Below are 41,799 nucleotides of genomic sequence, written 5' to 3'. Positions count from 1 at the left end.
CGCCTGTGCCAAGCCGCAGCCCTATCGCCCAACTGGCCTCGCATGCTGCGCAACCTCGCCGTCAACGCAATCAGAGAGCCGGCACCACGACTGACCGCTGGCTGAAAACGAATATTTCAGGGCCGACCATGTAGCTCTCCTTTGAGACAGTGTTCAATGGGTCGTTCGGGTGCTCACTTGGAGACAACCTTGATCTTGCCAACCATGCCCGCTTCGTAGTGACCAGGCAGAAGGCAAGCGAAATCGAACTCACCAACCTTGTTGAAGGTCCACACGATCTCGCCGCGCTTGCCTGGTGCGACGTGTGCCATATACGGCTCATCGTGCTCCATGCCAGGGAACTTCTTCATGAGCGCAGCGTGCTCGTCGAGTTCGGGCTTGGTGCCAAGAACGAACTCATGCATGACCTTGCCGCTGTTCATGTGGACAAAGCGCACCGTCTCTCCTTGCCGGATCTCGATACGGTCCGGGGTGAAGCGCATGGCATCGGTCATATCGACCTCAATGGTGCGCGTGACCTTCTTGGGGTCGCCCGCGATGCCCCACGCTTTTTGTTCAAGCTTGATCGGCCCAGCGGGCTTCACATGGGCTTCATTCCCGTGCGCTGCGGCCAGGGAGGCGGTAGCAACCATCAAACCGGTTGCAATGGCGTTTCGAATATTCAACTGAGTACTCCTTGGTGGATGGGTAGAGGCTTACGTACGAACACGAAAATCAATGACGGCCCTTGTGGCCATTGGGCTTGACGGCAGTGGCGTCGGCTGGGGCGGCTGACGTTGCCTGAGATGCGCGCGACGGCGCGGGAGCTGCTCCAGACCACTCGTAGGCGACTGTCCCGGACGGGTGCTTGTAGGGGCCGGGGTCCTTGTAGTCGCCAGGCTTTTGGTCTTTGCGTACCTTGAAGACACTGAACATCCCGCCCATTTCGATCGGGCCGAACTGGCCCGTTCCAGTCATCATGGGCGCCGTGTTATCGGGAATGGGCATCTGCATCTCGCCCATGTCAGCCATGCCGCGCTCACCCATCACCATGTAGTCAGGTGCAACGCGCTGGATCTTGTTCACCAGCCCTCGATGGTCCACGCCGATCATGGTGGGCACGTCGTGGCCCATGGCGTTCATGGTGTGGTGGCTTTTGTGGCAGTGGAAGGCCCAGTCACCTTCCTCGTCGGCGATCAGTTCGATCTGGCGCATCTGGCCGACGGCCACGTCGGTGGTTACCTCATACCAGCGGGTGGATGGAGGTGTAGGTCCGCCATCCGTACCGGTCACCAGAAACTCATGACCATGAAGATGAATGGGGTGATTGGTCATCGTGAGGTTACCGACCCGGATACGAACGCGGTCGTTCAGGCGCACATTGAGGGTGTCGATACCTGGGAAGATGCGGCTGTTCCAGCTCCAGATATTGAAGTCGGTCATGGTGGCAACCTTGGGTGTCTTGCTGCCCGGCTCGACGTCGAAGGCGTTGAGCAGGAAGCAGAAATCTCGGTCAACCTCGTTGATATGCGGGTGTTTGCCCTTGGGGTGCGTGACCCAGAAGCCCATCATGCCCATGGCCATCTGCACCATCTCATCGGCGTGGGGGTGGTACATGAAGGTGCCAGGGCGGCGCGCCTCGAACTCGTAGACGAAGGTCTTTCCAGCAGGAATCGCGGGTTGATTGATGCCGGCCACGCCGTCCATACCGTTGGGCAGGCGCTGACCATGCCAGTGGATGGTGGTGTGTTCCGGCAGTCGATTGGTGACGAAGATACGCACGCGATCACCTTCGACCACTTCAATCGTAGGCCCCGGGCTCTGGCCGTTGTAGCCCCACATGTTGACCTTGAAGCCGGGCGACATCTCGCGCACAACGGGCTCAGCCACCAGGTGGAACTCCTTGACGCCGTTGTTCATGCGCCAGGGCAGGCTCCACCCATTGAGCGTGACGACGGGGTTGTAGGGGCGCCCGGAATTCGGTACCAGCGGCGGTGCGGTATCGACAGAGCTCTGAATGACGGGCTCGGGAAGTGCAGCCATGGCCACTCGTGAAACGGCCAGTCCGGCCACAGCGCTGGCAGCGCCTGCAAAGAATTGACGACGATTGCTCATGTTGTGTTCTGCTCGAGTTGTTCAATGACCTGCGGTATTGGCTTCCGCCCCGGAGGCGGCGCCTGGTGTGACGAACGACTGGGGCTCACCACCCTGAAGCACCCACATGAGGTCCGCTTCAGCGACCCAGTAGTCTCGAGTGGCGCTGATGGTCTCGCGCTGCGCTTGGGCGCGGCCTTGCACCTCGGTCAGCAACTCCCACACGCTCTTGAGCATGCCGTTGTATTGAAGAACGCTCTCATCCACGATGAGGTTTCGCTGTGCCATGACATCGTTGCGATAGCTCTGGGCCACATCGAGGGCAGCTCGATAGGCGTCTCGTGCCAGGTCGAAGTTGATGCGCGTCTTGGTCTGATTGACCATGGGCAACTGAGCGGTGATTTCTTGAAGCTCGGCCGCCAGGCGATCGCCGGGCAGCCCCTCTTTGGGTAGATCGGGCAGGGAGTCGGGCAGCTCCAGGCGCTGGTGAACGCCGTTGAGGCGAAGCAACTTGATCAGCGCCTGTTCGGCTTGTGCTGCTGCCACACGGGCCTGCTGATAGGCCAGCTTCTCGCTAGACAGCCCTAGCTCAACCCGGCTTTGTTGGTAGCGACTCCAGTTGCCAACCTTGACCATGCGACGTCCCAATTCCGTGGCAGCTTCAGCCGCTTCGAGGGATTCCTGTTGCAAGCTCAACGTCTGCTTGGTTGCAACCGCGGATAGCCAGGCTTTGCGGGCATCTACCGCAACTTCGAAGAGTTCGTCCAAACCCTCGATACGCCTTTGGTGGCGTGCCTCAACATCCATCCATTGCCCCGTTGCAACGCGATCGACGTTTTCCCGACCGAGACGCGACATGACCCGTTGCAACTCGAGGTGGGGCTTCCAGGCAGCACGAACCGCGCTCTCCATCGTGGGAAGTGCAAAGCCCGCTGGCAGCGTCTTGTCGCTCGCGGTGGGCTTGAGGTTTTCAGCCTCCCACTTCAGGATATCGGCATGTCCGCGCTTGAACTTGCCTACTTCGTCGTTGGCCTCGCGCCAATTTGAGGGCTGTTCGTTGCCGACGCTCTGCGCCAACACCACTGTTCCTGCAGTCGCAGCGATCGTGGCCAGCAGAATCATGCGCTGCGCTTTCCATCAAACGTTCTTCACCTATCACTCCTTGTTTAAGCAGTGGGTGGATTGTTCGGATCAGGCCCGCACAGGCATCTGTCCAGTTCATTACAAATTTGTCATATAGGAATCCGGCGTTAATGGCGTGGCAAACTGCGCTCATGAAAAGAGCCGCTGCGTGAAAATCCTCATCGTTGAAGACGAAGCCCATACGGGCGAGTACCTGAAGCAAGGGCTGCGGGAGGCGGGCTACTACGCTGAGCTGGCCCGCAACGGCGTCGATGGCCTGCACGAAGCCACCGAGGTTGAGTACGACCTTGTCATCTTGGATGTCATGCTGCCCGGCATAGACGGATGGTCTGTGCTGAACTCGCTCAAACGTAAGAAGCGTCAGCTCCCGGTGCTCTTTCTCACCGCCCGCGACAGCGTCGAGGATCGGGTCAAGGGGTTGGAGTTGGGCGCGGACGACTACCTGGTCAAGCCCTTCTCATTCTCCGAACTGCTTGCTCGCATCAAGACCATCCTTCGGCGCGGCAACCAGATTCAGGAGGCGACCTCACTGCAGGTCGCCGACCTTACCCTCGATCTGGTTCGTCGTCGGGCCACCCGCGCGGGACGCCGAGTAGACCTGACCGCCAAAGAGTTCGGACTGCTTGAACTCTTTATCCGTCGCCGCGGTGAAGTGTTGCCCCGCACGCTGATTGCCTCTCTCGTCTGGGACATCAACTTTGACAGCGACAGCAATGTGATCGACGTGGCCATTCGAAGACTACGAGCAAAGATCGATGACGGTTTTGATGTCAAGCTGCTGCAGACGGTGCGTGGCATGGGCTACGTGCTTGACGAACCCGAGCAGTGAACGAGGGGCTTGGGGATGTCTCTAACCGCCCGGTTGACGGTTCTTTTCGCTGGCGTCGTAGCGCTCATCCTGACTGGATTTTCGGTACTCATGTTCCGAGAGACCAGCGCTCACTTTGTCGAACTTGATCAGGCTCTTATGACCGACAAGGTTCATCTCGTAGAGGATGTGATCCGAGAAAGTCCATCGGAAGAAGAGCTGCGCAGCCGGCTCGGTATCAGCACACACGGGCATCAAGGCCTGTACATCAGAGTCACAGGTGCTTCGGGAACGATTTTCGAACAAGGGGACATCCAACTCCCTGTTGGCTTATTGTCAGCGCTCGAGCTCAAGCCACAAGGGCTGGTTTGGCAAGACGCGTCCAGCAGCTTGTATGCGCAGCACTTCTCTCTTGATCTAAACAACACAAGGAAAGAAAAGGTCTCTGTGATTGCCGCCATCGATACGAGCCATCACCGACATTTTCTCGATGCCTTGACAGTCAAAATTGCTGGTTACGTGCTTTTCTCCGTGATCGTCGGCACTCTGCTGGGGTGGTTGGCCAGCCGTGGAGGCCTCAAGCCGCTGACCGCGATGAAGGCGAGAGCGGAGAGCCTGAGCGCACACCGACTAGGTGAGCGCATGCCGGTGGAGAGCGTCCCCAAGGAAATGCGTGAACTCGCTCAATCGCTCAACGACATGCTCGATCGTCTTCAGCGCGACTTTGACCGACTCAGCGCCTTTTCTTCGGATCTCGCGCACGAGATGCGAACGCCGGTGAGCAATCTCCTGACCGCGGCCCAAGTCACTTTGGCCCAGTCGCGTTCCTCGGCCGACTATCGCAACAGCCTGGCCACCCTGTCGGAGGAGTTGCAGCGTCTGGCACGCACCATCTCTGACATGCTCTTTCTGGCCAAGACCGAAAACCTGCATGCGTTGCCGTCCAGGGACCACGTGGATCTCGTTACGGAATCGAGTGCTGTCGTGGAATTCTACGAAGCTATCGCCAGCGAGAAAGGCTTGACCATCAAGGTCAGCGGAGAAGGCGCGGTTTCAGGTGATCGCCTGATGATTCGCCGTGCGATCAGCAACCTCTTGTCCAACGCCGTTCGGCATGCTCGCCCGAAGACAACGGTAAGCATCAGGGTCGAAGCAAGCAACGAGTTGGTGCGTCTTGCGCTGACCAACTCGGGGGATGAAATTGCCAGCGCCGCCCAGGCGGCGCTTTTTGATCGCTTTGTTCGCTTGAGCCCCGGAAGGAGCCGTGGTGAGGAGGACGGGGTGGGATTGGGCCTTCCGATCACCAAGGCCATCATGCGGGCGCATAAAGGAGACGTGAAGGTGCGCTCTGGCGCAGGAGTCAACACCTTCTCACTCGAATTTTCGATCAGATAACGCCATCAGCAGCGACCAGACATCATTTCTCGCTGTGTCCTTTGTTCAGCAAGTAGCCCAGGCGATCCACTTCATTGCTGACGGCAATGATCTGCTTGCCATCCGCGGTTTGCAGGGTGTCGCCGCCACGCAGGTATTGGGCTCGCCCGCACCGGTCTTCCTTGGCCATCTTGCCGTCCTTGAACATGCAGAGGAGGCCGCGGTCCTCAATCGGGATGGCTTGCGCCGCCGCCAGCCGTCATCAGTGATCTGCATGTGTGGCGCGTCGGTCGCGGGCAGTACGCCTGCATCGTTGCGCTGGTCACGGCCAGCGATGCCGAACCGGCTGACTTCAAACGACTACTGGGCGTTCACGAGGAACTGGTTCATATCAGCTTAGAGATAAATCGAGTTTCAGCCAATGAATCTTCCCCCGTTGAAGGCCCTGTAAGCGTGTCAGCCTCGTGAACCCCGAGCGGTACAGGCTCATTGGTTTACTGCATGGTGCGCCCTGACCTGGTCGTTGGCGACCTGTGGCGTTTGACCTGGTCACTGTTGCAATGAGTGGGGCAGGCTGGCTGCGCCGATCTCAATCGGCCAGTGCTGCTTGGATCTTCAGACGGGAGTGGAATGCCCAGGTCGAACTGACGCGACGCGCCGATAGCACCGAACTGTTGGCTTGGACGAAGAACAACGACTCATCGATGCCTCGGCGCTCCAAGGCGAAACGCAGCCGCTGTAAGCGTTGCCGGCGCCCCGTGTCGCTGCTGGCCGGCGTTTGACCGCTGCGCCTGAAGTACTCAACCGCCATGCGCAGATTTTCGAGCACCTCCGGTCGCAAGCCAGGTAGCACCCTGGGTATTGACGATTTGCTGGTCGGCACCGGAGTCAGTACAACCAGTCCCCAGGCGCGCGCGCCCGCGACCACGTCCACGTTTATTGCCTCCACTTTGGTCAGGCCAAAATCACGGGCGACGCGCAGCCGGTAGGCTAACCAGGCGTCTTCGTCCAGGATGGCGCCTATGGCAGAGTTCGCTTCGTCGTCACTGCCCTCGCAGGGCAGCAACAAGGTTGACAACAACTGGCGGGCGAGCGGGTCGCCGACGCTCGCGGCCGTGTGCAACCATTGCACGCCCTGTTCAGCTTCTTCCAGGCAGGTGGCCGAGCGCAGAAGCAATGCGCCCAGTTGTCGCTGAGCATTGGCGCTTCCGCCCTCGGCGGCCTTCTCCAGGAAGAACCTTGCCATCTGCGGGTTGGCCACAGGGCCGTGACCGTTGGCGTGCAATCGATATAGCAAAGTCCAAGCCTCGGTGTACCCGGCGTCCGCAGCGCGCAACAATAGGGCCGAACCGCGGCGTACGTTACGCCGTGCCGTCAACAGGGATGAGGGAATGGATGCCGCATTGATGCCGCACAGCGCACGTCCTAGCAACAAGGCCGCTGCCGGGTTTCCCCGGTTAACACATAGCGTCAGCAGAGCCTCGACTCTTTGGCTCTGATAGGTCATCAGTGACAGGCCCCGGTGCTGCAACATGGACAAGGCCTCGCAGACGCCGTCTGCCAGCTCGGAAGTGGACTCGAAGCGAAGCAGCAGGGCTTGGCGCAGCACGCGCGCCACAAAATCCAGATCTCGACAACGTACCGCGGTAGCCAAGGCCTGAACGATTGCCTGCTGCACTTCCAGCGAAGGAAAGGCCAGCAAAGCGTTGAGGATCGCGATGCCTGGGTTCGACGGTGATTCCCGAACAGCTACCAGTGCACTCGCTGCCATGTCACAGCCGGCGTCCGCGGCTGCCACAAGCAAGGACATCGCCTCGGCGCTGTCTGGCGACGTTAGGGTCCGCCATATGCCCAGCTTGAGCCGCGCGGACACAAGGCCAGCGTTGGCCGCTGTCGACAAGACGATCAGCAGATTGCGCCGAGCCAACTCGGCCAACGACAGTGCATCGGCGATGACCATCGTCGCCTGTACAGACGATGCCAAAGACGGGTGCGACAGATAGTCAAGCCCAAGGTCGATATATCGGGGAAACCCGTCCATTCCCAGCAGATAGCGTCGACCAACTTCACACAGGGCAGTGGTATCGCCCTGGCGCGCCAACGCCAACAGTCGCACGTCTTGTCTACGCATCCGTAGAGCATAGGCGGCCAGGGGTGACCGATGCCTTGCCATCGCATTACTGGTATGTCATGGCTTTGTCATGTTCGTGGCCGTTGCGTACGGTCTGAGCAACAAAACGCCGCTCTGCTCGGGAGGCGTGCTAGCGATCTTTCGCCATCGATGCGCAACACGGCTGGCAGCACTGACTTTCTCTACTCTTGATCGTCGCACCCCAGAGTTCTTGTTTTCGCAAGGGCTTGGTCCATACATGGTGCTGATGTCATTTCCACAATGGAGAAAACTCATGAGACGCTCGCTTCTTTCCCTGGCCGCTCTGGCCACACTGGCCACGACATCCGTTGCCGTGCATGCCCAGTCTTCCGTGACCTTATTCGGCGTGGTGGACGCTGCAGTGCGACAGGTCAAGAACGGCTCTGCTGGGTCGCAGGTGCAACTGGCTTCCGGGTCGAATACAACCAGTCGCTGGGGCCTCCGTGGCGTCGAAGATCTCGGCGGGGGCCTGCAGGCCGGCTTTCACCTCGAATCCCAGCTCAATGTTGACACCGGAACGGTTGACGCCACTCGATTCTTCGGACGGCGCTCCACGGTTAGTCTGATCGGGGGATTTGGCGAGATACGGCTTGGGCGCGACTACACGCCCACCGCTTACAACACATTCAATGACGAGTTCGGTATCGTGGGTGTGGGCTCTCGTGGCATCTTCAGCTACGGCGGTGGATCCAATCTGGGCAGCACGGCGTCAACAGTGCTCCGCACCGACAACTCTGTGGGCTACTTCATCCCCAACATGGGTGGCGTCTACGGTCATGTGCAGTTCTCAGCGGGTGAGGGCGTCGACGGCAATCAGTACGCCGGAGGGCGGCTTGGCTACAAACGGCAGAACATGGACATCGCCGTCGCTTATGGGAAGACTGATACCGGAGCGAGTACGCCAGATTTCATAAACTACAACATCATGTTCAACTACAACTTCGGGTTTGTCACGCTGTATACCTTGTATGACGTCAAAGAGTGGAGTCCACGCAAGACACGCGACCTCTCGATCGGCGCGGCTTTCCCTGTGAGTTCCGGCACCATCAGGGTAGGTATCACGCGCGCCGATCGCTCGGGGGGCGCCTCGGGTTCTGGCTTCTCCGACGCAGACGACAGCACTCGCCTGGGTGTTGGCTACGTGCACGACGTTTCTCGGCGAACTGCGCTGTACACCACTTACGGACGCGTGAACAACAAGGGCGCGGCCCGGAGTTCGGTGTTGTACACGCCGCCTGCGGGGATGCTTGGCGGTCAAGACTCCTCCGGCTTTGAGGTCGGCATTCGCCACGTGTTCTGAGCCGCTCGTGGCCTGGCGGGTTGAGAGGACCCCGGCAGGCCACGCATGTTTGGTACGCCCCGGGCCTCCACTTTCGGAGATCCGGGGCACTACTTTCGTAGCTTCGTACAGTGGTTTCGAGCCTGCGCGTCACCAAGGGTGTTTGGCGCTACACCCAAGGATCTTCGTGGTCGCGTCGGGGATGATGGGGTGGTTCGCGACATGCCGCCAAGTTGCCGGCAGCACATCGCAGCGAACATCAGGCACATGCCCCTCGTATTGCAGGACCATGTCGGAAAAAACAATGGCCGCTGCTCGCAGGCAGTCACCTTTCACGTCGATGCCTGCTCGACATCAGTCAAAGGAGGTGAGGCGCGTCCAAATTGCAGCCACATCTCAAACCTGAATTGCTGCGGCGACGACAGCGTCGACGCGAAGACAATCTCAATTGTTGTGCCCCTTCTTCAACAGGTAGTCAAGGCGTGCCACCTCGTTGCTGGAAGCGGCGATTTCCTTGCCATCGACAGTTTGCAAGACGGTACCGCTGCGCAAGTACTCGGCGCGTCCGTAGCGGTCTTCTTTGGCCATCTTGCCATCCTTGAAAACATAGAGGATGCCGCCGTCTTTGAGGGCGATGGTTTGCTTGGCTTCTTGGTTCGCGGCATCGCTTGCGAACGCAGAAGTTGCAAGCAACGAAAGAGCAAAGACGGTGATGTTGAGTTTCATGTTGACTCCTTGATGGATTCTCGACCCGTCATTACGTGCCGAGGTACTGGCGTACATGCATACGGTAGGGCGCTGGTCATGACGACAACGGAGCACACCCATTACATCTTTGTCAGGTCATGGAAGCCGAAAACCATTGAGCGCCTCGCGCGTGAGAGCCAAGAAGTTTCGAGCCTAGAATTCCATCCCATGCGCAAGCTGATCGTGCTTCTGATGTGTCTTGCCCTGCCGATGCAGGGCTGGGCCGGCATGTTTGCCTTGCCTGATCCGTGCCCGATGCAAGACATGGCGATGACGGTCCCGTCTGGCGACGCAGAAGCGGCCGACACCGGGAGCACAGTGGAAGGACAGGGCCAATACCGCCCGGGTCAACGCCTACGTCACGCGGTTCCGCAACTACATCGGCCTGACGGCCTCCGGCAATCAGCTTGACGACGAAGGCGTCCCGGTGACCGATCGCGATGCGAACCAATCGTTGGCGGAGTATCTCTACGGCGGCGTGCGTGCGCGCTTCACCGGCCTCGAAGCCAACGGCAATCTGCGTCTACAAGGGCCGGACGGGTTTTCGCGGACTTCCGACGGCTCGACGCTGGATCTGGCATGGCGGGCTGACGTTGTACGGGCCACAAACCTAGATACCGGCGAGCCGCTACCACGCATCGCTCCGCTGCGCATTGGCGCGACCCTGGTCTACGGTAACGGCCGTGGAACGCGCGGCTTGGCTTCGACTACAACGCAGCGCAACGCCGAGTGCCGGCCAACACGCGCGAGACCGAGGCCTACACGCTGTGGAACGCCGCGATCACCTACGGCATGAAGGCACAGCGGGCGCGGCTGACCTGGTACGCGCGCATAGACAACTTGACCAACAAGCTCGCCTACAGCCCTACCTCGATCCTGACCACGACGGTGTATCCGAACGCACCGCTGCCGGGACGCACGCTCAGGATCGGCGTAAGGGCGACCTTCTGATCCGGTTGTAGTGGAGCCCTCCGATCTATGCCGGGCTCCCAAACGAGAACCGTGGTCTGCTCCTTACTCTGCAATCCAAATACCATCAGCTATCGCAAACGACTGGTTGGCGGCGATTGAACCGGAGGCGGGCCAACAAGTGCGGCGATGATGGGGCAAGGGGACGCTTGCCCCATCTCCTCGCACTGCAAGAGCATGTCCCGTAGAGCACCTTGCATGCGTTCGAGATCGCCGAGCTTCTCATCGATCTGGTCAAGGCGCCGCCGTGTCACCGTCTGAATAGCCCGGCGATTCCGCCCATCCTCCAGGTCCAAGAGCGACTTCACCTCGTCCAGCGAGAACCCAAGGCTCTGAGCGCGCTTGATGAAGCCGATCCGCTGGATCATCGAAGCGGGGTAGCGCCGGAAGCTGCCGGCGTTCTTCGGGATCGGCAACAGGCCGCGTCCCTGGTAGTAGCGGATTGTCTCCACGCCGACGCCAGCGACCTTCGCCAGCCTGCCAACCGTCATCCAATCACCCAAACCTTCGTTCATCGAGCGATCCACTGTCTATTCACGAGCAACACAGAATAACGCAGTACCGCGTAGTTGACCCTTGCCTCCATTTGATCCAAATCAATTTCCCGCAGCTCAGTTGGGAATAGGATCACAGGTGTCAATGGGTCAATAGGCCGCACATGCGCACACTTCTCAACCACCGCAGGATTCGCGCCATCGCGTGGATGGTGCTCGGGGTATGGCTGTTTGCGCTCGGGGCCGGGGTGGCCAATGCCTGCCTTCTGGAGTCTCCGCAGCAACATCGGCATGCTGTCGGATATGAGCATGTGCCATCGTCCGGGCATGGAAATCATGAAGGCCTCTATGGTGAGCACGAAGAAGGTTCCCACGACCCGTCGAAGGCCCCGTGCCTGAAGCTCTGCGGCGACGTCAACCAGTCCGCCATTCAGAAAGCACCAACCTTCGCGTTCGACCTCGTCGGTTTGGCGCCTCCCGCCTATGGAGACCAGCTGCTGGCTCCGACGTTGGCTCTGCGAGCCATCCCATCGAGGGGTCACCAGCGACCACCTCCCAAGCAGCCGTCGTGGCTGCTGTTCGAGCGTCTCGCGCTGTAGCGCCTCCTTTTGAGTTGCCGTGTCGGTCACAGCCGGCGCACAACTCATAAGCCTTGACTCTGTACCCGACTACGGAGTTTTCATAGGGCTTTGTCCGCTTGCGGCGACATCGGTTTCGCCCCAATGGCAGACACCCGCGGCTAAAGGAGAGAGAAATGAAATTCACGCATTCGATCGCGGCCATCGTTGGCGCCGCACTGGTCACCTTGTCTGCGTTCGCGCAGGACAACCATCAGGCCCATCACCCCGCAGGTGCGAGTCCGACTGCGGCCGAGACGCCAAGGGCGCCGACCACCGAGGGCATGGATGCGCAACTGAAGTCGATGCAGGCCATGCACGAACGGATGGTGGCTGCGAAGACGCCTGCGCAGCGCAAGGCGCTCATGGCCGAACACATGCAGGCCATGCGGGCTGGCATGGCGATGATGGGCGCAATGAAGGATGGAGCCGAGTCGGCGCCGACAGCTGAGCGGCAGCAAATGCTCGAAATGCGCATGGACATGTGCCAATCCATGATGCAGATGATGATGGACCGGATGCCTGAGCCGGCGAAGTGAGGAGGACAACCATGACAACTTCTCACCGCACCGGTCCAAGGTTTTCGCGCTCGCGATGGTTCCTGGGCTTTCTGGTCTTCCTGGCCGTGAGCATCTACATGCTGCTGACGGAACACCGCGGGCACTACCTGGCCGCGCTGCCACTGGTCCTCCTGGCGACTTGCGTCATCGCTCATGTGCTGATGCATCGCCATGCCGTACCAGGCGACGGTAGCAAGGCGAATTCACCGTACCCGGGAGAGCGCAAATGAACCACGATGCGCCCGCTTATGGGCTTTGGCTGCTCGTCCTCGTGAACTCGGCGGTCTTCATCATGTTCGCCTTCAGCTTCTTCAAACCGCAGACCTCGCGCGACTGGAGAACCTTCGGGACATTCGCAGCGTTCATTGTTGCCTTGTTCGTCGAGATGTACGGCTTTCCGCTGACGCTGTACGTGCTGTCCGGCTGGCTTCAGACCAAGTATCCCAGTCTGGACTTGCTGTCGCACAACAGCGGCCATCTCTGGTCGACCCTGCTGGGCGAGAGCGGCGACCCTCACTTCAGCCCGCTTCATATCGCAAGCTACATCTTCATCGGGGGCGGCTTCTGGCTTCTGTCGAGCGCCTGGACGGTGCTCTACCACGCGCAACGGCACGCCCAACTTGCCGTGAGCGGCCCATACGCCAGGATTCGGCACCCGCAGTATGTGGCCTTCGTGGCGATCCTTTTCGGCTTTCTGCTGCAGTGGCCGACGCTGTTGACGCTGCTGATGTTCCCCTTCCTCGTCGTGATGTATTCGAGGCTGGCAGTCAACGAGGAGAAGGACATGCGCAAGCAGTTCGGCGCCGAGTTCGACGCCTATGCCGCGCGCACGCCGCGCTTCCTTCCCTCCCTCTCGGACACGCGCCAGCGAGGCTGACATGAAGAAGACCCGCTGGCGTCAGCGCATCAATCGACCGTACCTGGCTGCAGCCTACGGACTAGGCGATGGCTGCGGCTCCCGCTCGGATGCGGACATGAGCGCCGCGCCCCGCCGGGCGTCGACACACGCAATGCTGATCGCCTGCGACCAGACCTAACGGAGAACCCATGGCAAAGAACAAGAAGGGTGCCAAAGGCGCCAAGCACAAGGCCGATGTGGACGGCACCGGCACTGCCCACGGCTCAGCGCGCGACGAGACAGCGACACGCTCGATCGGCCGCGAGGACTACGAAGCACAGTTGCACATGCTGCAGATCGAACTGGTGAAACTGCAGCGGCATTTCATCAAATGCAACGACCGTATCCTGATCCTCTTGGAGGGAAGGGACGGCGCAGGCAAGGACGGCAGCATCAAGCGGCTGGTCGAACACCTGAGTCCTCGGGAAACACGGGTCGTCGCGCTAGGAAAGCCCTCCGACCGGGATCGCACGGGCTGGTACTTCCAGCGCTACGTCCCGCACCTGCCAGTTGGCGAAGAGCTCGTGGTGTTCAACCGCAGTTGGTACAACCGTGCGGGCGTGGAACCGGTGATGGGCTTCTGTACCGCCGAGGAGCACGAGGAATTCATGAACTCAGTGCCCAAGTTCGAGGAGATGCTGGTCAACTCCGGCATCAAGCTGCTGAAGTATTACCTCGACATCGGCAAGAAGGAGCAGAGCCGCCGGCTCGGGGAACGCCGCCGTGATCCCCTCAAACAGTGGAAGTCGAGCCCGGTGGATGCCGTCGCGCTGAAGCACTGGGACGGCTATACACGGGCGCGCGACGAGATGTTCATGCGCACCCATACGGCCGCAGCGCCCTGGTCTGTCGTGCACGGCGACAACAAACGGTTGGCGAGGCTCAACCTGATCAGAGACATCCTCTCCCGGCTGCACTACGCCGGCAAGAAGCACAAGGTCATCGCTCCCGACCGGGAGATCGTCTTCGAGTTCTCGCAGGACTGCCTGGACTCGGGCCGACTCGCTCGTTGAGACCACGTACACAGCGAACAGGAAGAACAGCCATGAAGTCGATCAACGTTGAAGTCGGAGGGCTCGTATCGAGCCTGAGCGCGGAGGGAGTACGCCGCAAGCTGCTGCAGCTTCCCGGCGTCCATCATGCAGATGTCAACTATGTTGCGGGAAGCGCAACGGTCCATCTCGATGAGGGACAACTCAGTGTCGAGGATCTGCGCCAGCGCATCGCCGAATGCGGCTATCACTGCCGTGGCGAGCAGACGCCCAAGCACGTGTGCGCGCCCGCCGCTGGCGTCTCTGCCGACCCCAGCCATGCGGTGCACGGCCATCACGGCGCACCCGCACGTCAGGCGCAAGAGATGGGGCATGAGGGGCACCACGCGCATGCCCCCGCCACGGCCGCACGCGCGAAGGCTGCGGCCACGACGCCCGCCGCCCATGCTGCGCACCAGGCCCACGCAGGCGACCCTGCGATGGCCGACATGATGCACGACATGGGCCACGGGTCGGGCTCGATGCAGGACATGGCCCGGGACATGCGCAATCGCTTCTTCGTGGCCCTGGTCTTCGCCATTCCCGTGTTCTTCTATTCCCCGATGGGGAAGATGTTCGGCGACTTCCAGACGCCGTTCGGGCTGGACGACAAGCTCTTTCTTTTCTTCCTCGCAAGTGCCGCGATCATCTATCCAGGTTGGCCTTTCTACGTGGCGGCGTGGCGCGCGCTGCGCAACGGCGTCGCCAACATGGCCACATTGGTCGTGCTGTCGGTGGGCACCGGCTACCTGTTCAGCATCGGCGCGACCTTCTTCTACGAGGGTGAGGTGTTCTATGAAGCGGCATCGGTGCTGCTGGTCTTCATCCTGCTGGGGCACTGGCTGGAGATGCGCGCCCGCGCGGGCGCATCCGACGCGATTCGCGCGTTGATGGATCTCGCCCCGCCCATGGCCACGGTCGTGCGCAACGGGGTGGAGACCAAGGTACCGACCGCCGAGGTTGCAGCCGGGGAACTGGTCGTGATCAAGCCCGGCGACAAGATCCCGGTGGATGGCGAGATCGTCGAGGGCGCGTCGCAAGTGGACGAGTCGATGCTGACGGGCGAGTCCATGCCGGTCAAGAAGGGCGTGGGCAGCACCGTCGTAGGCGCCAGCATCAACAAGAGCGGGAGCTTTCGCTACAAGGCCACGAAGGTCGGCGCGGACACGGCCTTGGCGCAGATCGTCAAGCTGGTCCAGGAGGCCCAGAACTCGAAGGCCCCCGGCCAGCTGCTGGCCGACCAGGCATCCCAGTGGCTGGTGCTGGCGGCGATCGTGATTGGCCTGCTGACCTTCAGCGTCTGGTACTGGGTGATGGGACAGACATTGCTGTTCGCACTCACCTTGACCATCACCGTGTTCGTGATCGCCTGCCCTGACGCGCTGGGGCTGGCCACCCCGATGGCCATCATGGTCGGGACCGGGCTGGGCGCAATGAACGGCATTCTCTTCAAGAATGCGGCCGCATTGGAGAACGCCACCAAGTTGACGGTCGTGGTGTTCGACAAGACCGGCACCTTGACACTGGGGCAGCCCGATGTCGTCGAGATGGTGGCCGCGCCCGGTGTCGAGGAGACGCGGCTTCTGGCGACGGCCGCCGCGGTGGAGAAGTTCTCCGAGCACCCCCTCGCGCTCGCAGTGCTCAAGCGTGCAGGAGACATGCCGACGGAGGTCACCGAGAACTTCACCAACATCGATGGGCAAGGCGCACGGGCCACTATCGGGGGCGAGACGGTGCTCCTGGGCAACCGGCTGCTGATGCAGTCGGAACAGGTGGATCTGGCCCCCCTTGCCAGCGAGGCGGCGCGGCTGCAAGGCGGGGGGCGCACTGTGGTCCACGTCGCGCGCGGTGGCCGGCTGATCGGCCTCATCGCGATCGCCGATGCCGTGCGGCCGACCTCGCGCGAGACGATCGCCAAGCTGCAGGCACGCGGCGTGAAGGTCGCGATGCTGACCGGGGACAACCAGGCGACCGCCGAGCGCATCGGCAAGGAACTGGGTATCGACATCGTGCTTGCGGATGTGTTGCCCGGGCAGAAGGCTTCCAAGATCAAGGAACTGCAGCAGCAGGGTCACAAGGTCGGCATGGTCGGCGACGGCATCAACGACGCTCCGGCGCTGACGCAGGCCGACGTGGGCTTTGCGATTGGCGCGGGGACGGACGTTGCGATGGAAAGCGCCCAGGTGGTGTTGATGAAGAGTGACCCCTACGACGTGGTCGGGGCCATCGAACTGTCCCGGGCGACGCTGCGCAAGATGCACCAGAACCTCTGGTGGGCCGTGGCCTACAACGTGATCGCCTTCCCGCTGGCGGCCGGGATGCTGTATCCGTTCACCTTGTCGCCCGAGGTCGCCGCATTGTCCATGTCGGGCAGTTCCGCGATCGTCGCGATCAATGCGCTGATGCTCAAGCGCACGCGCCTGCCGGGGATCAAGCGCGTGACGTCGCGTGCCAGTGTCCCAGCGGCCGCGTCAGCCTGAGCGGCGGGCCACCATGGTAGAGAGCCGCGCCATGCGATCACCGCGCGAATCCGGGCCCACCCGCCAGCAAGACCTCGGCGTCGCGCAGCTGGGTTGGCTCGCTGCGGCCGTATTCGTCGTCTCGGCCGGATATGGGGCACTGATGCCCTTGATCCCCGACTGGCTGCGGCCCTTGATGGGCGACGCGGATCCTGCGGCGCTTGCGCGCCATGTCGGCTACCTCAGCGGCATCTACACGGCGGGCATCCTGCTGGGTGCGCCCCTGTGGGGCATGCTGGCGGACAGGCTGGGGCGTGCCCGCGTGTTGCTGGTGGGCCTGATCGGCTACGTGGCCAGCCTGCTCCCGCTGCTGCGCCCCGAGGCCCTGAGCGTGGTCGGCATCTATGCGCTGCGCGGCGCGACGGGCTTTTTTGTGGCCGCGGTCGTGCCGGTGGTGCCGGCGCTCGTCGCGCAGTACACCCCAGAATCGATTCGCGCCAGGCGCTTTGCATGGCTGGGTGCGATGTCGCTGCTCGGGTTCCTGTTCGGCCCCGGCCTGAACGCCGCTGCAGAACGGCTTGTCGGCCTGGGCTTCTTGAGCGTGCTGGTACAGGGCTCATCGACCACGCTCGTGATCGCACTCTCGGCCGCGCTCGGCGCGCTGATGATGCTGGGCCTGGCCGCAACGCTTCCCGCACCTTCCTCCCTTGGAGAGGCGGACGCAGCCGATCACGACGGAGCACCCCGGAGCCGCTCCCTGGCGCTCTGGATTCTCAACGGTGTGGTCATGTTCGTGCTTGCCGGCTTTGAACTCGGCATCGTGCTGCAGGGCCAGCGCCACCCCGATCTCTCCTCCCGAGAGGTGTCGTTGATGTTCGCCGAGTGCAGTCTGGTGATGCTGGGCGTCAACGCGGTGCTGTTCTTCACCGGCCTGCTGGAGCGCGCCGACCCACGCCGCGTACTGGCCTGCGGCATGGTCCTGGGCATCGCCGGGCTCCTGATGCTGGCCCGCCATGGCAGCGAGATGTGGCTGTACGTCGGCGTGAGTTTCACGGCTGCGGGCACGGGTCTCGTGCTCCCCACCCTGGCCTACCTCGCTGCCGGCACCTCGGCGCGGCGGCTCGGTATCGCGATGGGAGGGCTCGCCGCGGCAGCCGGCCTCGGACAAACACTGGGATCGGCCGCCACCGGATGGCTATTCGGCGCTGTGATGCAGAGCACCTTTGCGTGGCTGTCGATTCCACTGGCCGCCACCCTCGCGCTGCTGCTCATTCCGCGGCATTGGTGGCCAGCCAACCCCGTCCTGGTGAGCGCTTCACCGTCCCGCACTTTTCTCACTTCCACGGAAACCGAACCATGAGACTGATCCTGATGTCCCTGCTCGCAGCGCTTGCCCTGTCGCTGAGCGGATGCGGCTACAACGACTTCCAGCGGCTGGACGAGCAGACCAAGTCCGCCTGGTCCGAGGTGTTGAACCAGTACCAGCGGCGCGCCGACCTGATCCCCAACATCGTCGCGACCGTCAAGGGCGAGACCAACTTCGAGCAGGAGACGCTGACCCGGGTGGTCGAGGCCCGCGCGAAGGCGACCTCGATCCAGGCCACGCCGGAACTCGTCAACAACCCCGAGGCGTTCCAGAAGTTCCAGGCGGCACAGGGCGAACTGTCCGGCGCGCTGAGCCGGCTGCTGGTGGTGAGCGAGAACTACCCGCAACTCAAGGCGAACCAGGCTTTTCAAGACCTGCGTGCCCAACTTGAGGGCACGGAGAACCGCATCACCGTGGCGCGTGGGCGCTACGTGAAGGCGGTGCAGGATTACAACGTGCTCACGCGCAGCTTCCCGACCAACATCACGGCCAAGCTGTTCAGCTACGACGTCAAGCCCAATTTCTCGGTCGCCGACGAGAAGGCCATGGCGGCGCCGCCACAGGTCGATTTCGGCGCCTCGGCGCCGGCGGCGCGCCCCTGACATGAGAACGCCCAGAACAGCGGTGCTCTCTCCGGCGGCCCCTCTTCGGCTGGCCCCCGCTCTGGCCTGGCTGCTGCTGAGCCTGTTCCTTTCGGTCGCGTCCGCGCAGGAGTTGGTCGCCGTTCCCCCGCTGCAGGCGCGCGTCACCGATCTCACGGGAACGCTCGCCGCCGATCGTGTCGCCGCGCTGGATGCGCAGCTTCGGGCCTTCGAGCAACGCAAGGGCGTGCAGATCGCCGTGCTGATGGTCCGCTCGACGCGGCCCGAACCCGTCGAGCAGTACGCCCTGCGGGTGGTAGAGCAATGGAAGCTCGGCCGTCGCAAGGTGGACGACGGCGCGTTGCTCCTGGTGGCCAAGGACGACCGCACCGTGCGCATCGAAGTCGGATACGGCATCGAGGGTGCGCTGAGCGACGTGGTATCGCGGCGAATCATCGACGAGGTGATCACGCCGCGCCTGCGCCAGGGCGATTTCGACGGCGGCATCGCCGCAGGCGCCGAACAGATCATGCGGGTGATCGATGGCGAGGCCCTGCCTGCGGCGGACCCACGGCGGCAGGGGCAGACCAACGACATCGGGCAGGCCTGGCCCTTCCTGTTCGTCGCGGCCCTGATGCTGGGCGGAGTGCTACGCAACGCCCTCGGCCGCCTTCCAGGCTCCCTGGTCACGGCTGGCGTGCTGGGTGCCGCTGCGTGGCTGTTGGTGGGCACCTTCGCGGTGGCCGCGGTGGCTGGACTGGCGGGATTCCTCGTCACGCTGCTGGGCATCGGCATGGGTGGCCACGGCGGCATGCACGGGCGCCACCGGGGAGGCGGCTGGCCGGGCGGAGGATTGGGCGGTGGTGGCGGTGGATTCCGCGGCGGCGGCGGCGGCTTCGGTGGCGGCGGCGCGTCAGGACGGTGGTGAGATGAACATGCAACGACTTCTTCGCCACCTTGCGACCACGGATCGCGCAGTCCGCCGCGCCTTCCCCCCGTGCGCGCTGGATGCGATCGAGCAGGCCATCCGCACGGGAGAGTTCCAGCATGGGGGCCAGCTGCGCTTCGTGGTCGAGGGTGCGCTGGACGGATCGCCACTGTGGCGCAACCAATCGCCGGGCGAGCGGGCGCTGGACCTGTTCGCACGCCTGGGTGTGTGGGATACGGCGCACAACAGCGGCGTCCTGATCTACGTGCTGCTGGCCGACCGGGCCGTGGAGATCGTGGCCGATCGCGGCATCCATGCCTGTTGCGGTGCCGAAAGGTGGTCGGCTGTGTGCCAGCGCATGGAAGCCCAGTTTGCGCAGGGACGCTTCGAGGCCGGAGCCCTGGAAGGAATCGTGGCCGTCAGCCACCTGCTGGTGCAGCACTTTCCGCGGGGCGCGGACCACGGCAACGAGTTGCCGGATCGGCCGGTCCTTCTTTGAACGACAACATCCTTGGAGACCTACCATGCAACTTCAATTTCTGGGTGCCACCGGCACCGTGACCGGTTCCAAATACCTGCTGCGCCATGGCGACGCGACCATTCTGGTGGACTGCGGCCTGTTCCAAGGATTCAAGCAACTGCGCCTGCGCAACTGGGAGCCGCTGCCGGTCGCGCCCAAGATTGTCGACGCGGTCGTGCTCACCCACGCCCACATCGACCACAGCGGCTACCTGCCACTGCTGGCGCGACAAGGCTTTCGCGGCCGGGTTTACTGCACGTCCGCGACGCACGAGCTGTGCAAGATTCTGCTCACCGACAGCGGCCACCTGCAGGAGGAAGAAGCGAAGTTCGCCAACCGGCACGGCTTCTCCAAGCACCAGCCCGCGCTACCGCTGTACACCCGGGAGGACGCCGAGCGCTGCCTGAAACTGTTCGCGCCACGTCCGTTCACTCAGGACTTCGAGGCGCTGCCCGGACTCACCGCGCGGTTGACGCCTTCCGGGCACATGCTCGGCTCGGCCTTCGTGCACCTCAGCGACGGTCGGCGATCCGTGCTTTTCTCCGGCGACATCGGCCGGCCCAACGACCCGGTGCTGCGCCCGCCGGTGCAGGTCCCCGGCGCCGACTACCTACTGGTGGAATCCACCTACGGCAACCGCAAGCATGAAGCGTCCGACGCACTGGCGCAGCTGGAGACTGTCATCAACAAGACGGCCGCCCGTGGAGGGGTCGTGGTCATCCCAGCGTTCGCTGTCGGCCGAGCGCAGAGCCTGATGTACGGCATCTACCAACTCAAGAAGCAAGGGCGCATCCACCAGCACCTGCCCGTGTACCTGGACAGCCCGATGGCCATCGATGCCACACGGCTGTACCACGCCCATCGCGACGAGCACCGGCTCTCGCCCGAGGAATGCGAGGGCATGTGCCATGCCGCGAAGATCGTCAACAAGGTCGAGGAGTCCAAGGCGCTCAGCGCCGGTCGTGGACCGATGGTCATCATCTCCGCCAGTGGCATGGCCACGGGAGGCCGCGTGGTGCACCACCTCAAGTCATTCGCGCCCGACCATCGCAACACCATCCTGTTCGCCGGCTACCAGGCGGGCGGCACCCGTGGCGCCGCGATCGTGCACGGCGCGTCCACCGTCCGCATCCATGGCCAGGACGTGCCGATCGGCGCCGAGGTGGTCTCGCTCGACAACCTTTCCGCCCACGCCGATGCCGACGAGATCCTCGCGTGGATGCGCGGCTTCACGCAAACACCGCGCCGAACCTTCGTGACCCACGGCGAGCCGGAGGCGGCCGATGCGCTGCGCGCGCGGATCGACCATGAACTGGGCTGGTCGGTTGCCGTGCCCGAGTACCTGCAGACGGTGGATCTGGTATGACGGCGCACCTGCACGAGACCGGCACCGGCACCGGCACCGGCACCGGAGAGGATGGCGTGAACACGCTGCAGGCGTGGCGCACCGGCATCGACACCCATCAGGAGCCGGTGGTCTACATGCGGCGCGACTGCCCTGTCTGCCGGTCGGAGGGTTTCACGACCCAGGCGCGCGTGCAGCTGACGGCCGGCCGCCGCAGCATCGTGGCGACGCTCAGCGTCGTCGATGGGGATTGGCTGGCCGAGAACGTCGCTGGCCTGTCCGAATCGGCATGGGCGTCGCTGGGGGCGCAGCCGGGCCAGCTGGTCACGGTGACCCATGCACCGCCGCTGGATTCGCTCAGCCATGTCCGGGCCAAGGTCTACGGCAATGCCCTGGGCGATGCCGAGTTCAGCGCCATCATCTCCGACGTCGCGGCGGGCCATTACTCGGACCTGCATCTGGCCACCTTCATCACCGCCTGCGCCGGCGATCGCCTGGACCTCGCGGAGACCGTCTCGCTCACGAAAGCCATGATTGGCGTCGGTGACCGCATCGATTGGGGGCGCCCGCTGGTGGTGGACAAGCATTGCGTCGGCGGCCTGCCCGGCAACCGCACGACCCTGCTCGTGGTGCCCATCGTGGCCGCCTGCGGCCTCACGATGCCCAAGACTTCCTCGCGCGCCATCACCTCGCCGGCCGGGACGGCCGACACGATGGAGGTGCTGGCGCCGGTGAACCTGGATGTGCCGAGCATGCGGCGCGTGGTCGAACGCACGGGCGGCTGCATCGTCTGGGGCGGCTCGGTACGGCTCAGCCCCGCCGACGACATCCTCATCCGCGTCGAGCGGCCGCTGGACCTGGACAGCGAGGGCCAGCTCGTCGCCTCGGTCCTGTCCAAGAAGGCCGCCGCGGGCTCGACCCATGTGCTGATCGACCTGCCCGTGGGTGCCACCGCCAAAGTGCGCAGCGCGCAGGCCGCGGCGGCGCTCGGTCGGCGCCTGCAGGAGGTGGGCAGCGCCATCGGCCTGCACGTGGCCTTGCGCGTCACCGATGGTGAGCAGCCGGTCGGCCGCGGGATCGGCCCGGCACTGGAGGCCCGCGACGTGCTGGCCGTCCTACAAGGGACGCCCGAGGCCCCGGCCGACCTGCGGGAGCGAGCGTTGCGGCTGGCGGCGGACATCCTCGAAATGGGCGGTGCAGCGCCCGCCGGCGGCGGCCTGACGCTCGCCACGCTGGTGCTGGCCGACGGCCGCGCCTGGGCCACGTTCCAGGCGATCTGCGCTGAGCAGGGCGGCCTGCGCAGCATCCCGGTGGCAACGCATCGGCACACCGTCGCATCGCCGTCCACGGGACGGGTCTCCCGAATCGACAACCGGCTGCTCGCGCGGGCGGCCAAGCTCGCCGGAGCACCGACCGCCGCTGCCGCCGGCATCGACGTGCATGCGCGCCTGGGCGACCAGGTCGAAGCGGGACAGCCGCTCTTCACGCTGCACGCCCAGGCGCCGGGCGAGCTGGCCTATGCGCTGCAGTTCGTCCGCTCGCGCCCACCGATCTTCCAGATTTCGGAGAACCTATGAAACCTCTCGTTTTTCACCTGCCGGGCGACGAAGACTTCGCCGATGGACTGATCCGGGCGTTGGGCGCGCAGCGGGCTGCCCTGCAACTGCACCGGTTCCCGGACGGCGAGTCGCTGGTGCGGCTGGACGCCGACGTCACCGGCCGCACCGTCGTGATCGTGGCCAGCCTGGCACAGCCGGACGCCAAGGCGCTGCCCTTGTTGTTCGCCGCGGACGCAGCGCGCGACCTCGGCGCCACCCGCGTATTGCTGGCTGCCCCGTACCTGGCGTACCTGCGTCAGGACCGGCGCTTCAACACGGGCGAAGCCATCACGTCCCGCACGTTCGCTGCGCTGGTGTCGACGGTGTTCGACGGTATCGTCACCGTCGATCCCCATCTGCACCGCTACCGCTCGCTCGGCGAGGTCTACCGGGTGCCGACCCGTGTGGTCCAGTCCGCGCCCGCCATCGCGGCCTGGGTCGCAGCCCATGTGGACCGTCCCGTGTTGATCGGACCCGATGCGGAAAGCGAGCAATGGGTCCAGGAAGTCGCGCGCTTGGCTGGCGCGCCGTTCACGGTGTTGCAGAAGATCCGCCGGGGCGACAAGGACGTGGAGGTCAGCCTTCCCGACACCGCGGCCCTGGCAGACCGCCAGCCCGTGCTCATCGATGACATCGTGTCCAGCGCGCGCACGATGATCCAGGCAATTGCCAGTGTGCGCAGCGTGGGATTGCCGCCACCGGTGTGCATCGGGGTGCACGCCCTGTTCGCCGCCGACGCGTACCACGCACTTCTTGCGGCAGGGCCCCAGCGGGTGGTGACCTGCGACACCGTGCCGCATGTCTCCAACGGCATCAGCGTGGTGGCACCGCTGGCGACAGCGGTGCAGGAACTGATGGAAGCCGGCGCGCCATGAGCCGCTGCGCCGCGCTCGCCATGACGCTCACGATCGAGGGGAGATGACTGCCCATGTGCTTTTCCGCACCCGCCAGTTTCACGGCCGCAGCGGTTCTGCTGGGCCTGGGGACCGTCACCATGCGCCGGGCCCGCTCACGGCGCGAACTGCCGTATGCCGCCATCCCGCTGCTGTTCGGGGTCCAGCAACTGCTCGAAGGCATGCTGTGGCTGACGTTCCCCGACCGCGCGCCCTTGCTGAACGTGGCGCTGACGCATCTCTACTCGTTCTTCTCGCACGTCCTGTGGCCGATCTACGTCCCGCTGGCTGCGCTGGCGCTGGAGAGCGTCCGTTGGCGCCGTCGGGTTCTGGTGGCCATTGCAGTCGCGGGCGCGCTCGTCGGTCTGTACCTGCTGGCGATGCTGGTGAAGCTGCCCATCACGGCCCGCGTGGTCGGCCAGCACATCCTCTACGACTCTCCGCACTTCTACGTGATGACCACGATGGCCCTGTATCTGATCGGCACCTGCGCAAGCCTGATGGTTTCTAGCCACCGGCGCGTGGCGGCTTTTGGGGTGGCCGCCTTTGTCTCCGCAATCGCCGCCTACATGTTCTATGCAACCTGGTTCATCTCGGTGTGGTGCTTCTTTGCCGCTGTGCTCAGCTTCATCGTGCTGTGGCAGTTCCGTGAGCCCCGAGCGAGACTGGCCGTGCCATGACGAATCCTCCGGCCAGATTCAAGCCCGCACTGGCCTACGCGGACTGCGGCCGCACGCAGGGCCCGATGCGCCGCGCGGCGTTCTTCACGGTTCAGTTGCTCGACGGATTCGAGACCATGCGCGATGCGGTCGCCGGCCGGCTGCCGACGGTATTCGCGCAAGCGGAACTCGCGCAAGGCACCAAGACCGGGCACTTCATCGCCGCGTTCTGCATCCTGTCCCTGCACCGGGTAATCGAGGAGGGCTCATGACCGCACAAAACCGTCTGTCCGTTCTCTTCTCCGACATCGCACCGGCGGACCAGGCCGCGCTGCAGCAAAGGCTTCCGACCCACTGGCACGCGCACTTCGTCCAGAACGAACGCCTGGTGGTATCCGATGTCGGCGATGAAGACACCGAGGTGCTGTGCGTCTTCGTGCGCACGCGCGTTGACGAATCGGTGCTCCGGTTGCTGCCGCGCGTGCGGCTCGTGGCAACGCGCTCCGCGGGCTTCGATCACATCGACCTGCAGGCTTGCCGCCGACGCGGCATTGCCGTGTGCCACGTGCCGGACTATGGGTCTGCCAGCGTCGCCGAACATGCCTTCGCGCTGCTGCTGGGCGTGGCTCGCCATCTGACACAAGCCCACGAGCGGGCGCGCCAAGGTTCTTTCGCTTACCGCAGCCTCACCGGCTTCGAGCTGGAAGGAAAGACGCTGGGCATCGTCGGGCTGGGCCGGATCGGGCGCCACGTGGCCCGTATCGCCCTGGGCTTCGGCATGGAAGTTCTCGCGTACGACCCGGCCCTCGCCCCATCGCTCGACATCACGGCAGCACCCATCGCCGGCGTCCGCGTGGTGACGTGGGAGCAGATCCTGCAAAGCAGCGATGTTCTGAGCCTTCATGTTCCGGCCACGCAGGCCACGCACCACCTTCTCGATGGCCAGGCCTTCGCGCGCATGAAACCGGGCATGGTACTGATCAACACGGCACGGGGTGCGCTCATCGACGACGCCGCCCTGCTGCACGCACTGGAGGCAGGTACCGTCGCCGCAGCAGGACTGGACGTGCTGGAACAGGAAGGGGATCTGTCTCCCGAAGTGCCCACGGGCTGCGGCGGACTGGGTTGCGATACCGGCTGGTCGGCATCCAGCCCACTGCTGACGCATCCGCGTGTGCTCGTGACACCGCATGTCGGGTTCAATACGTCGGAGGCGATCGCGCGCATCCTCGACGAGACCATCTCGAACATCGCAGCCTGGCATGCGGGCCGCCTGCGCAACAGGTTGGATGAGCCATGACGCGACCGAACCGCCCCGTTTCCACCGTGCGTCTTGCGGGCCGCCCAACGCAACGCTCGGCGCTGCGCCGGGCCACGCAGATCGCTATGGCCCTGAGCGGGTTCCTGCTCTGGGTGGCCTGGCACCGGGGCCTGATGCGCTGCGATACCCACCGGGCGGCCGACCGCTTCGCCGAAGTGCTGCAGCGATTGGGCACGACCTTCGTGAAGCTGGGCCAGCATCTCAGCCTGCGGGCCGACATTCTGGCGCCCGATGCGCAAGAGGCTCTGGCCAGCCTGCAGGCCAATGTGGCGCCGTTTCCTCCCGAGCAGGCGGTCCAGGAGGTCGAGGCGGCGCTCGGCCGCCCATGGCAGCAGGTCTTCGCACGCTTCGACATGCACGCGCTCGCCGCGGCCTCGATCGCCCAGATTCATCGTGCAGCCCTGCCGGACGGGACGGAAGTGGTGGTGAAGATCCGCCGCCCTGGCGCGGCCGAGCAGGCCGAGACCGACATGCGCATCCTGCGCCGCATCGTCCTGGTCATGCAGGGGCTCGTGCCCTCGCTGCGTCGCTGGGGGCTGGCAGCCATCGTGGACGAGGTTGCGGCCAACTTCCGCTACGAGATGGATTTGTCGCGCGAGGCAGCTTCCGTGCGACGTTTCGCCGACGCCTGGCGCGGCTCTGCCGACATCGTGATCCCCGACGTGGTGGACGGCCTGTTCACGCCGACCGTCATGGTCCAGCAGTTCAGCCACGGAGCTCACCTGCACGGTCTGCCTTCGTCCACCGCGGTGGCGGCCGCGGGCAAACTCGTGGACAGCTACGTCGCCCAGATCTTCCGCGATGGCTTCTTCCACGGCGACCCCCATCCCGGCAACGTCTTCGTGATGGACGATGGCCGCATATGCCTGCACGACTTCGGCATCGTGGGCCGGGTCGACGGCAACATGCGGCGGGCGCTGGTGGCGTTCGCCCTGGCCTTCGTCGAGCAGGATGCCGAATGGGTGGTCGATGCCTGGCTCGACCTGGGCCTGCTCGGCGACGGCACCGATCGGGCCGTGTTCGTGCCTGTCGTGCGTGCCCTGGTCGCAGACTGCGCACAGAGGCCGCTGAAGGACTGGTCGCTCTCAGGTGCTCTCGCGCAGCTCGTGGCGGCGGGCCGGACCCAGGAAGTCCGGCTGCCCAGGGACCTCCTCGTGCTCACGCGTACCCTGTTGTTGCTCGAAGGGACGGTGCGCCTGCTGGCACCCGAGTTTTCCATCATCGAAGCCATCTCTCGCCACACGACCACGGGCGTCTTCGACGAGCCCAAGTCTGCGGCATCGCAGCGTCTGCCCTATGAACTGGGGAACGCGGCCCACGCCCTGCCCTCCCTGCTGGCGCGGCGTCTGCACAGCGTCTTGCGGCAGGGTGACCTGCTGCAACTGTCGATCAAGCCGGATGCCAGGATGCTGAGCGGGATCGACCGCCTCGGCCGTCGCGTCGCGCTGGCGCTCGTGACGCTCGGCCTGTACATCGCATCGAGCTTGTTGATGCAGCACGGCGTGGGCCCGCGCTGGGGCGACATGCCGGTACTCGCGCTGCTGGGCTATGCGCTGGCGATCCGGTTCACGTTTTCCATCGCGCGCAGCCGCGGCTGAGGCGCCTCATCAAGCAAGGAGTCAGGCATGAACAAGGTCAGAGTGGCGGTGAACGGATACGGTGTGATCGGCAAGCGGGTGGCGGATGCGGTCGCACTCCAGGAGGACATGGCGCTGGCCGGCGTCGCGGATGTGGTGCACGACTATCGCCTGCAGGTGGCCGCGCAGCGCGCTTTCCCGATTTACGCGGCGACCGCTGAAGCCGCACAATCGATGCGTGCTGCGGGGCTTCCCGTCGCGGGCGATCTGGCCGACCTGCTCGCCAACGCGGACGTCGTGGTCGATTGCACACCCAAGAAAGTCGCCGCGGTCAACAAGAGGGCGTACGACGCTGCCGGTGTGAAGTCCATCTTCCATGGCGGCGAGTCCCACGCGTTGACCGGTCATTCGTTCGTCGCGCAGGAGAACTACGCAACCGCGATCGGCCGCACCTGCACCCGGGTGGTGTCCTGCAACACGACGTCGATCGTGCGCACCCTGGGGGCGCTTCGGACAGCGGGCCTGCTCAAGCGAGCCCGCGGGACGCTGATCCGCCGGGCTTCCGACCCGTGGGAGGCGCATGCGGAGGGCATCATCAACACGCTCGTGCCGGAGAAGACGATCCCCAGCCATCAGGGACCGGACGCACGCACTGTGATCCCGGACCTGGACGTCGTCACGATCGCGGTCAAGGCACCGCACAACAGCAGCCACCTGCACACTTGGTGGGTCGAACTGACGAGGCCGGCCACGCGCGACGAGGTGCTGGCGGCCTTTCGCGCTGCGCCACGGATCGCGTTCGTGCGATCCTCGGATGGTCTCGTGGCCCTCAACAGCACGGTGGAACTGATGGCCGATCTCGGCCGCCCGCGCGGCGACCTGTGGGAGGTCGCGTTGTGGGAGGACGTGCTTTCGGTCGATGGCGATCAGGCGTACTACACCTACCAGGTCTTCAACCAGGCGATCGTAATCCCCGAGACCATCGATGCCATTCGCGCCTTGAGCGGCATCGAGACCGATCCCCAGGTATCGATGGCGCGCACCGATGCTTCGCTGGGACTGCAGCGTGATTTCATCCGTGACCGCGTCCAGGTTCGACGATGAGTGAATTCGATGATCCCGCGCTGGTCGGGCTCGGGCTGGCACTCGCTTCGGGACTTCTGATCGGCCTGGAACGGGGATGGCAGCAACGCGAGCGGCCCGAGGGACATCGCGTCGCGGGCGTTCGCACCTTTGCGCTGATCGGCCTGCTCGGCGGCCTTGGCGGGCTGCTGGCCCAGCGCTGGGGAGCCGGCATGCTCATCGCGCTGCTCGTACTCGTCGGGGTGTATCTGGTGGTGGGCTACCTGGTGACGGCGCATATGCATGCCGTGATGGGACTGACCACGTCCGTCGCCGCCCTTGCGACTTTCGCCATCGGGGCGCTGGCGACCAGTGGCGCTTGGCGCGTTTCGGCGGTCGCCGCCGTGGTCGTGCTGGCGCTGCTGCGTTTCAAGCAGCTCTTGCACGCCGGCGTCGGCAAGCTGTCCGAGGCGGAGATCAGCAGCGGCACGCAGTTGCTGTTGATCAGCGTGGTCGTACTGCCCGTACTCCCTGATCGTGGCTTTGGCCCCTATGAGGCGTTGAATCCCTATCGCCTTTGGTGGGCCGTTGTCCTGCTGGCAGTGCTGTCGTTCGCTGGGTTCGTCCTGATGCGCTCGCTCGGCAGGAAACGAGGGCTGGTATTCACAGCGCTGCTCGGCGGGATCGTGTCGAGCACCGCCACCACGGCCACGTTGGCGCGCTGGGCCGGGCAGACGCCAGGCTGGCGTCCACTGGCAGCGGCGGGGGCGGCGCTCGCCTGCGCAGCCATGTTTGCGCGCATGGCGGCTCTCGTCGCCATCGCAGCCCCCGGCATCGGCTGGGACCCGGTGGTCATCTTCGTGGCCATGGCCGCGGCTGGCGGTGTTCTGGGGACGTTCCTGGCGGCGCGGTCGCCAGCCGACGACTTGCCCGAACTTCAGCTTGGCAACCCATTGCAGCTGCGCTCCGCGCTCCAGTTCGCAGCCTTCCTGGCCGCGGTGATGCTGGCAGGCCGCTTTCTTGCCGATCGCTTCGGGGATGCCGGCGTCATGCTGACCGCCGCTGCCTCGGGTCTGGTGGACGTCGATGCGATCACGCTCTCGATTGGCCGCCTGGTGACCGAGGGCGCCGTCACCGCCGCTTCGGCCACCCTGGCCTTGTTCATCGCCGCATCCGTCAATCAGGTCACCAAACTTGTCCTGTTGATGTCGCTGGGCGGTAGGGCGCTCGCATGGAGAGTGCTGCCGTCGTACGCGGCCATGGCTGCTGCTGGCTTTGCCGTCGCCCTGGGCTTGACCTGAAACAGCGATCAGCTATCGAAGGCCACCGATCGCGCCAGACTCTCCTGCGCTTCAAGGGCAGACAGCCTGCCCTTGAGCGCCGCCTGAATGACGCCGAAGGCGTCACCGCCCAGCGCCACCCGAAGCGGTGGCTTCTCGCTCGTGGCCGTGTCGAAGATCCGGTGCGCGATCTTCTGCGGATCGAGCGTGTACAACTCGTCACCCGCGTTCTCGAACATCGCGCGAATCTGTCCAGCAGGCGTGTCCTGATAGGCGGGGTTCGCCGGCGCGTACTGCAAATTGCGGCTGAAGCTCGTGCGTGCGCCGCCCGGTTCAATGAGTGTGACGAAGACCCCAAACCCCTCCAGTTCCTGGCGAAGGCATTCGCTGAAGCCTTCCAGACCCCATTTTGCGGCGTGGTAAAGACTGCTGGTCGGCAGGGAGCCTTGGCCACTGGCGCTGGAGATTTGGATGATCCGACCGGCTCGCCGTGTGCGCATGGCGGGAATGAAAGCCCGCGTGACGTGCACCGGCGCCAGCAGGTTGAGGCTGATCTGCCCTTCGATGTCCGCGTCGGAAAACTCTTCGGTGGCGCCGATGATGCCACCGCCGGCGTTGTTGACCAGGACATCGACCGGGCGGCGGGCCTCGGCGCGCTGGACCACGGGTGCGATGTCCCCCTTTACGGTCACGTCGAGCCGTTCGACAACGAGCTGGTCACCGTAGCGTGCTGCCAGGTCGCCGAGCGTCTCGGGACGCCTGACGGTGGCCGTGAGGTCATCCCCCGAAGCCAGGATGATTTCAGCAAGATGGCGACCGATGCCGCTGGATGCGCCGGTGAGGAACCAATGTCTGGACATAAATGCACTCCTGTGGTTTACTTACCAACTAGTTGGTAAGTTAATGGCGCCCGTGTCAAGCGATGATGGGTGCTCGGATGAAATGTTGTTGAGGAGTAACGGCCCATGGCCAAGAGACGTCCCGCCGAGACCCAGCAAATGCTGCTGGATGCTGCGCTGGGGGAATTTGCCGAGAACGGGCTGGCGGGGGCACGAATTGACCGGATCGCGGCGGCTGCAGGCATCAGCAAGCCGATGCTTTATGTCCATTTCGGGGACAAGGAGGCTCTCTTCGACGCCGTGCTCAGCCGGGAAATCCTCGCCGCGGCGCAGGACGAGCGCTTCGATGCGGACGATCTTCCCGGCTATGCGGGGCGCACCTACGATTTGCTCACCGAGCGGCCGCACCTATGGCGGCTCATGACCTGGTTCCACCTGGAGCGAGGCCAAGAAGTGCTCCTGCTCCCCGCCGGTCACAGCGTACTGGAAGTCAAACATGCGGCCATCACCGCTGCCCAGGCGGAAGGACGCATCACCGCGGATTTCACGCCTGATGAGATCGTGCGACTGGTAGCGACGATCGTGCAAACGTGGTGCATGGCACCGGCGGCGAGGGATTCGCAGGAGCACGAGGCGCGCAGACGGGCGATTCAGTTGGCGATTGCGCGGATGCTTTCGCCTGGCAAATCCCCTCTCCAGCGCGGGAAAATAGTTGACGCCTCGCGCTGAACGCCCGGACAAGGAAGTGCTACTTGGCACGGGAGGACGACATTCAGGCGCGACGTGGCCATCGGTCCCACAGCCATTCGTCAGACATCCGAACCCAGTGCGACCTGGCAACGCACATGAAGAAGCAGAGTGCGTTGGCGCAATCAGCGTCCGGTCGTGGGTCGTGCTGGAAGGGGGTTAAGCCGAGACCGTGATGACGCGCGGGTCGCCACGCCCCTGCACGGCGGCCCACTCCTCGGCGCTCAGCAAGCTCTGCGGATCGACACCGAGCCCTTGAGCGGCCTCCGCCGCGACGTGCGCCCACGTGCAACGGTTCGCGAACAGCATGCCGGCCACATCGAGTGTCCCGCCGCGCGCCTGGTAGCCCAAGGCACGGGTCTGCCGCGCCCCTGTATCGATCCGACGCATCAGGCCCAGCGTCGGCTCGGGTCGCATGTGCGAGACGATGACGCGCACGGCGGCAGTCTCCGGGAACAGGGCGCGCAAGGCCTGGTCGCCGGCCACAAAGTCCTGCTCGCGTTCGTCGCGGGGTGCTCTGAAGCGGCCCGGCTCGATGACGCAGGTCACTGCGGTCCGATGTCCAGCGGCTTCGAGGCGCCGCGCCGCAAGCAGGGCCTGCTGTAGCTGGTATGCGCCGATGGCAACCAGCAACACGTCGGGGGCGTCGCAGGGCTTCACCACCCAACCACCCTGATCGACCAAGCGTTCGGCCTGCTCGGCACTCAACTGGCTGGCGACGGCCCGCTTGGGAACGACCAGCGTCCAGAACTGGCCATGCGAGGCGTAGGCCGCGCGCAGCGCCGCAACGGCACTGTTGGCATCGACCGGGAACAACACGCGCGAGGTGTCGGACATTTCGCCCAACAGCGCTTCGGCCAGCGTCGGATCCTGGTGCGACTGCTCGTTCTTGCCGTTCTCCCAGGTGTGGGACGTCGCAACCGTGACCACCGACAGCCATCCGGGTGGTGTGCCTGCCTGCGCCTGATGTCGCGCGAACAGGATTTCCTGGCGCAGCGCGCCCAGCATCTTGACGGCAAATGCCTCGTAAGAGACGACCAAGTTGATGCCGCCCTTGTTGCCCAGCGCCGCGCTGACCACCGCTTCTTCGTTGAGCGCCGTGATCACGGCGCCATCGACGGCCTCCGCCAGGCCCGGTTCGGGCGTGAAGACGCGGTGTTTGAGCAGGTCCAATGTCTGGCCCATGCGGTTGCTGCGCAGCTCGTCCGGATTGCCTACCCGCGGACGCAGCTGTGGGTTGGCTTGGACGAGGGCCGCGAAGGCTCCGTCGAGTGCCGCCATTGGCGAGACCTCGCCCTGGCCCGCAACATGCCACTGCGGAACCGGAAGTCTGGGGGCCGCCACCTGGCGGTGCGCCAGGGCATGGTCCCGCTCCAGGGGACGATGCTGCACTTCGTGCCGGCGCAGTAGTGCGACCGCTTCGTCGAGTTCGTGCGACGGCACGAAGAGAGCGCGAGCACCCTCGTTGAACTGCTGAAGCGCTATCTGGTCGACCCGGGGGTTCCCCTCCAGCGGCAGGTTGTGCGCGGCATTGGTTCCAGCACCGGGGAAGCCGAATCCCTTGGGCGCTTCGGCGATGGTGTAGTGGAGGGGTACCGGGTACTGAACGGTGCCCTGCGAAACTCCAGCCGCGCAGGCCGACAACCGCTCCTCCATCGCGTGAACGGCCCAGGCGAACGCGGCGGGGTCGGTGCCGTCGATCTCCATCGGGTCGAAGCCGTTCAGCCGCAGATGCTGGTGGAACCATTCTCGGCCCCCCTGCTGCTGCATGGTGCTGCGCTGTTCGATGCGGCGACCGTTGAGGATCATGAACGGTGCCACGAAGCCGCTGTCTTCTGCCCGCCACCAGCGCGGCGCCCAGTCACTGCCACGCTGCTCCTCGAAAGCGCCGTCGCTGAGGAACACCACCAGCCGCTCGCCGGGCAAGGGCATGTGCACGTACTGCAGTTCGGCAAAGCCGAGATAGCCGCCCTCGGACAGACCGCCTGCCGTATTCGGGCCGACGTGGCTGCCCAGCGGCGAGGCGGGACGCCCCTGTGCGTCGATCGCGTAGCTATAGAAATCCCGGGCAAAGCGCGTGAGGCCGCTTTCGCTGCGGTCGTATCTCTCGGCGTGGCGCGGCGTCATGTTGCCCACCAGAAGGTTGCAGGCATCGATGCCCGCGACGCAATGGCCCTGGCCCATCAACCAGCCACGCGTCAACCCACTGAGCGCGTTCGCGGCCAGGTAGCCGACATAGGCCGGCACGATGTTCAGCGCCCCACCGGTATGCCCCTCCGGCGTCTCCTTGAAATCCTCGGCTCTCATCTCCCGGCCATCGGGATAGACCCGGTCGGCATAGGTCATGTGAACCGTCAACCACATGCCTGCCACGGCCAGGCGGTCCGCCGACCAGAGCGTGCGATACACCGCGGTTGTGTCGCTCGCCTTGCCTTCGGCAACCAGCACCTGTGCGAGATCGTGGACTCGCAGTTGCGTGAGATCGTTGTGGGTGATGGGGCCGTGGCCGCGCGCCCAGCGGGCGAACTCGGGATCAGACTCGCGGAACACGCGGACGCGCTCGGCGACCCAGGGAAGCTCGTGGTTCATGTGGAAAGTCCTTGAGAGCCGGCACGCAGGTAAGCGCGACGGCGAGATTGGGAAGGCTGGCGTCTGTGATCGTCTTTCGCGCGCCAGCGGCACGGCCATCTAGCGTTCATGGCTGTGTTATCCATAAAGATCAGAGCGGGTCAAGGGCACGGGCCAGCTTCCGCCGTCGCGTTTGGACGCGACGATCTGGTAGATCCCAGTCCCCCCGGCCTCGAATTCCAGTGCACACGCCGCCATGTACAAGCGCCAGATGCGGAAGGTCACCTCATCGACCTCCCGCAAGGCCTCCTCCCGGCGCGCTTCGAGTCGCTGGACCCAATGACGCAAGGTCAGCGCGTAGTGGGGTCGAAGACCTTCGACGTCATGGATCTCGAAGCCGGAGCGCTCCATCCCTAGCTGGATATTGCTGACGCAGTCCAATTCGCCGTCGGGGAAGACGTAGCGGTTGATGAACTCGGTCGCGACGGTTCGGCTCCAGCCCTCCTCGTCATGGGTGATCCCGTGGTTGAGGAAGAGTCCTCCTGGCCGCAAAACCCGCTGGACCACCGCGTAGTAGGCCGGTAGGTTCGCGAGTCCCACGTGCTCGAACATGCCAATGCTTGACACCTTGTCGAAAACGGCCGTGCCTTCGAGGTCACGGTAGTCGCGCAGTTCAACGGTGACGAGATCCTGCAGGCCCTCCGAGCGGATGCGCTCGCGCGCGTATTCGAGTTGCTGTTGGCTGAGCGTGATGCCGTGCGCACGGACGCCATGTTCTCTTGCCGCCCAGCACACGAGCGCGCCCCAGCCGCAGCCGATGTCGAGCAGGCGTTCGCCTCGCTGCAGGCGCAGCTTGCGGCAGATGTGCTCCAGCTTGTTGCGCTGAGCCTGGTCCAGCGTGTCATCCGTCGCCTTGAAATAGCCACATGAGTAGACCCTCTCGGCATCGAGCCAGAGTCCATAGAACGCGTTGGACACATCGTAGTGAAAGGAGATCGCGGCCTGATCGGTTTGACGCGAATGGCGATGGGAGAAGCGACGTGCGACGCGCGAGGCCAGACTCCGCGAGGGCTTCAACCCGTCCTGGTCGGACACGCGCAGCAGCAGTGCGTCGCGCAACAGGGCCAGTTTGTCGCGCCAAGAGAGCGAAAACCTCTCGAAATGCGCCTTGAGCCCGAGCGCGGTGTACAGGTCTCCCTCAATGTCGATGGTGCCGCGGAAATAGGCTTCCGCCAGCAGCAGCGGATCCGGGCGCAGGACCAAGCGACGCAGCAGACCCGGGTCACGGATGATCAGGGTGTATTCCGGGTGCGATTCGAGCTCGTGCAAGAGCATATCGCCCAGACGCAACGCCGGCGGGCGCTCGATGCCGGCCAGCAGCCGGCGCAAGATCCGTAGCGCGGCGGCATATCCGTCGGGCGATACGGTTCGATCCCGTGTCGTGAGGTGGCTCATTGGGGGCGCCTCGCTCGCTCGTGTGCAGCGGATGCTGCGAAGTGGATAGACGACTCATACTTGGCGCTGGCGTGATCGGCACGACCACAACCGCTGCACCGCATGTACGTAGAGCGTCGTGATGCCGGGGAATGTCGACGATGATCAGAGCGATTCATGCGCGTACACGACGGGACTTCGCGCGCACCGAATTGCGCTGAACGTCCGCATCCGCTCCTTCGATCAAACCGCAGACGGAATGGCCATCCGGGACGCCGTCCGGCAGCCGCTTCCAGTCGCGCTCTGCCTGCTGCATGCGGCGATGCAAATCTGTCGCCTCCTTCAGCCGCCGGGCCTGCTCGTCAAGCCGTTCGCTCAGCAGCGCCCGCGCGCGCGGACAAGGCGATGCACCGCGCTGGCTCATCTCGACAAACTCTGCAGCGTCCTTGAGCGTGAAGCCGAGGGCCAATGCATTGCGTATGAAACGAACCCGGGCGACGCTTCGATCCGAGAATGCGCGGTAGCCGTTCGTGCCCCGGCCATCGGGCACCACAAGCCCCACCCGAAGGTAGTGACGCAACGTGTCCGGTGTGACGCCTGCCGCCTTGGCGCATTCAATGAGTTGCATCACCATACTCCAGCAAGGTTGTCTTGAATCCCTTCACTTTCGAGCGAGTTTGAACCCAGGTGCTGCACATGGGTCAAGGGCCCGGTGTCTGAACCGCTCCGTTTCTTCCTTCAACGTGCGGTTGGATGGGCAACTGGACCATCATCGGCGCGAGCATCAACGGGCGTGGCTCCCGGCCCGGAGGAAGACTTATCGTGGTCTTGTCCCAGTTCATTGCCTATACCAAACCACTTGCCTGGTCATTCAGCGCTCGGAACGTCTCACGCGCGATCGCTAACTGCTCGCGTGCTTGAACCACCAGCACGGCGACGGCGGATCGGGATGACTGCAACTGGGCGACTTCAGTGTTGGGCGAGTAGGCGCGATTGCGCTCTTCGTCTAGTTCCAGGCCGATGAACTCCAGGCCATCAACGATGCGCCGACGCAACGCGGCCGAATTTTCTCCAGCTCCGCCAGTGAAGGCCACAGCATCGCAACCGCCCATCGCGGCGGCGTAGGCGCCGATGTATTTGCGCACGCGGTACGCGTGAACCTGCATTGCCAGTTGGGCGGCTCCGACTCCTTCTCCCGCGCGCTTCTCCACAATCCGCAGGTCCGAACTCTCACCCGACAATCCTTTGAGTCCACTGTCGCTGTAAAGCGCCGCCTCGATCTGCGCCAACGTCAAACCCAGTGCGCGTGCGACGAAGCCGGGTACGCCAGGGTCGAGGTCTCCACAGCGCGTGCCCATCACAAGACCTTCAAGCGCGGTCATTCCCATAGATGTATCGACCGACCTTCCGCGATCGATCGCGCAGACGCTGGCGCCGCTTCCAATGTGGCAGCTCACGATACGAAGTTCTGACGGCGGCCGTTTCAGCTCGGTGCTGACGGCGGCCAGTACACCCTGGTGGGACAGGCCATGGAAGCCGTATCTCCGTACCCCTGCCGCGCGCCACGATGGCGGAACAGCATAGGAATGGGCGTATTCGGGCATGTCGTCATGGAAAGCGGTGTCGAAGACCGCGACGTGGCGCACGCCGGGCCAACGCTCACGGGTCAGGCGTATGCCGGCCAATGCGGCAGGATTGTGATGCGGCGCCAGAGCCGAAGCCTTGCCGATCTCGCGTTCGACTTCTTCATCCACGAGCACCGCGTTGCTCAACAGTGGGCCACCGTGTGCGACGCGGTGACCAATGCCATCGAGCGTTGTGACACCCGCCCTGTGCAAGTGCCGCTCGATCTCCTCGAAGGTCGCAGCATCCACCGCAGGATGATCAATCGCCGAGTCGATCAATGGCAAGGTACGAGCCGACTCGAAAACTCCGAACTTCAGGGTCGCACTGCCGGCATTGATGGCGAGGACGCGCATGTCGGAGCTCCGTCAGCGCCGGTCAGTGCCGACGTCGCCGCCATTGGCAACGTTCATCAGATCGAATTGCCAAGTTTCGCTCGGCGCTAGCAGCACGCGAGGCCGCCGATCAGGCCCATGCTTCCGATGCTGTAGCGCCGTTGCTGGCGTGGTGATACGGGAGAATCCAACTTTGATCCGTGCCTGGACGACGCTGAAAAGCGAAATCGGCCGTGGCAGGCGCATCGCCTCCGACAAGGAGCGTGCTGCTTGCGACCCGTGAGCGTCTCTTTTTGCAGCCACAGTGGAGGGTCGTTCAGTTGGCATAGGCCTGCTCGAACACAAGCTCAGCCCACAGGTCCCGGCTCTTGCGCCATGATTCCATGGCCTGCCCAATCGCGTCTGCACCAGTTCGCTCAAGCTGATACCAAGGATTTTCGACCCGATGGGGATCCTGCGCACTCCACTGCTCAAGCCATCGTTGCACCCATGGCAGCAGCGCCAGGGCCGGGGTCACCTGCTCGGACCAGACCTTGCGACTGACGCGCATGGGGTGCAGCGCGCGAAGTTCACGAGCCGAGTCGGGGGTGACGGCGAAGCGGACCCACGGCGACACCCACTGCGAATAGAAGCGCTCGGTGATCTCCGAAAGTGCTTCGACCTTGTCGAACCCCGCCGGGTTGGCGTCGTAAGGCAGGTCTTCCAGCCGCCGCGGCTGGAACTGCGCAGCGGCGGCCGACTCCGAAGAGGCGCTGTCCTCCAGAACCATCTCGTAGAGTCCAGGCTTGAGTGCCTGGATCGATTCGGCATGATGAAAGATGGCGCGGTGCTCGCGTCGCGCCACCCCCGCGGAGACGAAGATGCCAAGGTGGCCAACATGTTGGTGCAGCAGGTACACCACGCGCTGGCCCGCCGCCACCAGGTCTGCGGTCGTCGGATATACCGCTTTGAGCCAGCCGAGCGCCTGGTGGGGCGGTGTGATGTTGTCGCCGTTGGAGCAAAAGACTACCAGCGGTGCGCCAATGCGGCTGAGATCCGCGCGGCAGTGGCCATCGACCACGACCTCGCCGCTCTCCAGGTGATTGCCTACGAAAAGATCGCCTGCGATCGACAACATTTCCTCGCGTGCAAGCTGGTAGAAGCCATTCCACCAACGCTCGAACTCCAGGAAACGATCGCGCTCAGTCTCCGGCTGCGCGAAGAGCGTGTCGTATTTCTTGAACACGCCCTCGGGCCGCAACGCCTCGAAGTTCTGGACCAGCCAGGCACCGTCGAATCGCCCGGCGCCGAGGTCCGACGCCCAGTGCGCCGGCCAGATGCCGCCCGTGAACCCACCGAGCAACCGCATGGGGTTGATGCCTCTCTCGCCTGCCCAGTACGACAGCGGCGAGCCATTGAGCACTGCCAAGGCGGCACGGTGCTCGCAGTGCGACAGCGCCAGCGTGATCGCCCAACCGCCTTGGCAGTTGCCGTAGACGATCGGGGCCTTGCCTCGGTGGCGCTTGGCCACCATGTCGATGAATGTGGCCAGGGTCTGGACGACTGCGCCCATGGTCTGGCCCTCGACGGGCTCCGGATCGAACACTACGAAGTACACGGGATGGCCTTCGAGCAGTGCCATGCCAACTTCAGAATCGCGTTTGAAGCCGCCAATGCCAGGGCCATGGCCGGCGCGTGGATCGACCACCAGCACCGGCGCGGCGCCTTTGCGCACATGCTTCTCCAAGGCGTCGGTGCCACAGCGAGTGACACGCAGGAGCCGGTAGTTGCTCGCCGGTTGCAAGTCGTGGCCGTCAGCCACCTGCTCTGACTCGAAGTGGAGCAGCGGCGGCATACCCGCCGCTTCGTGTTCGGTCATGTTGTTGGCGCGCTGTCTCAGCGCTTCGCCGGACGCGACGGTCCGCCACAGCATGTCGCCCCAGTAGGCAGCAAAGAGCCCAAGCGGTGCGGCGGCGATACCCTGGGAGTTCGTGCGTGCGTCCATGGCGTCCATCAGCGGCAGCAGCAGCCGCCATGCCCCTTTGAACGGGCAGCGGCCGGCGCATGGGAGGCACCGGCACCCGCCGCAATGCCCGGCGAGGAATCAGCGGATGCCTCGTAGCCCGCGGCAGCTAAGGCCGCGATCAGCTCAGGCGTCTTCTGGGCCGTCTGGTCGCCGGTGACACTCGCTGCGCCGCGAGCGAGATCGACATGCACGTCTTGCACACCAGCTACGCGCTTGAGCGCCTTGCTGACCGAGTTCGCGCAGGAGGCGCAGGTCATGCCGGCAACCTTGAGTTCGATGGTTTCCATGATGATGCTCCGGTGGTTTCAGTGGTGGTGCCCGGACTGGCCGACGGATTTCGGGCGGCTCCGGTCGTCTGATTGGCGCGCAGGCGAACCCTCTTCATCGCCCGGAGGCGGCTGATCTTGATGGTCATGACCGCCATGTGCGCCGTGACTGCCATGGCCGAAGATGTGCATCAACGGACAGGCGAGGATGAAGAGGAAGGGAAGCAGTTGCAGAAGATGGGCGTTGTGGCGGTAGAACATCCAGGCAACGGCGGCGGCGAGGCCGAGCCACAGCAGCCACTGGTTGATGCGAGACCAGTTCGGGCTGTTTCGACCGTTCTGCTTCGGGTCGTATGGCAGGGTCATGACGGTGCTCCTTGGTGAGGATGGGATCTGATGGTTCGTGGAATCTCCCGTGGTCGTGCACGGGTTGCCGTCTTGAGGCCGGGCGCTCGACTGGGGGATGTACGGCGACCAGGCCAACAGCTAAACAGCGTTGCGCTCAGCACCGGGGCAGATGCCCCGATCCCTGGCAGCGGGGGCGCAGACGTCGAGAGAATCTGAGTGGCTATAGAGCCAACCGCTGGAGTGCAATCCGCAGCGGGGGGCCTCGGTGCTGCTGAATCGCGTCGCCCAGCCGCACAAATGTGGCTGCGGGCCAGTCAACCAGATCGGGGGACGCGCTTAAGAGGACGGCCGTCGCGAGAGCCTCCGCATTCGGGTCCAGTTTGCCCTTCAACGGCTGGGCGCTCAACGAGACCTTCTCGCAGAAATCAAGGCAGTTCGCTTGCTCACCTGTATCTGCGTCAGAAACAAGAGCTTGGGCATGCGAATGTGACGTGCGGTCGACAGCCGCCGCTTCGTGATGGGGGTCAGCTGACCCACGCTGGTCATCCACGATCCGTACGGCGCATGCGTGCGCGATCCCCGTCACGATGCCGAACAACCACACCAGGAGCACCTGGATGGCCCAGCGGCGAAGTTGGCGGCGGTTGCGAAGCCTGGTTGATGTAAGGCAAGCGTAGTTTGAGGCTCAGAATAGAACCAGATCCACTCCAGTTCTTTGATGTTAGTCAAACTTCCATTCCGTACCTGACTACGGACTACAGAAATAGTCCGGGCGGGGAAAAGCCGAAGTTCGGCGCATGGGGAAGGTTGCATTCCATACGCAGGCCGAGCTTGCGCCACCGGTCTGCCAACGTAGGGACTACCAAGACCTCTGCTCCTGACCCCACCGCACCCGCCCGAAGCGCCCGTCACGCGAGATCGCCTGACGCGGCGATGAGGAAGAAGTGAGTCCAGCGCGTCTGTGACGGCGCCCTCTGTTGCCCCCTCTGCAACATTCGTACGGGCACCACCAACGTGTTTGTCTTCAGGCCCCGCCGAACCTCTCGCCCCAATGACCATCCGAGATGCTCGCGGCGCGCAACGCCGGTGGCCTCACAGCCCGTATGTAGACCTATAAGGCTGCGACACAAGCTCAGCCGAGTGCCGCTGAGTCAGCCGCGATGCCCCTTCTGAAGCAAAGAGTAGAGGCGTGCAACTTCATTGCTGGTGATGGCGATGTTCCGGCCGCCCTTCGCAACCACGGACGTACCGATCTTCTGATACGTCGCGCGGCCAAAACGGTCTTCCTGCGCCATGAGGCCGTCTTTGAAGATGTAGAGCGTTCCTCCATCGGCCAACGGAATCATCTCCTTGGCAGCCTGGACTGCGGCATCACCGGCGAACACCGGTGCGGAAAGCGCGCCCAACAGAGTGGCGAGGACGATATAAGACTTCATGATCAGCTCCTTTGTGAAACGACGGCAACTTGCGTCGCGTCATCACTGTAGGAGCTTGTCGCTTTCCAAGCGATTGCGCCATGATTACATTGCGTTAATGCGGCGTCCCCAAAGAGACAGGCTCTGCAAGCAGCGAACACACCGAAACGGCATGCTCCCGCCGAAAGCCCTTGGACCACCGGCTCGTCATAGGACTTCCCGCTCGCAGTAAATGGCCCATCCAAGGCGTGTTCACCGAGCAAGCCGGGCGACGTTGGCACACGAGCCCTGGGCCACTCGCACATCAAGCACCTGATTTTGGCCACGCGGACGGGGCTCTGCATGCGTGCCGTCAACCTGATCTTGCCCCCGTATTCCCGGACCCGTCCTATTCGCAACGTAACGCCGCGTCCTTGACGGGTGAGCGGCGTGCCTGGGCGGCCTGATGCCGCCGGAACTCTCTGGGTGAACGCATTTTCAACGAC

Annotated in this window: 42 protein-coding genes; 26 read left to right on the top strand and 16 right to left on the bottom strand. The window is 64.1% G+C overall.

Translation table 11 applies throughout. The annotated features are described in order from the left end of the window. Positions 1-173: 173 nt before the first annotated feature. The 3 genes from M3149_RS19665 to M3149_RS19655 form a co-directional block, all read right to left on the bottom strand. Positions 174-632 carry a cupredoxin domain-containing protein gene (locus M3149_RS19665; RefSeq protein ID WP_251711144.1) on the bottom strand — a complete coding sequence of 153 codons (459 nt, stop codon included), beginning with the start codon at positions 630-632 and terminating at the stop codon, positions 174-176. Positions 633-714: 82 nt separating this feature from the next. Beyond that, positions 715-2,094 (bottom strand): multicopper oxidase family protein, encoded by a 1,380-nt coding sequence (locus M3149_RS19660; protein ID WP_251711142.1) that lies wholly within the window; start codon positions 2,092-2,094, stop codon positions 715-717. Between the two features lie 21 nt (positions 2,095-2,115). Continuing rightward, a complete protein-coding gene (locus M3149_RS19655; protein ID WP_251711141.1) occupies positions 2,116-3,195 on the bottom strand; it encodes a hypothetical protein in 1,080 nt (359 codons plus the stop codon). Positions 3,196-3,364: 169 nt separating this feature from the next. Between M3149_RS19655 and M3149_RS19650 the strand changes: the two genes are divergently transcribed. Further along, positions 3,365-4,045 (top strand): heavy metal response regulator transcription factor, encoded by a 681-nt coding sequence (locus tag M3149_RS19650; protein ID WP_251711140.1) that lies wholly within the window; start codon positions 3,365-3,367, stop codon positions 4,043-4,045. Positions 4,046-4,060: 15 nt separating this feature from the next. Continuing rightward, positions 4,061-5,419 (top strand): heavy metal sensor histidine kinase, encoded by a 1,359-nt coding sequence (locus M3149_RS19645; protein WP_251711139.1) that lies wholly within the window; start codon positions 4,061-4,063, stop codon positions 5,417-5,419. Positions 5,420-5,441: 22 nt separating this feature from the next. Here M3149_RS19645 and M3149_RS19640 read toward each other — a convergent pair whose 3' ends face one another. Then, a complete protein-coding gene (locus M3149_RS19640; protein WP_251711138.1) occupies positions 5,442-5,606 on the bottom strand; it encodes a CopK family periplasmic copper-binding protein in 165 nt (54 codons plus the stop codon). A gap of 381 nt (positions 5,607-5,987) precedes the next feature. After that, complete coding sequence (locus tag M3149_RS19635; protein ID WP_251711137.1) at positions 5,988-7,514, bottom strand: tetratricopeptide repeat protein; 1,527 nt, start codon at positions 7,512-7,514, stop codon at positions 5,988-5,990. Between the two features lie 289 nt (positions 7,515-7,803). On the opposite strand from M3149_RS19635, the gene M3149_RS19630 reads away from it, so the two are divergent. Beyond that, entirely contained in the window at positions 7,804-8,850 is a 1,047-nt protein-coding gene (locus M3149_RS19630; RefSeq protein ID WP_251711136.1) for a porin, read from the top strand. Positions 8,851-9,273: 423 nt separating this feature from the next. Here M3149_RS19630 and M3149_RS19625 read toward each other — a convergent pair whose 3' ends face one another. Then, positions 9,274-9,555 (bottom strand): CopK family periplasmic copper-binding protein, encoded by a 282-nt coding sequence (locus tag M3149_RS19625; protein ID WP_251711135.1) that lies wholly within the window; start codon positions 9,553-9,555, stop codon positions 9,274-9,276. Between the two features lie 304 nt (positions 9,556-9,859). Between M3149_RS19625 and M3149_RS19620 the strand changes: the two genes are divergently transcribed. Both M3149_RS19620 and M3149_RS19615 read left to right on the top strand, forming a co-directional pair. Then, a complete protein-coding gene (locus tag M3149_RS19620) occupies positions 9,860-10,372 on the top strand; it encodes a TonB-dependent receptor (protein WP_251711143.1) in 513 nt (170 codons plus the stop codon). Then, complete coding sequence (locus tag M3149_RS19615; RefSeq protein WP_251711134.1) at positions 10,306-10,527, top strand: TonB-dependent receptor; 222 nt, start codon at positions 10,306-10,308, stop codon at positions 10,525-10,527. The genes M3149_RS19620 and M3149_RS19615 overlap by 67 nt, the downstream gene beginning before the upstream one ends. 89 nt (positions 10,528-10,616) lie before the next feature. Here M3149_RS19615 and M3149_RS19610 read toward each other — a convergent pair whose 3' ends face one another. Further along, entirely contained in the window at positions 10,617-11,060 is a 444-nt protein-coding gene (locus M3149_RS19610; RefSeq protein WP_251711133.1) for a MerR family transcriptional regulator, read from the bottom strand. A gap of 143 nt (positions 11,061-11,203) precedes the next feature. On the opposite strand from M3149_RS19610, the gene M3149_RS19605 reads away from it, so the two are divergent. The 20 genes from M3149_RS19605 (at position 11,204) to M3149_RS19510 (ending at position 29,755) form a co-directional block, all read left to right on the top strand. Continuing rightward, the gene (locus tag M3149_RS19605) at positions 11,204-11,638 is read left to right on the top strand and encodes a hypothetical protein (protein ID WP_251711132.1); all 435 of its coding nucleotides are present in this window, start codon (positions 11,204-11,206) and stop codon (positions 11,636-11,638) included. A gap of 155 nt (positions 11,639-11,793) precedes the next feature. Then, positions 11,794-12,195, top strand: coding sequence for a hypothetical protein (locus M3149_RS19600; RefSeq protein ID WP_003090236.1), 402 nt, complete (start codon positions 11,794-11,796; stop codon positions 12,193-12,195). Between the two features lie 11 nt (positions 12,196-12,206). Further along, the gene (locus M3149_RS19595; protein ID WP_034137611.1) at positions 12,207-12,446 is read left to right on the top strand and encodes a DUF2933 domain-containing protein; all 240 of its coding nucleotides are present in this window, start codon (positions 12,207-12,209) and stop codon (positions 12,444-12,446) included. Next, positions 12,443-13,093, top strand: coding sequence for a methyltransferase family protein (locus M3149_RS19590; RefSeq protein ID WP_003090238.1), 651 nt, complete (start codon positions 12,443-12,445; stop codon positions 13,091-13,093). The genes M3149_RS19595 and M3149_RS19590 overlap by 4 nt, the downstream gene beginning before the upstream one ends. A 1-nt stretch (position 13,094) precedes the next feature. Next, positions 13,095-13,253 carry a hypothetical protein gene (locus M3149_RS19585; RefSeq protein WP_170245403.1) on the top strand — a complete coding sequence of 53 codons (159 nt, stop codon included), beginning with the start codon at positions 13,095-13,097 and terminating at the stop codon, positions 13,251-13,253. A gap of 10 nt (positions 13,254-13,263) precedes the next feature. Next, positions 13,264-14,127: a polyphosphate kinase 2 gene (gene ppk2, locus M3149_RS19580; protein ID WP_023087280.1), complete on the top strand. Its 864-nt coding sequence runs from the start codon at positions 13,264-13,266 to the stop codon at positions 14,125-14,127. A gap of 32 nt (positions 14,128-14,159) precedes the next feature. Continuing rightward, positions 14,160-16,625, top strand: a complete 2,466-nt coding sequence (locus tag M3149_RS19575; protein ID WP_251711131.1) for a heavy metal translocating P-type ATPase — start codon at positions 14,160-14,162, stop codon at positions 16,623-16,625. Between the two features lie 13 nt (positions 16,626-16,638). Further along, the gene (locus M3149_RS19570; RefSeq protein WP_435370768.1) at positions 16,639-17,964 is read left to right on the top strand and encodes an MFS transporter; all 1,326 of its coding nucleotides are present in this window, start codon (positions 16,639-16,641) and stop codon (positions 17,962-17,964) included. Continuing rightward, positions 17,961-18,572, top strand: a complete 612-nt coding sequence (locus tag M3149_RS19565) for a LemA family protein (RefSeq protein ID WP_023087277.1) — start codon at positions 17,961-17,963, stop codon at positions 18,570-18,572. The genes M3149_RS19570 and M3149_RS19565 overlap by 4 nt, the downstream gene beginning before the upstream one ends. Position 18,573: 1 nt before the next feature. Beyond that, a complete protein-coding gene (locus tag M3149_RS19560; RefSeq protein WP_137922056.1) occupies positions 18,574-19,479 on the top strand; it encodes a TPM domain-containing protein in 906 nt (301 codons plus the stop codon). Between the two features lies 1 nt (position 19,480). Next, positions 19,481-19,978, top strand: a complete 498-nt coding sequence (locus tag M3149_RS19555; RefSeq protein WP_023083478.1) for a TPM domain-containing protein — start codon at positions 19,481-19,483, stop codon at positions 19,976-19,978. A 25-nt stretch (positions 19,979-20,003) separates the two neighbouring features. Further along, positions 20,004-21,365 (top strand): MBL fold metallo-hydrolase, encoded by a 1,362-nt coding sequence (locus M3149_RS19550; protein WP_251711129.1) that lies wholly within the window; start codon positions 20,004-20,006, stop codon positions 21,363-21,365. Further along, positions 21,362-22,921 (top strand): thymidine phosphorylase family protein, encoded by a 1,560-nt coding sequence (locus M3149_RS19545; protein WP_251711128.1) that lies wholly within the window; start codon positions 21,362-21,364, stop codon positions 22,919-22,921. The genes M3149_RS19550 and M3149_RS19545 overlap by 4 nt, the downstream gene beginning before the upstream one ends. Then, positions 22,918-23,817, top strand: coding sequence for a ribose-phosphate pyrophosphokinase (locus M3149_RS19540; protein WP_003090267.1), 900 nt, complete (start codon positions 22,918-22,920; stop codon positions 23,815-23,817). The genes M3149_RS19545 and M3149_RS19540 overlap by 4 nt, the downstream gene beginning before the upstream one ends. Positions 23,818-23,870: 53 nt before the next feature. Then, positions 23,871-24,515: a DUF6629 family protein gene (locus M3149_RS19535; RefSeq protein WP_003121541.1), complete on the top strand. Its 645-nt coding sequence runs from the start codon at positions 23,871-23,873 to the stop codon at positions 24,513-24,515. Continuing rightward, positions 24,512-24,766: a hypothetical protein gene (locus tag M3149_RS19530; protein WP_009516033.1), complete on the top strand. Its 255-nt coding sequence runs from the start codon at positions 24,512-24,514 to the stop codon at positions 24,764-24,766. Before M3149_RS19535 ends, M3149_RS19530 begins: the two co-directional genes overlap by 4 nt. After that, positions 24,763-25,794, top strand: coding sequence for a hydroxyacid dehydrogenase (locus M3149_RS19525; RefSeq protein ID WP_251711127.1), 1,032 nt, complete (start codon positions 24,763-24,765; stop codon positions 25,792-25,794). The genes M3149_RS19530 and M3149_RS19525 overlap by 4 nt, the downstream gene beginning before the upstream one ends. Positions 25,795-25,880: 86 nt before the next feature. Beyond that, entirely contained in the window at positions 25,881-27,413 is a 1,533-nt protein-coding gene (locus M3149_RS19520; protein ID WP_353056827.1) for an ABC1 kinase family protein, read from the top strand. A 27-nt stretch (positions 27,414-27,440) separates the two neighbouring features. Next, positions 27,441-28,496: a type II glyceraldehyde-3-phosphate dehydrogenase gene (locus tag M3149_RS19515; protein ID WP_251711125.1), complete on the top strand. Its 1,056-nt coding sequence runs from the start codon at positions 27,441-27,443 to the stop codon at positions 28,494-28,496. After that, the gene (locus M3149_RS19510) at positions 28,493-29,755 is read left to right on the top strand and encodes an MgtC/SapB family protein (protein WP_251711124.1); all 1,263 of its coding nucleotides are present in this window, start codon (positions 28,493-28,495) and stop codon (positions 29,753-29,755) included. The genes M3149_RS19515 and M3149_RS19510 overlap by 4 nt, the downstream gene beginning before the upstream one ends. Positions 29,756-29,763: 8 nt before the next feature. Here the strand turns inward: M3149_RS19510 and M3149_RS19505 are convergent, their stop codons facing one another. Beyond that, on the bottom strand, positions 29,764-30,594 hold the full coding sequence (locus M3149_RS19505; RefSeq protein ID WP_251711123.1) for an SDR family oxidoreductase: 831 nt from the start codon (positions 30,592-30,594) through the stop codon (positions 29,764-29,766). A gap of 105 nt (positions 30,595-30,699) precedes the next feature. Between M3149_RS19505 and M3149_RS19500 the strand changes: the two genes are divergently transcribed. Then, positions 30,700-31,302, top strand: a complete 603-nt coding sequence (locus M3149_RS19500) for a TetR family transcriptional regulator (protein WP_251711122.1) — start codon at positions 30,700-30,702, stop codon at positions 31,300-31,302. A 177-nt stretch (positions 31,303-31,479) separates the two neighbouring features. Here M3149_RS19500 and M3149_RS19495 read toward each other — a convergent pair whose 3' ends face one another. From M3149_RS19495 to M3149_RS19460, 8 genes are all read right to left on the bottom strand, one after another. Continuing rightward, positions 31,480-33,909, bottom strand: coding sequence for a D-xylulose 5-phosphate/D-fructose 6-phosphate phosphoketolase (locus M3149_RS19495; RefSeq protein WP_003090278.1), 2,430 nt, complete (start codon positions 33,907-33,909; stop codon positions 31,480-31,482). Positions 33,910-34,026: 117 nt separating this feature from the next. Then, complete coding sequence (locus M3149_RS19490) at positions 34,027-35,343, bottom strand: SAM-dependent methyltransferase (RefSeq protein ID WP_006226050.1); 1,317 nt, start codon at positions 35,341-35,343, stop codon at positions 34,027-34,029. 154 nt (positions 35,344-35,497) lie between these two features. Continuing rightward, entirely contained in the window at positions 35,498-35,950 is a 453-nt protein-coding gene (locus M3149_RS19485; RefSeq protein WP_009516039.1) for a MerR family transcriptional regulator, read from the bottom strand. 217 nt (positions 35,951-36,167) lie between these two features. Then, positions 36,168-37,301 (bottom strand): acetate/propionate family kinase, encoded by a 1,134-nt coding sequence (locus tag M3149_RS19480; protein WP_006226052.1) that lies wholly within the window; start codon positions 37,299-37,301, stop codon positions 36,168-36,170. Between the two features lie 295 nt (positions 37,302-37,596). Further along, the gene (locus M3149_RS19475) at positions 37,597-39,264 is read right to left on the bottom strand and encodes a DUF3141 domain-containing protein (protein ID WP_251711121.1); all 1,668 of its coding nucleotides are present in this window, start codon (positions 39,262-39,264) and stop codon (positions 37,597-37,599) included. An 8-nt stretch (positions 39,265-39,272) separates the two neighbouring features. Further along, positions 39,273-39,572 carry a heavy-metal-associated domain-containing protein gene (locus tag M3149_RS19470; protein WP_003090284.1) on the bottom strand — a complete coding sequence of 100 codons (300 nt, stop codon included), beginning with the start codon at positions 39,570-39,572 and terminating at the stop codon, positions 39,273-39,275. Between the two features lie 18 nt (positions 39,573-39,590). After that, complete coding sequence (locus M3149_RS19465; RefSeq protein WP_251711120.1) at positions 39,591-39,917, bottom strand: DUF2933 domain-containing protein; 327 nt, start codon at positions 39,915-39,917, stop codon at positions 39,591-39,593. 1,133 nt (positions 39,918-41,050) lie between these two features. Beyond that, positions 41,051-41,335 (bottom strand): CopK family periplasmic copper-binding protein, encoded by a 285-nt coding sequence (locus tag M3149_RS19460; protein ID WP_251711119.1) that lies wholly within the window; start codon positions 41,333-41,335, stop codon positions 41,051-41,053. Positions 41,336-41,799: the final 464 nt, after the last annotated feature.

Origin of the sequence: Hydrogenophaga intermedia, assembly GCF_023715105.1 — a bacterium.
GTDB lineage: Bacteria > Pseudomonadota > Gammaproteobacteria > Burkholderiales > Burkholderiaceae_C > Hydrogenophaga > Hydrogenophaga intermedia_A.
This window is presented reverse-complemented; position numbering and strand designations above follow the sequence as displayed.

Bases quoted from the DNA above. Each gene is read 5' to 3' on its own strand.
- M3149_RS19665 (WP_251711144.1), bottom strand. From the start codon at position 632: ATGGTTGCTACCGCCTCCCTGGCCGCAGCGCACGGGAATGAAGCCCAT.
- M3149_RS19660 (WP_251711142.1), bottom strand. From the start codon at position 2,094: ATGAGCAATCGTCGTCAATTCTTTGCAGGCGCTGCCAGCGCTGTGGCC.
- M3149_RS19655 (WP_251711141.1), bottom strand. From the start codon at position 3,195: ATGATTCTGCTGGCCACGATCGCTGCGACTGCAGGAACAGTGGTGTTG.
- M3149_RS19645 (WP_251711139.1), top strand. From the start codon at position 4,061: ATGTCTCTAACCGCCCGGTTGACGGTTCTTTTCGCTGGCGTCGTAGCG.
- M3149_RS19640 (WP_251711138.1), bottom strand. From the start codon at position 5,606: ATGTTCAAGGACGGCAAGATGGCCAAGGAAGACCGGTGCGGGCGAGCC.
- M3149_RS19630 (WP_251711136.1), top strand. From the start codon at position 7,804: ATGAGACGCTCGCTTCTTTCCCTGGCCGCTCTGGCCACACTGGCCACG.
- M3149_RS19625 (WP_251711135.1), bottom strand. From the start codon at position 9,555: ATGAAACTCAACATCACCGTCTTTGCTCTTTCGTTGCTTGCAACTTCT.
- M3149_RS19610 (WP_251711133.1), bottom strand. From the start codon at position 11,060: ATGAACGAAGGTTTGGGTGATTGGATGACGGTTGGCAGGCTGGCGAAG.
- M3149_RS19605 (WP_251711132.1), top strand. From the start codon at position 11,204: ATGCGCACACTTCTCAACCACCGCAGGATTCGCGCCATCGCGTGGATG.
- M3149_RS19600 (WP_003090236.1), top strand. From the start codon at position 11,794: ATGAAATTCACGCATTCGATCGCGGCCATCGTTGGCGCCGCACTGGTC.
- M3149_RS19595 (WP_034137611.1), top strand. From the start codon at position 12,207: ATGACAACTTCTCACCGCACCGGTCCAAGGTTTTCGCGCTCGCGATGG.
- M3149_RS19590 (WP_003090238.1), top strand. From the start codon at position 12,443: ATGAACCACGATGCGCCCGCTTATGGGCTTTGGCTGCTCGTCCTCGTG.
- M3149_RS19585 (WP_170245403.1), top strand. From the start codon at position 13,095: ATGAAGAAGACCCGCTGGCGTCAGCGCATCAATCGACCGTACCTGGCT.
- ppk2 (WP_023087280.1), top strand. From the start codon at position 13,264: ATGGCAAAGAACAAGAAGGGTGCCAAAGGCGCCAAGCACAAGGCCGAT.
- M3149_RS19575 (WP_251711131.1), top strand. From the start codon at position 14,160: ATGAAGTCGATCAACGTTGAAGTCGGAGGGCTCGTATCGAGCCTGAGC.
- M3149_RS19570 (WP_435370768.1), top strand. From the start codon at position 16,639: ATGGTAGAGAGCCGCGCCATGCGATCACCGCGCGAATCCGGGCCCACC.
- M3149_RS19565 (WP_023087277.1), top strand. From the start codon at position 17,961: ATGAGACTGATCCTGATGTCCCTGCTCGCAGCGCTTGCCCTGTCGCTG.
- M3149_RS19560 (WP_137922056.1), top strand. From the start codon at position 18,574: ATGAGAACGCCCAGAACAGCGGTGCTCTCTCCGGCGGCCCCTCTTCGG.
- M3149_RS19555 (WP_023083478.1), top strand. From the start codon at position 19,481: ATGAACATGCAACGACTTCTTCGCCACCTTGCGACCACGGATCGCGCA.
- M3149_RS19550 (WP_251711129.1), top strand. From the start codon at position 20,004: ATGCAACTTCAATTTCTGGGTGCCACCGGCACCGTGACCGGTTCCAAA.
- M3149_RS19545 (WP_251711128.1), top strand. From the start codon at position 21,362: ATGACGGCGCACCTGCACGAGACCGGCACCGGCACCGGCACCGGCACC.
- M3149_RS19540 (WP_003090267.1), top strand. From the start codon at position 22,918: ATGAAACCTCTCGTTTTTCACCTGCCGGGCGACGAAGACTTCGCCGAT.
- M3149_RS19535 (WP_003121541.1), top strand. From the start codon at position 23,871: ATGTGCTTTTCCGCACCCGCCAGTTTCACGGCCGCAGCGGTTCTGCTG.
- M3149_RS19530 (WP_009516033.1), top strand. From the start codon at position 24,512: ATGACGAATCCTCCGGCCAGATTCAAGCCCGCACTGGCCTACGCGGAC.
- M3149_RS19525 (WP_251711127.1), top strand. From the start codon at position 24,763: ATGACCGCACAAAACCGTCTGTCCGTTCTCTTCTCCGACATCGCACCG.
- M3149_RS19520 (WP_353056827.1), top strand. From the start codon at position 25,881: ATGGCCCTGAGCGGGTTCCTGCTCTGGGTGGCCTGGCACCGGGGCCTG.
- M3149_RS19515 (WP_251711125.1), top strand. From the start codon at position 27,441: ATGAACAAGGTCAGAGTGGCGGTGAACGGATACGGTGTGATCGGCAAG.
- M3149_RS19510 (WP_251711124.1), top strand. From the start codon at position 28,493: ATGAGTGAATTCGATGATCCCGCGCTGGTCGGGCTCGGGCTGGCACTC.
- M3149_RS19505 (WP_251711123.1), bottom strand. From the start codon at position 30,594: ATGTCCAGACATTGGTTCCTCACCGGCGCATCCAGCGGCATCGGTCGC.
- M3149_RS19500 (WP_251711122.1), top strand. From the start codon at position 30,700: ATGGCCAAGAGACGTCCCGCCGAGACCCAGCAAATGCTGCTGGATGCT.
- M3149_RS19495 (WP_003090278.1), bottom strand. From the start codon at position 33,909: ATGAACCACGAGCTTCCCTGGGTCGCCGAGCGCGTCCGCGTGTTCCGC.
- M3149_RS19490 (WP_006226050.1), bottom strand. From the start codon at position 35,343: ATGAGCCACCTCACGACACGGGATCGAACCGTATCGCCCGACGGATAT.
- M3149_RS19485 (WP_009516039.1), bottom strand. From the start codon at position 35,950: ATGCAACTCATTGAATGCGCCAAGGCGGCAGGCGTCACACCGGACACG.
- M3149_RS19480 (WP_006226052.1), bottom strand. From the start codon at position 37,301: ATGCGCGTCCTCGCCATCAATGCCGGCAGTGCGACCCTGAAGTTCGGA.
- M3149_RS19475 (WP_251711121.1), bottom strand. From the start codon at position 39,264: ATGGACGCACGCACGAACTCCCAGGGTATCGCCGCCGCACCGCTTGGG.
- M3149_RS19470 (WP_003090284.1), bottom strand. From the start codon at position 39,572: ATGGAAACCATCGAACTCAAGGTTGCCGGCATGACCTGCGCCTCCTGC.
- M3149_RS19465 (WP_251711120.1), bottom strand. From the start codon at position 39,917: ATGACCCTGCCATACGACCCGAAGCAGAACGGTCGAAACAGCCCGAAC.
- M3149_RS19460 (WP_251711119.1), bottom strand. From the start codon at position 41,335: ATGAAGTCTTATATCGTCCTCGCCACTCTGTTGGGCGCGCTTTCCGCA.